Annotated in this window: 41 protein-coding genes, 3 tRNA genes and 2 rRNA genes (2 of these 46 cut by a window edge); 36 read left to right on the top strand and 10 right to left on the bottom strand. The window is 39.0% G+C overall.

Going from position 1 to position 48,160, the window contains the following annotated elements; genetic code table 11:
• The 6 genes from CEF22_RS17010 to abc-f all read left to right on the top strand — a co-directional run.
• Positions 1 to 1,248 (top strand): 23S ribosomal RNA (locus CEF22_RS17010) (it extends 1,685 nt beyond the left edge of the window).
• A 66-nt stretch (positions 1,249 to 1,314) separates the two neighbouring features.
• Positions 1,315 to 1,430: ribosomal RNA gene (gene rrf / locus CEF22_RS17005) — 5S ribosomal RNA — on the top strand.
• A 44-nt stretch (positions 1,431 to 1,474) separates the two neighbouring features.
• Positions 1,475 to 1,549: transfer RNA gene (locus CEF22_RS17000), tRNA-Glu, on the top strand.
• Positions 1,550 to 1,552: 3 nt separating this feature from the next.
• Positions 1,553 to 1,628: transfer RNA gene (locus CEF22_RS16995), tRNA-Val, on the top strand.
• Positions 1,629 to 1,644: 16 nt separating this feature from the next.
• Positions 1,645 to 1,718 (top strand) — tRNA-Asp (locus CEF22_RS16990).
• 418 nt (positions 1,719 to 2,136) lie between these two features.
• Entirely contained in the window at positions 2,137 to 3,927 is a 1,791-nt protein-coding gene (gene abc-f, locus CEF22_RS16985) for a ribosomal protection-like ABC-F family protein (RefSeq protein WP_100403785.1), read from the top strand.
• A 40-nt stretch (positions 3,928 to 3,967) separates the two neighbouring features.
• Here the strand turns inward: abc-f and CEF22_RS16980 are convergent, their stop codons facing one another.
• Positions 3,968 to 5,179: a multidrug effflux MFS transporter gene (locus CEF22_RS16980; RefSeq protein WP_100403784.1), complete on the bottom strand. Its 1,212-nt coding sequence runs from the start codon at positions 5,177 to 5,179 to the stop codon at positions 3,968 to 3,970.
• 666 nt (positions 5,180 to 5,845) lie between these two features.
• Here CEF22_RS16980 and CEF22_RS16975 point away from each other — a divergent pair.
• From CEF22_RS16975 to CEF22_RS16915, 13 genes are all read left to right on the top strand, one after another.
• Positions 5,846 to 6,859: a LacI family DNA-binding transcriptional regulator gene (locus tag CEF22_RS16975; RefSeq protein ID WP_100403783.1), complete on the top strand. Its 1,014-nt coding sequence runs from the start codon at positions 5,846 to 5,848 to the stop codon at positions 6,857 to 6,859.
• A 28-nt stretch (positions 6,860 to 6,887) separates the two neighbouring features.
• Complete coding sequence (locus tag CEF22_RS16970) at positions 6,888 to 7,709, top strand: ABC transporter permease (protein WP_095479703.1); 822 nt, start codon at positions 6,888 to 6,890, stop codon at positions 7,707 to 7,709.
• A gap of 16 nt (positions 7,710 to 7,725) precedes the next feature.
• Positions 7,726 to 8,811: an ABC transporter ATP-binding protein gene (locus CEF22_RS16965; protein WP_332849179.1), complete on the top strand. Its 1,086-nt coding sequence runs from the start codon at positions 7,726 to 7,728 to the stop codon at positions 8,809 to 8,811.
• Positions 8,783 to 9,949, top strand: coding sequence for an extracellular solute-binding protein (locus CEF22_RS16960; RefSeq protein WP_100403782.1), 1,167 nt, complete (start codon positions 8,783 to 8,785; stop codon positions 9,947 to 9,949). Before CEF22_RS16965 ends, CEF22_RS16960 begins: the two co-directional genes overlap by 29 nt.
• Positions 9,949 to 10,770: an ABC transporter permease gene (locus CEF22_RS16955; protein ID WP_100403781.1), complete on the top strand. Its 822-nt coding sequence runs from the start codon at positions 9,949 to 9,951 to the stop codon at positions 10,768 to 10,770. Before CEF22_RS16960 ends, CEF22_RS16955 begins: the two co-directional genes overlap by 1 nt.
• Before the next feature lie 18 nt (positions 10,771 to 10,788).
• Positions 10,789 to 12,066: a hypothetical protein gene (locus CEF22_RS16950; protein WP_100403780.1), complete on the top strand. Its 1,278-nt coding sequence runs from the start codon at positions 10,789 to 10,791 to the stop codon at positions 12,064 to 12,066.
• Positions 12,067 to 12,069: 3 nt separating this feature from the next.
• Positions 12,070 to 13,614 carry a CehA/McbA family metallohydrolase gene (locus tag CEF22_RS16945; protein WP_100403779.1) on the top strand — a complete coding sequence of 515 codons (1,545 nt, stop codon included), beginning with the start codon at positions 12,070 to 12,072 and terminating at the stop codon, positions 13,612 to 13,614.
• On the top strand, positions 13,604 to 14,932 hold the full coding sequence (locus CEF22_RS16940; protein WP_100403778.1) for an MATE family efflux transporter: 1,329 nt from the start codon (positions 13,604 to 13,606) through the stop codon (positions 14,930 to 14,932). The genes CEF22_RS16945 and CEF22_RS16940 overlap by 11 nt, the downstream gene beginning before the upstream one ends.
• Positions 14,933 to 15,178: 246 nt before the next feature.
• Complete coding sequence (locus tag CEF22_RS16935; RefSeq protein WP_100403777.1) at positions 15,179 to 15,619, top strand: NUDIX domain-containing protein; 441 nt, start codon at positions 15,179 to 15,181, stop codon at positions 15,617 to 15,619.
• 51 nt (positions 15,620 to 15,670) lie between these two features.
• Entirely contained in the window at positions 15,671 to 17,707 is a 2,037-nt protein-coding gene (locus tag CEF22_RS16930) for a transporter substrate-binding domain-containing protein (RefSeq protein WP_100403776.1), read from the top strand.
• A gap of 1 nt (position 17,708) precedes the next feature.
• On the top strand, positions 17,709 to 19,091 hold the full coding sequence (locus tag CEF22_RS16925) for a sigma-54-dependent transcriptional regulator (RefSeq protein ID WP_100403775.1): 1,383 nt from the start codon (positions 17,709 to 17,711) through the stop codon (positions 19,089 to 19,091).
• 254 nt (positions 19,092 to 19,345) lie between these two features.
• Positions 19,346 to 20,365, top strand: a complete 1,020-nt coding sequence (locus CEF22_RS16920; RefSeq protein ID WP_100403774.1) for a TAXI family TRAP transporter solute-binding subunit — start codon at positions 19,346 to 19,348, stop codon at positions 20,363 to 20,365.
• Between the two features lie 15 nt (positions 20,366 to 20,380).
• Positions 20,381 to 22,360, top strand: coding sequence for a TRAP transporter permease (locus CEF22_RS16915; RefSeq protein WP_100403773.1), 1,980 nt, complete (start codon positions 20,381 to 20,383; stop codon positions 22,358 to 22,360).
• A 42-nt stretch (positions 22,361 to 22,402) separates the two neighbouring features.
• Here the strand turns inward: CEF22_RS16915 and splB are convergent, their stop codons facing one another.
• The 5 genes from splB to CEF22_RS16890 all read right to left on the bottom strand — a co-directional run bounded on the left by splB (position 22,403) and on the right by CEF22_RS16890 (position 26,791).
• Positions 22,403 to 23,431 carry a spore photoproduct lyase gene (splB, locus tag CEF22_RS16910; RefSeq protein WP_100403772.1) on the bottom strand — a complete coding sequence of 343 codons (1,029 nt, stop codon included), beginning with the start codon at positions 23,429 to 23,431 and terminating at the stop codon, positions 22,403 to 22,405.
• 11 nt (positions 23,432 to 23,442) lie between these two features.
• Complete coding sequence (locus CEF22_RS16905) at positions 23,443 to 23,685, bottom strand: transcriptional regulator SplA domain-containing protein (RefSeq protein WP_100404061.1); 243 nt, start codon at positions 23,683 to 23,685, stop codon at positions 23,443 to 23,445.
• Positions 23,686 to 23,815: 130 nt separating this feature from the next.
• A complete protein-coding gene (locus CEF22_RS16900) occupies positions 23,816 to 25,126 on the bottom strand; it encodes an MFS transporter (protein WP_100403771.1) in 1,311 nt (436 codons plus the stop codon).
• A 109-nt stretch (positions 25,127 to 25,235) separates the two neighbouring features.
• Entirely contained in the window at positions 25,236 to 25,748 is a 513-nt protein-coding gene (locus CEF22_RS16895; RefSeq protein ID WP_100403770.1) for a phosphatase PAP2 family protein, read from the bottom strand.
• Positions 25,749 to 25,840: 92 nt separating this feature from the next.
• Complete coding sequence (locus tag CEF22_RS16890) at positions 25,841 to 26,791, bottom strand: glycine-rich domain-containing protein (RefSeq protein WP_100403769.1); 951 nt, start codon at positions 26,789 to 26,791, stop codon at positions 25,841 to 25,843.
• A gap of 226 nt (positions 26,792 to 27,017) precedes the next feature.
• On the opposite strand from CEF22_RS16890, the gene CEF22_RS16885 reads away from it, so the two are divergent.
• On the top strand, positions 27,018 to 27,950 hold the full coding sequence (locus CEF22_RS16885; RefSeq protein WP_100403768.1) for a manganese-dependent inorganic pyrophosphatase: 933 nt from the start codon (positions 27,018 to 27,020) through the stop codon (positions 27,948 to 27,950).
• A gap of 284 nt (positions 27,951 to 28,234) precedes the next feature.
• On the top strand, positions 28,235 to 29,728 hold the full coding sequence (locus CEF22_RS16880) for a peptide MFS transporter (RefSeq protein ID WP_100403767.1): 1,494 nt from the start codon (positions 28,235 to 28,237) through the stop codon (positions 29,726 to 29,728).
• Between the two features lie 117 nt (positions 29,729 to 29,845).
• Here the strand turns inward: CEF22_RS16880 and CEF22_RS16875 are convergent, their stop codons facing one another.
• Positions 29,846 to 30,193, bottom strand: coding sequence for a CotD family spore coat protein (locus CEF22_RS16875; RefSeq protein ID WP_100403766.1), 348 nt, complete (start codon positions 30,191 to 30,193; stop codon positions 29,846 to 29,848).
• Positions 30,194 to 30,502: 309 nt separating this feature from the next.
• On the opposite strand from CEF22_RS16875, the gene CEF22_RS18630 reads away from it, so the two are divergent.
• From CEF22_RS18630 to CEF22_RS16830, 10 genes are all read left to right on the top strand, one after another.
• Positions 30,503 to 30,676 (top strand): hypothetical protein, encoded by a 174-nt coding sequence (locus tag CEF22_RS18630; protein ID WP_157843262.1) that lies wholly within the window; start codon positions 30,503 to 30,505, stop codon positions 30,674 to 30,676.
• Between the two features lie 576 nt (positions 30,677 to 31,252).
• The gene (locus CEF22_RS16870) at positions 31,253 to 31,945 is read left to right on the top strand and encodes a GntR family transcriptional regulator (protein ID WP_095479683.1); all 693 of its coding nucleotides are present in this window, start codon (positions 31,253 to 31,255) and stop codon (positions 31,943 to 31,945) included.
• A gap of 23 nt (positions 31,946 to 31,968) precedes the next feature.
• On the top strand, positions 31,969 to 33,183 hold the full coding sequence (gene lhgO, locus CEF22_RS16865; RefSeq protein ID WP_095479682.1) for an L-2-hydroxyglutarate oxidase: 1,215 nt from the start codon (positions 31,969 to 31,971) through the stop codon (positions 33,181 to 33,183).
• A 23-nt stretch (positions 33,184 to 33,206) separates the two neighbouring features.
• A complete protein-coding gene (locus CEF22_RS16860) occupies positions 33,207 to 33,533 on the top strand; it encodes a DUF3870 domain-containing protein (protein ID WP_170941881.1) in 327 nt (108 codons plus the stop codon).
• Positions 33,534 to 33,831: 298 nt separating this feature from the next.
• On the top strand, positions 33,832 to 34,773 hold the full coding sequence (gene glaH / locus CEF22_RS16855) for a glutarate dioxygenase GlaH (protein WP_100403765.1): 942 nt from the start codon (positions 33,832 to 33,834) through the stop codon (positions 34,771 to 34,773).
• Positions 34,774 to 35,022: 249 nt separating this feature from the next.
• Positions 35,023 to 36,315 (top strand): Glu/Leu/Phe/Val family dehydrogenase, encoded by a 1,293-nt coding sequence (locus CEF22_RS16850; protein ID WP_100403764.1) that lies wholly within the window; start codon positions 35,023 to 35,025, stop codon positions 36,313 to 36,315.
• Between the two features lie 183 nt (positions 36,316 to 36,498).
• The gene (locus tag CEF22_RS16845; protein ID WP_100403763.1) at positions 36,499 to 36,747 is read left to right on the top strand and encodes a biotin/lipoyl attachment domain-containing protein; all 249 of its coding nucleotides are present in this window, start codon (positions 36,499 to 36,501) and stop codon (positions 36,745 to 36,747) included.
• Between the two features lie 130 nt (positions 36,748 to 36,877).
• Positions 36,878 to 38,998, top strand: a complete 2,121-nt coding sequence (locus tag CEF22_RS16840; protein WP_100403762.1) for a sigma 54-interacting transcriptional regulator — start codon at positions 36,878 to 36,880, stop codon at positions 38,996 to 38,998.
• 249 nt (positions 38,999 to 39,247) lie between these two features.
• On the top strand, positions 39,248 to 40,738 hold the full coding sequence (locus CEF22_RS16835; RefSeq protein ID WP_232726219.1) for an aldehyde dehydrogenase family protein: 1,491 nt from the start codon (positions 39,248 to 39,250) through the stop codon (positions 40,736 to 40,738).
• A gap of 28 nt (positions 40,739 to 40,766) precedes the next feature.
• On the top strand, positions 40,767 to 42,134 hold the full coding sequence (locus CEF22_RS16830; RefSeq protein ID WP_100403761.1) for a putrescine aminotransferase: 1,368 nt from the start codon (positions 40,767 to 40,769) through the stop codon (positions 42,132 to 42,134).
• Positions 42,135 to 42,389: 255 nt separating this feature from the next.
• Here CEF22_RS16830 and CEF22_RS16825 read toward each other — a convergent pair whose 3' ends face one another.
• The 3 genes from CEF22_RS16825 to CEF22_RS16815 form a co-directional block, all read right to left on the bottom strand.
• Entirely contained in the window at positions 42,390 to 42,704 is a 315-nt protein-coding gene (locus CEF22_RS16825; RefSeq protein WP_095479676.1) for a DMT family transporter, read from the bottom strand.
• A complete protein-coding gene (locus CEF22_RS16820) occupies positions 42,701 to 43,039 on the bottom strand; it encodes a DMT family transporter (RefSeq protein WP_095479675.1) in 339 nt (112 codons plus the stop codon). Before CEF22_RS16820 ends, CEF22_RS16825 begins: the two co-directional genes overlap by 4 nt.
• Positions 43,040 to 43,122: 83 nt before the next feature.
• On the bottom strand, positions 43,123 to 43,698 hold the full coding sequence (locus CEF22_RS16815; RefSeq protein ID WP_100404059.1) for a TetR/AcrR family transcriptional regulator: 576 nt from the start codon (positions 43,696 to 43,698) through the stop codon (positions 43,123 to 43,125).
• Between the two features lie 223 nt (positions 43,699 to 43,921).
• Here CEF22_RS16815 and CEF22_RS16810 point away from each other — a divergent pair, with 223 nt between their 5' ends.
• The 5 genes in view from CEF22_RS16810 to CEF22_RS16790 are tightly spaced (at most 18 nt apart) and all read left to right on the top strand, a layout consistent with a single transcriptional unit that may run on beyond the window.
• On the top strand, positions 43,922 to 44,464 hold the full coding sequence (locus CEF22_RS16810; protein ID WP_095479674.1) for a helix-turn-helix domain-containing protein: 543 nt from the start codon (positions 43,922 to 43,924) through the stop codon (positions 44,462 to 44,464).
• A gap of 18 nt (positions 44,465 to 44,482) precedes the next feature.
• Positions 44,483 to 45,589 (top strand): ABC transporter ATP-binding protein, encoded by a 1,107-nt coding sequence (locus CEF22_RS16805; RefSeq protein WP_100403760.1) that lies wholly within the window; start codon positions 44,483 to 44,485, stop codon positions 45,587 to 45,589.
• Positions 45,579 to 46,382 (top strand): ABC transporter permease, encoded by an 804-nt coding sequence (locus tag CEF22_RS16800; protein ID WP_100403759.1) that lies wholly within the window; start codon positions 45,579 to 45,581, stop codon positions 46,380 to 46,382. The genes CEF22_RS16805 and CEF22_RS16800 overlap by 11 nt, the downstream gene beginning before the upstream one ends.
• Position 46,383: 1 nt before the next feature.
• Positions 46,384 to 47,187: an ABC transporter permease gene (locus CEF22_RS16795; protein ID WP_100403758.1), complete on the top strand. Its 804-nt coding sequence runs from the start codon at positions 46,384 to 46,386 to the stop codon at positions 47,185 to 47,187.
• Positions 47,184 to 48,160 carry the 5' portion of an ABC transporter substrate-binding protein gene (locus CEF22_RS16790; protein WP_100403757.1) on the top strand. It continues 97 nt past the right edge of the window, so only the first 977 of its 1,074 coding nucleotides appear in the window; its start codon is at positions 47,184 to 47,186; its stop codon lies beyond the right edge, outside the window. The genes CEF22_RS16795 and CEF22_RS16790 overlap by 4 nt, the downstream gene beginning before the upstream one ends.

Genomic DNA, 48,160 nt, shown 5'->3' with positions numbered 1-48,160 from the left:
TCCTAAGGTGAGCGAGTGAACTCTCGTTAAGGAACTCGGCAAAATGACCCCGTAACTTCGGGAGAAGGGGTGCTCTTTGGGGTGAATAGCCCCGAGGAGCCGCAGTGAATAGGCCCAGGCGACTGTTTAGCAAAAACACAGGTCTCTGCGAAGCCGCAAGGCGAAGTATAGGGGCTGACGCCTGCCCGGTGCTGGAAGGTTAAGGGGAGCGCTTAGCGTAAGCGAAGGTGTGAACCGAAGCCCCAGTAAACGGCGGCCGTAACTATAACGGTCCTAAGGTAGCGAAATTCCTTGTCGGGTAAGTTCCGACCCGCACGAAAGGCGTAACGATCTGGGCACTGTCTCAACGAGAGACTCGGTGAAATTATAGTACCTGTGAAGATGCAGGTTACCCGCGACAGGACGGAAAGACCCCGTGGAGCTTTACTGTAGCCTGATATTGAATTTTGGCACAGCTTGTACAGGATAGGTAGGAGCCTTTGAAGCGTGAGCGCCAGCTTACGTGGAGGCGTTGGTGGGATACTACCCTGGCTGTGTTGAACTTCTAACCCGCACCCCTGATCGGGGTGGGAGACAGTGTCAGGCGGGCAGTTTGACTGGGGCGGTCGCCTCCTAAAAAGTAACGGAGGCGCCCAAAGGTTCCCTCAGAATGGTTGGAAATCATTCGCAGAGTGTAAAGGCACAAGGGAGCTTGACTGCGAGACCTACAAGTCGAGCAGGGACGAAAGTCGGGCTTAGTGATCCGGTGGTTCCGCATGGAAGGGCCATCGCTCAACGGATAAAAGCTACCCCGGGGATAACAGGCTTATCTCCCCCAAGAGTCCACATCGACGGGGAGGTTTGGCACCTCGATGTCGGCTCATCGCATCCTGGGGCTGTAGTCGGTCCCAAGGGTTGGGCTGTTCGCCCATTAAAGCGGTACGCGAGCTGGGTTCAGAACGTCGTGAGACAGTTCGGTCCCTATCCGTCGCGGGCGCAGGAAATTTGAGAGGAGCTGTCCTTAGTACGAGAGGACCGGGATGGACGCACCGCTGGTGTACCAGTTGTCTTGCCAAAGGCATCGCTGGGTAGCTATGTGCGGACGGGATAAGTGCTGAAAGCATCTAAGCATGAAGCCCCCCTCAAGATGAGATTTCCCATAGCGCAAGCTAGTAAGATCCCTGAAAGATGATCAGGTAGATAGGTTCGAGGTGGAAGCGTGGCGACACGTGGAGCTGACGAATACTAATCGATCGAGGACTTTTCCTAGGCGATTTGAAAGGTTACAATACTTATTATCCAGTTTTGAAAGAACAACTCTTTCAAACTTCATAGTCTGGTGGCGATAGCGAAGAGGTCACACCCGTTCCCATCCCGAACACGGAAGTTAAGCTCTTCAGCGCCGATGGTAGTTGGGGGTTTCCCCCTGTGAGAGTAGGACGTTGCCAGGCTATTTTCCCAATAGGGGTTTATGTTTTGAATATTTATTGCAGTAGGCCCGTTGGTCAAGCGGTTAAGACACCGCCCTTTCACGGCGGTAACACGGGTTCGAATCCCGTACGGGTCACCATTTGGAGGATTAGCTCAGCTGGGAGAGCACCTGCCTTACAAGCAGGGGGTCGGCGGTTCGATCCCGTCATCCTCCACCATTCAATTTTAATAAATGGTCCGGTAGTTCAGTTGGTTAGAATGCCTGCCTGTCACGCAGGAGGTCGCGGGTTCGAGTCCCGTCCGGACCGTAATTTAAATGTTCAAAGGAAAAAATCCTTTGAACATTTTTTAATTTGTTATAAAATTATAATTGTAAAAAAATAGTGTTTATGTTACTATAACTATAACTAAATGAAGGAGGCATCGAAAATAGCACAATGGATATCCGATAATTTTTTCGCTTAATTAATTGAAAAGCAAAAAAATGACTTTGCCTAGGCAAAGAAGCGGGATATTTGTGTCTATTTTTAAATGCCTTGATCGGAATAAAACTAAATGAGTATAGCAGCAATCTCTGAATTAGAGGGTGTGGTCTATTCTTTTTTAATTTTATTTAAGGACACGGGTGTACGTATAGCCTGTGTTTTTTATTTATATATAATAAGTTAGTTTAATAAACAAGACACGCTCCGCTTTTTTCTTTGGTGAAAAAATGGAGGAATATGTATGTTTATGTTAAAAGTAGAGAATGTCAAGATGGAACTTGATGGAGTAGCTGTGTTTGAACATGCTTCATTAGAGATTCAGGAAAACGAACGAGTAGCTTTGATCGGAGAAAATGGGGTAGGCAAGACAACGTTATTAAAAGGTATTCTTGGGCAATTACCAATTACAGAAGGAAAAATTACGTTTGGGATTCCTCACGATGAAATTGGTTGGATGATGCAGGATTCAGACGATGATGCTTGTCTTTCTACTCGTGAATGGGTGGAAAGTGAGAATCAAGAGTTGATCCAACTTAGGAAAGACTTGTTAAAGAGTCAAAAGGAGCAACGACTAGATGACTATAGTGAAATTCTTCAAAGATATTTAGATATGGATGGGTACCAATGGGAAGTTCAAGTAGAGAAGATGTTAAATCAACTTGGCCTTTCACAGGTTGTATGGGAATTGCCGTTTTCTAGCTTAAGTGGTGGGCAAAAAACGCGGGCTAAGTTGGCGAGAGTGATGATGAAATCACCTAAATTACTAGTTCTTGATGAACCGACGAATCATTTGGATACAGAGACAATTCAGTGGCTCCAAGATTGGCTCAATCGTTATCGAGGCAGTGTGTTATTTATTTCTCATGAGCGAGATTTCATTGATCAAACGGCTCAAATGACGTACGAATTGATGAAAAAAGGAACGAAAAAATATCAAGGTGGGTATCAAGCTTATAAAGTGCAAAAAGACCATGAGATTAAGTCACTCCAATCGTTGTATGAGAAGCAGCAACAGGAGCGGAGAAAGCTAATGGAAACTATTCAAATGTATAAAAATTGGTATCAACAAGCAAATGCCGCCGCGAGTGTGCGTAATCCATTTGCACAAAAGCAAGCAGCGAAACAAGCGGCAAAATATAAAACGAAGGAAAAGGAGTTGGAGCGCTTAGAAAGTCAGCTTGTCGATAAACCTCAAGAGGTGACGTCTATTCAAGCGAGTTTTGATGCGAGAGACTTTTCTGGAAAGAGGATGTTGGATATCAACCAAGTTAGTTTCTCTTATGGAAATGATCTTGTTCTTCATAAAGTTAACATGCAAATTAAGCAAGGTGATCGACTGGCGGTGATCGGTAAAAATGGCAGCGGTAAAACGACGTTATTAAAACTGATGGCTGGAAAATTAACGCCGACGAGCGGAGAGATTGTAAGAAACCCACAGTTAAAGATTGGTTATTTTTTTCAAGAGCTTGAAAATTTACATCCTGAACATACGATTTTAGAAGAAATTTTGTCTTTGCCAAATATGACTCAGTCTGAAGCGAGGACAATTCTTGCCTGCTTTTTATTCCGAAAAGAAGAGGTTTATAAGCAAGTGAAGGAATTAAGCATGGGAGAGAAGTGCCGTGTTGCTTTTGTGAAACTTTATTTTTCTGGAGCTAATTTGCTTATTTTAGATGAACCGACCAATTATTTAGATATTGTGACTCGTGAACGGATAGAAGAAATGTTAGGGGACTACGAAGGAGCGGTTGTCGTCGTTGCTCATGATCCATATTTGTTACGGAAAATTGCGAATACCGTTGCGATCATTGAGGAAGGAAAGGTGTCTCACTATATCGGCACGTATGAGGAATGGGAACAGCATGTGAGGATCTCACCACAAATTCAACAACTGAAAAATGAGCAGCAACGATTAGAATGGAAGATTGCCACGTTGTTAGGTGAGGACGGCGTCGAAACAGAAGAGCAGCAGCTTGAAAAAGTGAGAAAGCTGAAACAGCAGCTGGAGCAATTGAAACGGATGGAAGATTAAAAAAGGTGTCAGCTCATAAAGTAGAGCTGACGCCTTTTTTCTATATTCTTTTGTGAATTAGGAAGAAGTAAGCAAATAAAGCGATTAAATTACAGCTCAGAATAATGATTCCCATAGGTAGTGCATTTTCGTCCCCTGCCATTCCAACGAGTGGTGATACAAGGGCGCCACCGATGGAAGGAAGCAAGCCAAGTAGAGCAGAGGCACTTCCGGCTGCTTTTCCTTGGCTTTGCATACTAAGAGAGAAAGCTGTCGTTGAAACGACCCCTACACTTGAAACAATTAGAAAGAGAGCGATCACCATAGCGATTAATGGTAGTTTAGCAAGAACAACAACGATGAGCAGAACCCCACCTATAAATGCCATCAAGACACCGCTAAAAAGTAGCTTCACTTCACTAATCGTACTAGATAATCTCCCAGCGACTTGAGCTGTAAGGATAATCCCAACACCATTAATGGCAAATAAAATCGAAAATTGCTGAGGTGTCACCCCGTAAATATTTTGCAAAATGAAAGGCGACCCAGCAATGTAAGCAAACATGCTTGCCATAATGAGTGCTTGTGTGAGTGCTAACCCCATAAATGAACGGTTTTTTAAAAGTACTCTAAATGTTTTTAATGTCGCTTTTAAACTACTTTCTGAGCGATGGTGGATAGGCAATGTTTCTGGTAAAAAGAAAAACACCGCTAAAAACATGATCAGTCCAATAACGCCTAAAATGATAAAAACGGCAGGCCAAGAAGTGAAATTCAAAACGGCTCCGCCGGAAATGGGAGCAAGAATAGGTGCAGCTCCATTGACAAGAGCGAGTAAAGAAACAAATTTTGTTAATTCCTTTCCAGAATATAAATCACGAGCAGAAGCACGCGCAATAACAATTCCAGCAGCTCCTGTTAACCCTTGAACGAAGCGAAGGAAAACAAGCATCCAAATATTAGGACTGAAAGCGCATAGTACAGAGGCTATGGAATAAATGATTAACGTAGAAATAAGCGGTTTGCGTCTTCCTTGTATATCACTTAAAGGGCCGAAAATTAATTGCCCGATAGCTAGCCCTAGTAAACAAGCAGTTAAGCTTAATTGTGCGAGCGAAGTCGTTGTATGTAAATCCTCTGCCACCATCGGAAGAGCAGGCAGGTACATATCCATTGATAATGGACCAAATGCTGTTAAAGAACCAAGAATAAGCACGATCCAAGTTTTGCTCAATGGGCTCGTCAGCTCTGTTTGTTTTTCTAATGAGTTCATCTTCTATGTCCTTTCAAGTGAATTTCCAATGCATGACACTAGTCTAACATAGGGGGTGGAAATATACACCTTTAGAACAGTAGTAATAGTAAACATGATTAATATAACTTCAGACTCATATGAAGCGTATTTATCGGTAAGTTATTTATAACTAAAATTATAAGATGAGTCTTCATATTTAGTAGTTTATAAATAATCTTTATTAAGGAGGGGAAGAAAAGTCTATTTTTTCGACAAAAATTTACAAACTCAAAGAAATGGTAGCTACGAATAATATTTACTTTTTTATAACAAAGTATTAATAGAGAGTTAATAAATGTGAGTTATTATATGATTATCAACGACATGGGAACGATTCCATGTAGTGTAGTTATTACATATATATTCTTTCTAGATTCAATTTTTTATTCGTTTTTCGACATATTTTAACAATTTTTGTGAATGACAGAAATAAATAATTTATTTACTTTTTTATAACAAAGTATTAATAGGGAATTAATAAATATAATATATGATTAATTTATAGAGTATATGGGAACGATCCCATATAGTTTCAGATTATGCTTGTAGACGATCAGTAGTTTTGTATTCCAGCAAATATTTAGTAATGGTAGATAAACAAAAATATGGGAACGATCCCATAAAGTCTTGTGAAGGTGATGTTGAATGAATATTAAAGATGTGGCACAAAAAGCGGGTGTCAGTAAAACAACGGTTTCGCGAGTGCTAAATAATGAAAAATATGTATCTGATGAGAAAAGAGAGCGAGTTCGTCAGGCTGTAGAGGAGCTAGGTTATGCGCCGAATTGGGTAGCAAGAAGTCTAGTGACGAATAAAACCAACTTGATTGGCGTCATTGTGCCGGAAGTTGATTTGAGTTTTTACTACTCGATCATTTCGGAGATGGAAAAAATCGCTTTTGAAAAAGGCTATAAGTTATTTGTATGTAATACGTTGCATCGTCCAGAGAAAGAGATTGAATATCTTAGCTTATTAAAGGAGATGAGAGTAGATGGCTTGATTTTAATGCATGAAGAATTATCGGAGCAATCGATTAACATCATTCAAGATTGGGGAATCAATTCAATTTTCTTATGTGGTGAAATTTTGGGTTCTGATATTCCAAGTGTACTCATCGACAATTATGCTGCTGCAAAGGCGATGACGGAGTATTTAATTGAATTAGGTCATGAAGAAATATTGTTTATTGCTGGTAGTGAATCTGAACATGCGACATTAAACAAGCGTTTAGCAGGATTCATAGATGGGATTAAACATTCAAACAAACAAATTACATATAAAGTTGCTTATGGTGATTACTCCATGGACAGTGGTTATCAAGCAATGAAAGACGTTCTAGAACATAACAACAAACCCACTGCAGTATTTGCAATCAGTGATGACGTAGCTGTTGGGGCAATGAATTGTCTAATGGATCATGGGCTTCAAGTACCTAAAGATGTGTCTGTCGCGGGATTTGATGCCAGTAAAATTTCAACAGTTTGCCGACCGAAATTAACAACGATCGAACAACCGATCGGATTATTAGCTAAAACGGGAATGGAAAAGTTGATAGATCATATTGACAAAACCACCTATGAGAAAAAGATCTATGTTCCGTATCAGTTGCTCATTCGCGAAAGTTGCAAGCCACTTAAAGGAGGTGAGCATGTAACGTAAACTACTAATTTGGAGGCTATAAAAATTTATGTGGTATTTTAAGGCTTTACCGAAAGGAAAAATTATTGAATTTATTATTGTTGCAATATTTTGCTTGTTCTTTTTTGGACCATTATTAAATCTTGTCATATTAGCATTTTCTGGAGAGTGGAGATATCCTGACATGTTTCCAACATCTTGGTCGTTAGATTGGTGGAAGTATGTTTTTGAAAACGATCAGATTGTAAAATCCATTCTGTTATCCTTTTTAATTGCAACGATTGTCACCATTGTTTCTATTATCATTTGTATTCCAGCAGCCTATGCATTTGCGCGACTGCAATTTCCATTGAGAAGAATGTTCTTATTCTCGTTCTTGTTGACAAATGCTTTCCCTAAAATGGGTCTTTATGTTGCGGTAGGTGTGATGTTTTATCAGTTTGGTCTTATGAATACTTTTATAGGTGTTGTATTGATCCATGTGATTAATACGCTCATGTATATGACTTGGATTCCTTCAGCGGCATTTAAAAATGTCCAAAAATCACAAGAAGAAGCAGCGAGAGATTCCGGTGCGTCTCCTTTAAGAGTGTTTTGGCATATTACGTTGCCTATTGCCGCACCGGGTATTATTGTAGCTTCTATCTTTACTTTCTTGTCTTCTCTAGACGAAGCACAAGGAACTTTGCTAGTAGGAATTCCAGATTACCAAACGATGCCTGTTATTATGTATTCTATTATCGCTGACTATCCAGCTAATGCTGGTGCTGTATTTTCGATTATTTTAACATTGCCAACTATTGTGCTGTTAATGGCTGCTAAAAAGTTTCTTGGAAATGATGCCGTCGCTGGCGGATTTCAGATGAAATAAGGAAAAGGTGGATGTAATGAGTGTGCAATTAGAAGTTAAAGACTTAACAAATATTTATAAAACAGGAGATGGGATCAGAGATATTCATTTACAAGTAAAAAAAGGAGAATTGTTGACTTTACTAGGCCCTTCTGGTTGTGGAAAAACAACAATTTTAAGGTCCATTGGGGGCTTTGTCACACCTCAAAAAGGACAAATTCTGATTGACAATGAAGATATCAGTCAATATACACCTGAAAAAAGGCCGACAGCTATGGTATTTCAAAGCTATAATTTATGGCCACATATGAATATATATAACAATTTAGCATTTAGTATGAAGCTTAAGAAGATGAAAAAAGAAGAGATTCGTGAACGGGTACAGTGGGCGCTGAAATTAGTGCATTTAGAAGGAATGGAAACGAAATTCCCGGCTGAACTTTCCGGCGGACAACAACAAAGGATTGCTTTAGCAAGGGCATTATTATTAGATCCTAAAGTCCTCTTGCTAGATGAACCTTTTTCCGCTCTCGATGCCAAGCTACGTCACGAATTAAGAGAACAATTAAGAGAAATTCAAGCGATTCAAAATTTGACAATGATATTCGTTACGCATGATCAAGAAGAGGCCTTGGCTATATCTGATCGCATTGCTGTAATGAATAAAGGGAACATTGAACAATTAGATGCTCCAAAAGAGATTTACAATTCGCCTAAGACTTATTTTGTAGCAAACTTCATTGGGAAGATGAACTTTATTGAACGACAAGCGAAAGATGGAATCGTTCAATTAGGAAATTCCATGTTTGAAGTGAAGGATGTAGGAAATTCAAAAGTAAATATAGCTATTCGACTTGAAGATATAGAAATTAGTGATTGTAACGGAGATGTAACAGGTACAATCAAGAAAATTATGATGTTAGGTCACTATGCAGAAGTAACCATTGAAACAGAGTTGGGCTTATTCAAAACATTTATTGAAAAGAGAAAGCTAGAGACATTAGCTGTCAATCAACAAGTAGAAGTAAGTATTAAAGCTGTTACATTTTACAAAGATAATCAACTACAACCAATTGTTAAAAGGAGCGAAAATCATGTTCAAAAACTTACAACAGTACACTAAAAAATTATCTATCACAGCTATCGCAGGAATGACGGCTTTATCACTAGCTGCTTGTAGTGATACTAAAGAAGAAGGTAAAACAGAAAGTGGCTCTAAGTCTGAAGAGAAAGTAAAGGTATCTTTATATTCAACAGGATCATTAAATGTCCAAACCTTTTGGGAAGAAGTGATTCCGAAGTTTGAAGAAGAGCATCAAGATATCGATGTTGAATTAGTATTTTTAGCGGCTGGCCAAGGTGGGCAATCAACAATGGATCGTATGCTGGCGGCGAAAAAAGCGAATAAAGACTCAGGTGTAGATATTTATGAAGGTGGACTTGAAGATGTCCTTCGCGGAGAAGAAGAAGGGTTATTTGAGAAGTTGAACGAATCTAATATTCCTAATATTGCAAATGTTAATGAGAAAAATATGGATGGAACGAAAGAACTTGCAATTCCACACCGTGCTTCTGCCGTTGTACTAGCATACAATAGCGACAAAGTGAAAGAAGTACCTAATACACCAGATGAACTTTATAAATGGGTGAAAGATCACCCTGGTAGATTTGCTTATAATGACCCTACGACAGGTGGATCAGGAAGCTCATTTGTTATTACGACGCTTTATAATCAGTTGCCAGAAGAAGCGATGAATACTCAAGACGAGAGCATCATGAAAGATTGGGATAAAGGATTCCAAATTTTAAATGACTTAGAGCCATACTTATACAAAGAAGGAATTTATCCAAAGAAGAACCAAGGGACGTTAGATTTATTGGCTAACGGAGAAGTAGATATGGTACCTGCATGGTCTGATATGGCTTTAGAACAAATGAACAATAAATTACTTCCAGAAACGACTAAATTAAAGCAACTAGAGCCAGGCTTTACTGGAGGCCCTGCTTATTTAATGGTTCCAGCAGATAACGATGAGAAGGAAAAAGAAGCAGCTCAAGAGTTTGTAAACTACGTATTAACACCAGAAGTTCAAGAAGTTGTTATTGAAAAAATGTACGGCTTCCCGGGTATTAAGTGGGATCAATTAGATCAAGATTTACAAAAAGAGTTTGAAAGTGTATCAGGAGAATACAGAATCTTTAACGGTGGTACGTTAGGGGAAGAGATCAACAAGAGATGGCAAAAGGAGATTGCTAATTAATGAATGAAAAGAAGCAAAAGTTTTTGGGAGTGGCGATGGTTTTACCATCGTTTCTCTCCTTATTCATTCTAGTCATTTGGCCAGTTTGTATTTCGATTAAACAAAGTTTTTTAAATGAAAACGAAGAATTTACTTGGGATAATTATAAGTATGTTTTAACAGATCCTATGATGGTAGCTAACTTCAAACATACGATGATCATTACATTAGTTTCGTGTTTATTAGTATTAATGATCAGCTATGTACTTGCTGCTTATTTAAGATTTTCGACGAGCTGGTTTGCCAAATTTATTGGTAGGTTCTACTTTATTCCGATGTTTATTCCAGGGATTATTGCCATCTATGGATTTATTAATATGTATCGTGAAACGGGCTGGATTGCTAGATTTATCGGTTCGGAAAATATGCCTACATTTTTATACGATATTAAGGGACTTATATTAATGAATTTATGGTTTAATATCCCATTTACTACAATGCTTTTGCTTTCTGCATTATCAGCAATTCCTAACTCAGTGATCGAAAGTGCTAGAGATGTAGGAGCTAAAAAGCTTACGGTGTTTTTTAAATTCATTTTACCTTTGTCTTATAACACGTTATTAGTGGCATTAACCTTTGCATTTATGGGGATTGTTGGTAGCTTTACTGCCCCGTTTTTAATTGATAAAAATGCTCCTCAAATGCTAGGGGTTTCGATGCAACAACATTTCTCTGTTTACCATGAATTAGGGCAATCAAGTAGTATTGCAGTTATTTTGTTTCTAATGTGTGCAGCAGTCGGATTTATCTATATCAGAAATATGATGAAAAATGAAAGCTAGTCATAAGGAGTGCAAACGATGAAGCCAACGATCCACGAAATGAAACGAGACGTATTCGATCAGTCTGTTGAATATACCGTTGATGCTCCAGCGAAAGGTTTATATAGTTTAGATATTCAAGCTACGTCTCATTCAGATTGGGGACGAAAAGGAAACGAGTCTAATTTATTAGTAGTAGAAGTAATGAATGAGGACAATCAAGCCTTTCATTATCATGTTGTTACATATATGGGCGAGGAGAGTTATTGCTATAAATTATTTCTTGGATTTATTGCAAAAGGCTCTTATAAAGTAACGATCAGTAATAAAGAAGTTCCTGTTTGTGAACGAACGATCGTAACGGTTCATGAGGTGAATTTGAGAGAATTGAAGCTGTCTCCATTAGAAACGTTAGCGCATCAACATGCGCCAGTATTATACGGAAGGAATCATTTCTCACCATTTGATAGCTGTTATACGGATACTCCTTTAGCATTATCGTATTTAATGACGGAGTTAAGTAATGATATCATCGAAATAGAATATCATTATGTTTTTAGCCATGAAGATGAAGGAACACCAGGACAATTATTGATGGCGAAATGGGGAAGAACACTAGATATTGAATATTGTTATCGAGTGAAATGGAACCGAAAAACGTCTGAAATCGTGGAAGCGAGATATCAAGGTCCTCATCATGAAGATCGAGCCTTTATCGGTCAATATGTGAGCGGTAGTCACCGACCTATTTTGCAAACGAGAACGACTAATGGCAATTTTGATCATGTGATCGATTCAGAGTATTGTTTTTCGATCGCACCAGAGATTTTCTGGGATCATCAAACAGAGCCGCGTGAATGGTTTATGAGGAAGCGTCCAGATATTAACTTAGTGATGATTAAGGAAGCAGAAAGACAATTAGCAAAAAATTCGGTTCCCATGAATCAAATCGCCTCACCAATCAACCATTTATATGCTTATTGTTTTACGGACAAAGAAGAGAGTGATCATGTGATTGACTTCGTATATCAGTTTGGCGAGAAAGAGGTTAGTTCTTCGCATGATTTTTACAGTCCAATTTATGGGTTTGGTTCCTACAGTGATTCATTTTCGAATTTCACTATCGCTTTTGAATACGATGAAGTGCAGGCATGTCTGTCTTCGTTGCGTGTTCGATTGTTAGAAGGTGAAAACATCACCATTAATAAAATAGAGTTTTATATGTTACGTGAGGATGGTATGTTGCGTTTAGTGGAAGAAACAGAACAGCCTATTATTTTAACAAAAGAAAGCTCGATGATTTCGATAGGGGGTTAAGCAATGAATGAAACATTACAGAAAAAAGTAGAGCTGTTGAATAGCCAGATGGTCGTTAATCAAAGCTCTGATCAAAGTCATATTTCCCATCGATTCTTTTTACCAGAAGGAATTGAATCTCTTACTATTAGTTTTTCCTATTCCCCTAAATTCGTTGAATACGGACCAGAGAATCAAGAAATCGTACGTAAAGCTTTTGATTTTTATGATGATAAATTGGTAAAAAATAAAAAAGTCGTAAAAGATTTTTCTCCTTTTAAAAATTTATTAACGATTTCAATTGAAGATCCTATTGGATTTCGAGGAAATTGCCATCGTTTTCATCCTGAAGGTTATGAGATCCACGTATCAGACGAGAACTCAACTCCAGGTGTATTGAATCGTGAAATGAAGAGTGGGATGTGGACGATTACAATCAATAGTCATTGTATCTTGTCAGAAACTTGTGATGTACAGTTAATTGTTCATGGAACACAATCTATTAACCAAGACAAACGGTGGTACAATAAGCCATTTGAAGATATAAAGAAGATCAACTTCACCACTAATAAGGAAAGTGAGAGCCCAAGTAAAAACAGTGCATATTCTTGGAAAAGAAGTGAAATTCATTGCCATACGAACCATAGTGATGGGGTTCAAACGGTGGAAGAGCTCGTAAGTAAAGCGAAGGAATTAAATATTTCTTGTTTAGCGATTACAGACCATAATACGATGAGTGCCACGGAGAAGTTGGAACAATTAGAGGCGACGTATGGGGTCAAGCTAATGAGGGGAATTGAGTGGACTACTTTTTATGGTCATATGTTAACACTTGGTTATGACCAATTAACGGCGATCAATTGGAGCAACGTGGGGCCTACTTCTATTGAAGAAAGTATTCAAGAAGTGAAGAAGGAAGGTGCGATTGTTGGGATTGCGCACCCGTATCAATTAGGCTCTCCTTTTTGCACAGGATGTTATTGGGAGTATGAGATGTTAAATCTTGATCATTATGATTTTATCGAAGTATGGAATGGAGAAAATCCGCACATTAGTAGAATCAATAAAGCTGCCTTTGAAACATGGACTGAATTATTAAATCAAGGCGCGAGAATTCCAGCAACGTGTGGTCGAGATTGGCACGTAAACGAAACAAGTAAACAATTGGCCTTTTTATATTTATACTTACCAGAAAATCCAACGATTGTGGACATGAGACAAGCGATTAAAAGAGGAAATTCATTTGTTAGTATGGGGCCTCAAATTGAGTTTTATGCGGCAGATGAATATATCTCAGGTGATGTGTTATCTGTTCATAATCAAGATCAAATTAACGTTCAAATAGATATTTCCGAGTACAATGATTCATATGCGATTGTGATTGACTCAAATGTAGGAGCTGTATATAGAAGTGATTGTGAAGGAGATATTCGTCAAACTGTAGAAGTAAAAACTAATATCGATTCACAACAAGTCAACTGGATTCGGTTGTTAGTTTACTCGGATCGCAGAGAACTAATTGCCTTTACGAATCCGATTTATTTTGAAGCAGAAACGTATGAGTCATAATCGAAAAGTCACCTTATTTTCTTTAGCTTCTATCATATTTATTGAACAAATTTTTAGAGTTTTACAAGGAAATATCGATATTTTAGTGTTAGGGAAAGTTTCAAATGATGCAGTAGCTACTGTAGGGCTCATTAATCAAATTATGGCATTAAGCTTTATTTTTGTGAGCATCGCCGTTTTAGGAACCAATATTTTATTTTCCTATTATTACGGAGAAAGAAATTATTTAAAGATGTCACAAATGATGGCGAGTGGAATGGCCTTTGTCTTATGTGTAGCTATTGTATTATCGATAGGGTTACTCATTTTCTCCGAAGAAATATTGTTGACGATGGGCTTAGATGATTCACTAGTGGATTTAGGAAATGAGTTTTTTATGATTTTGGCACTTTCTATTCCGATCCAAGGGATTAATTCCATTTTTCTGGTATATTTAAGAAATGTGCAAATGAGAAGAGTCATTATCGTGACGTTAATCATTAGTACAATCATTAATTTCATCGGAAATATTTCTAGCTTGTTTTTATTTGAATCTGTTCACAACATTATGCTTGCAGTTGCCATAATGACAGGTGTGTCTTATTTAATCCCTTTCTTTGTTTATGGCTATTTTATTTTGAAATCAGACATTGTTCAGTTGAAAGTGAAATATATTCATTCATCCAATGTGAAAGAAATTTTTCGATTAGGTGCTCCGACAGCGGCTGAGCAGTTTTCATATATGATCTTTCAATTGTTTTTAAGTTGGGTTATTCTCTCTTGGGGATTAGAGCAACTAAAGGCAAAAACGTATGTTCAAACGTGGTCGGAGTTTATTTTTCTTTTTACCATTACGATTGGGCAAGCGACACAAATTCTATTAGGCCAACGATTAGGAGCCAATAAAGTAGAAGAAGTTGTTCCGATTGTTTCAAAGAGTATTAAAGTGAACTGTGTTATCAGCGTTGTGCTTAGTTTATTATTATATTTGCTTCATGATCATCTTGTCGCTTTTTATCAGCTCAATGATTCGATCGCTATGTATATTGCTAGTATGCTGTTGATTACGATTTTTTTAGAGCCATTCCGAGCGGTTAATGTTAATTTGATTAGCTCATTATATGCTATGAAAGATACGAAATTTGTTTTTATTAGCATTTTTTCGCTTTGGTTCATTGTCGTGCCTATCCTATTTATTTTTAAAAATGAATTAACGATTGTGGATGTCTGGATGATCATGGTTGGGGATGAATTATTTCGCTCGATCCTATTCTTCTTGAGATGGAAGCAACAATTAAAAAATAGGTTAGGTGTAAAGGTGTTGCAAAAGGTTGTTTAATATTCATTTTAAAACTCCTTGTATTTTGATAAATCTCTATATAAAATATAATAGAACTGGAAAATTGTAGCTAGGGTTCCGCTTCTGTTCGAGAAGGGCTGTGACCGAGGGCTACCTCTTCTGCAATAGCAGAAGGCACCTATTGACATAAAAGGTCCGAGGGGAAAGGTTCGGTGTATTTCGTATGCACTGAATTCTTTCTCTCGGGCCTTTTTTATTTTGAAATTGAAATGGAGGAAAAAAGAAATGAGTAATGATCTTCAATTGTATCCAGGAGTGGCGGTAGTGATTTTTGATGAAAAAAAACAAGTGTTGTTGCAAAAGCGAGCAGATGTAGGCCTTTGGGGGTTGCCATCTGGTCATGTGGAACCGGGGGAGACGGTGGAAGAAGCAGCCGTTCGTGAAGTTCATGAAGAAACAAATTTGCATGTTCGAATCAAAAAATTAATCGGCGTCTACTCAGAGCCATCTTCTCAAATTTTTCATTATCCTGATGGTCGAACGGTTCATTTTATTACGACTTGTTTTTTAGCTGAGGTCATTGAAGGAGAACTTCGCTGGCAAGCTAGTGAATCATTAGACGTGCAATTTTTTGCGGTGGATCAGTTACCTATTGATTTATTACCGATGCATCCACGATGGCTAGACGATGCTCTTGCTAATAAAGAGCGGGCATTTATTCGCTAGTGGGATATGCTACAATAGTAGCAATATTCACAAAAGGAGATAACAGCCCCTATGCATGTATGTTTTCGGCTTCTTTATCTTGTTCTTTGCTTGATGTTTTGCCTTGTGTCTGTACCGACTAGTTCTGTCGCTAGCATTGTTGGTCATGACAAGCAGGCGAAAGATCGGCAAGGAAAGAAAGTATATAAAATTGCTGGTGAACAGCATTTAGCTCCTTTTTCTTTTATCGATGAAAAAGGAGAGTTTACCGGCTTTAGTGTTGCATTGTTTGATGATATTGCGGCGAAGGAAGAAGTGGAGTTTGAGTATATTCCGATGGATCTTTATCAGGCGACAAAAGCTCTGCAAAAAGGGGAAGTAGACGCCGTTATGGGGATGAAATATTCTGCGGAACAAAATGCACGCTTTTCTTTTTCTGAACCATATTTCACGATGGCTGATGCAGTCGTAGTTCCCAATGATTCTGCCCCAAAAGTGAAAAAGCTAACAGATTTGCGTGGGAAAACGATTGTGATGCAGGAGGAGCCTGTCGCTTTTGATTTATTATTAAATGTTAGAAGAGTGGATTTTCTATTAGCGCTTAATCCTGAAGATGCTTTACAGTTTTTATTTATGGGACGAGCCGATGCTTATCTTTCGAATAAATGGACAGCCGAATATTATTTGAAGCAGTCAGGTAAGCAAAATGACTATACGGTGTTGGATCATTTAGGAGTGCCTTCAGAGTTTGCAGTCGCTGTTAGGCCGAATGAGACAGAGTTGCTGTCTTTGATTAATCGGTCGTTGAACCGTATGGAGGCGAGTGGGGAGTATCAACAATTGTATAATGAATGGTTTGTCCCAAATACGGACGAGCGATTGAAGGAACTAAAAAACTGGATCGTCTTCCTTGTTATTATCATCACGTTAGCCTTCGCTGTTTTGTATATGACATATGTATGGAACAAGCGCTTACAGAAAGAAGTGGCTAAGCGTACATCTGCGTTAGCAGTAGCGAATGAAAAGCTGGAAGTGCAGCGTCGAGCCATTTCAGCGGCTAATGCTTTTAAAACGCAAATTATTAATCATATGTACTATGGAATTCTGACGTTTGATAAATCTTTTCAGCTGACAAGTATGAATCAGCGTGCGAGGCAAATGCTTCATTTGGCAGATAAGGAAGTTGTGCAAACAACGGATATTTTAGCACAACCGCTCATTCGCCGTATTCTTGATACATATGAACATGTATGGGATAAGCAAATGGAGCTATTGAAAGAAGAAATTGAAATCGAACACGAAGGTCAAACGCAATTTTTCTTATATCGCTTAATTCCGCTATATGAAGAAGAGGGGCAAATGAACGGCTATTTATTAACGCTTGCGGACCGTTCAGAAGCGAGAATGCTTGAGGAGAAACTCGCGACTCAGGAGAAAATGCGAGCGCTTGGCCAGCTTGTCGCTGGGGTTGCTCATGAAATTCGTAATCCACTGACATCGATGAAAATGTTTATAGATTTACTTCCACGTAAATATGAAGATCCTGTGTTTCGAGAAGAATTGCTTAAGCATGTACCAGAAGCTCTTCATCGAATGAATCGAATTGTGGAAAATTTATTAGATTATGCTCGACCAAAATATCCGAAGAAGAAGCTGTTTGCAGTCGAGCCCTTTATACAATCGCTCGAAGCGATTATTCAGCCGACGTTAAGGAAAAAAGGTATTGAGTTCCATTTACAGATTGAATCAGAGATGATGCTGTATAGCGATCCAGATCAAATGAAACAAGTGATGCTGAATTTGATGTTGAATGCGATCGATGCGATGGGAAGTTGTTCAGAAAAAGTTCTATCCATTGTAGCTGAAACAGATGAAGGAATAGGTATGATTAAGGTATTAGATACTGGAGAGGGCATGGAAAAGGAAGAGATTTCTCATATTTTAGAGCCTTTTTACACGACGAAGGATCATGGGGTAGGGCTTGGATTAACCCTTTGTTATCAATGGGTGAAGGAGAACAATGGAGAAATGAATATTGAATCTGTCAAAGGGCAAGGGACGACGTTTTCCTTGGAATTGCCTATAACAGTAGAAGGGGGAGAACAGTGAGATGAAGCCAGCTATATTAATCATTGATGATGAATCGGCGATTGGGTCTTCTCTTTGCTTTGCTTTAGAAAATGAATACGAAGTGATGGCTGTTACCCATGTTCCAGACGGATATGAGCTGTTGAAAAAAAAGAGTATGGATATCGTGCTACTCGATTGGCGGCTCGGGAAATATAATGGGCTTGAAGTGCTGACTGAAATTAAAACCATTCAGCCGGATATCGCTGTAGTCATGATGACTGCCTATGGAACGATTGAATCCTCTGTTGAAGCGATGAAGCGAGGTGCTTATCATTACATTACAAAGCCGTTAGACCTGGATGAGCTAGAAATTTTACTTAAAAAGGCTCTAGAGCACCGCCAGCTACATTATAAAATCCGGGAGCTAAGTGATACGATCGAGAAAATTAAGGGTTATGATCAAATGATCGGGGAAAGTGACGTGATGAAACAAGTATTTTCCCTAATTGATCGTGTGAAGGATATTGATTCTAGCGTGTTGATCTTTGGAGAGAGCGGTACAGGGAAAGAGCTCGTCGCAAGAGCGATTCATCGGCAAGGAAAAAGAAAGAACGGGCCGTTTATTTCAGTGAACTGTGCGGCAATTCCAGAAGCCTTACTAGAAAGCGAGTTGTTCGGCTATGAAAAAGGTGCTTTTACAGGAGCTGTCCGTAGCCAAGAGGGGAAGGTGGCTGCTGCAAGTGGTGGCACCCTTTTTTTAGATGAAATAGGTGAAATGCCAGCTTCTTTGCAAGCAAAATGGCTAAGAGTATTACAGGAAAAAGAGATTACACCACTTGGATCAACAGAAACGAAAAATGTAGATGTACGGATTATTAGCGCAACGAATAAACATTTGCCTAGCATGGTTGAGGAAGGTTCATTTCGTGAAGATTTATTCTTTCGCTTGAACGTTATTCCGATGCATTTGCCGCTGTTACGTGATCGCAAAGAGGACATCGATTTGTTGATTTCCTATTTTTTAAAGAAATATGCAGAAGAAATGCAGCGGCCATTGCCGACGCTTTCATCTAGTGCGCATGATCGGCTCATTAATTACGATTATCCAGGGAACATTCGGCAACTAGGGAATATTCTTGAATATGCCGTAGCGATGGCGAAAGAAAGAGTGATTCAGCTAGAGGATTTGCCAATCACTGTGGCAACGACAAAAGAAGCTTCCACAGTAGTAGATGCTTCAACGAACAGCAAAGAGATCATTGACGTCCCAGTTGGAGCGACAATGAAAGAAGCGGAGCGACTGATTATTGAAGCAGTGCTGGAACATTGTGGAGGAAATCGGCGGCAGACGGCTAGTGTACTAGAGATTAGTGAAAGAAATCTTCGCAATAAATTACAGCTGTATCGTCAAGAGCCGAAATAAGATGAAAAAAATGCCGGGTAGGAACATTTTGCCGTTCTTACCCGGCATTTTTTGCCGCTTTTATAATAAGGGGAAGAGTTTTTACTCCGCTTCAATTAATGCTTAAAAAAATAAATAAAAGTCTTCATCCCTTTGAAAATGATAGATTTGCTCAAAAAAGCGAATGAGTTTATTGTCTGAATTTTAAAAATGGCACAACAATTGCATTAATATTTATAAAAATTTATAAAAACAACGACAACAGGGGTGGGGAAATGAAAAAGTATACAGCGTTAATCTTTTTACTCATTGCGATTCTCACGTTTACTGCCGCGTGTGGCAATACGTCTGTTAGTGAAGAAGAGAATGAAAACGATTTCAAAAATGGTGATCCAGCAGAGGGAGCTCTTTCGGGAGAGCCGGTGACGATTTTAACAGGGGGAACGTCAGGGGTCTACTTCCAATTAGGAAATGCGTTGGCAAAGCTTTATGGTGAAGAATTAGGTGCGCAAACGAGTGCGCAAACAACAGGAGCTTCCGCTGAAAATACGATGAAAATTAGTAAGCAAAAAGCAGAGCTAGGTTTAGCGATGGCTGATACGGTGGCAGATGCTTATACAGGAGAAGGGAATTTTGTTCGCTCTGGAGCGTTATCGAATGTAAGAGCCATCGCTTCCCTTTATCCAAACTATTTGCAAATTGTCGCTCCTAAAAAAGCAGGCATCCGTACATTAGAAGATTTAAAAGGTAAAGATGTAGCGGTCGGAGCGCTCGGAAGTGGAACAGAGATTGTGGCGAAACGGATTTTACAAGGAGCAGGCATTACGTACGACGATATTAATGCGGACTTTTTATCTTTTTCAGAGGGAATTGAAGGAATTAAAAATGGAACAACTGATGTAGCTTTTCTTTCTTCTGGTTATCCAAATTCAGGGATTATGGAATTAGCCGCAACGGACGATGTGGAAATTATTCCAGTACCGAAAGAATTAACAGAGAAACTTCAAGGCCAATACCCTGCCTTTAAAGTAGGAGCGATACCAGGGAACACGTATAAAGGTGTCAAAGAGGATCGTGACACCGTTTTAGTTAAAAACTTAATGATTACTCATCAAGATTTATCAGAGGAAAAAGTATACTTACTGACAAAAACGATGTTTGAGAATTTAGATGATCTTCGTAACGCGCATAATGCCGCAAAGCAAATTGAATTAGAAACAGCGGTGGAAGAACTACCGTTACCGCTTCATCCAGGAGCAGAGAAGTATTACAAGGAAAAAGGAATAATCCAATAGAGAGGGGATGACGTTATGACAGAAAATAAAAATACAATGCCGGAAGCAGCCGGGGGAGAAGAGGAAATTCTACAAAAGTACGATAGTGAATCAAGGTTCCGGAAAATTGACGCAGGCTTTTGGCGTTGGGCTGTTTTTATTTTAAGTGTTGGTTTGGCAGGTTATCACTTATATACGGCTTACTTCGGTCCACTGGATGCTCTTCGTCATCGGTCGTTGCACACGGCGGTTATTGCCGCTTTAGTCTTTATTTTATATCCAGCTTTTTATAAAAAGAGTGCAAGTAACAAAGTGACGATTGTCGATATGCTCTGGTCCGTAGCAGCCCTTGCTACGGGTGGTTATATGATTTTTGATTATGAAGGTATTGCTACAAGAATGTCTATCTATATGCCAAGTAACGTAGACATTGCTTTTGGTATTTTAACGATCATTGTTGTGATTGAAGGTGGTCGTCGTGTAGCAGGGAATGCTTTAACGATTTTAACCGTTTTATTTCTGGCTTACGCCTTTTTTGGACATTCATTTCCAGATTTATTGAAACATTCAGGGAAAGACTTAGAAGATATCGTAACGTATATGTATTTATCAACGGAGGGGATTTATGGTATTGCGATTTCCGTATCTGCTTCTTATATTATCCTCTTTATTTTATTTGGAGCGTTTTTAAATAAATCAGGGATGGGGAAATTTTTCACGGATATTTCGCTTAGTGTAGCTGGTCATACGTCTGGTGGACCGGCGAAAGTATCGGTCATCTCAAGCGGTTTGTTAGGCTCGATTAATGGAAGTGCGCTTGCCAACGTCGTAACAACGGGGGCGTTTACGATTCCATTAATGAAACGTGTCGGCTACAAGCCAGCCTTTGCGGGAGCGGTAGAAGCGACGGCTTCAGTTGGTGGACAAATCATTCCACCAGTCATGGGAGCAACGGCGTTTATTATGGCAGAAACATTAGGGATGCCATACAATCAAATTGCTCTCGCAGCGATTTTACCTGCTTTCTTATACTATTTAGGCATTATTTTAATCGTCCATTTCCGGGCAAAAAAATTAGGCTTAAAAGGAATGTCTAAGGCTGAGCTGCCAAGCTTCTGGCATGTATTAAAAACTGGTGGTCACTTATTAATTCCGATCTTTGTGTTAATCGGTATGTTAATGGCAGGGAAAACACCGCTATATGCTGCTTTCTATGCGATTGTTTTGTCCGTTGCGGTTAGTTGGTTTAATAAAGAAACACGCATGGGCATGAAAGAAATTCTGGCGGCGATGGAAGAAGGAGTTCGAGCTGCTCTCGGCGTAGCGATGTCATGTGCGATGGTTGGTTTGATTGTTGGTGTCAGTACGTTAACGGGCTTAGGTCCAAAACTAACTCAGTCCATTCTTGCGCTTGGTCAAGGTGATATGTTCTTGACGCTCGTGTTTACAATGATCGCTTGTATCATTATGGGGATGGGATTACCATCTATTCCGACGTATATTATTACAGCGACGATGGCAGCACCTGCTTTGCTTGAGTTAGGAGTAGCTCCATTCGTTACTCATATGTTTGTATTCTATTTCGGAATTTTAGCGAACGTCACGCCACCAGTTGCTTTAGCTGCTTTTGCAGGAGCGGGAATTGCAGGAGCGAGTCCAAATAAGACGGGATTCGAAGCATTGAGGCTCGCGCTTTCCGGGTTTATTATTCCTTACATTTTCGTCTTTTCACCGGTCCTTCTTATGCAAGATGTAACTAGTCCATGGGAAGTCATTTGGGTCACGATGACAGCGATTATCGGCATACTCGGATTGAGTGTAGCGCTAGAAAGATATTTTATTACCGATCTACCTTTACCGCTTGCTATCCTTTGTTTACTTGGTTCAATTACATTAATCGTTCCTGGTCTATGGACGGATGTTGCTGGGCTTGTTGTACTGGCGATTGTGTTTGGACAACAATTACTGTCTCGCTCAAAAGGACAACCAAACATACAAGATTCAAACGCGATTTAATGATCAAAACAGCTGTTAGGGGCTCCTAACAGCTGTTTTTGATTACGTGAAATATTCAAGCTTGGCTTCGGGAAAGTATTGTTCGATATAATGTCCAAAAGTAGTTTGAATTTCCTCTTGTTCTTTTTTTGGATAGACGTATTTTCCGATTCCATATCGTCCCCATTTATATTGTCGCTTTTCCTCTTCCATTTCTAGCTTTGTCATCGGGTAATTTTTTTCGATGACACGTTTCGCTGGTTTTGTGAACCGATGCTGAATGAGCTCAAAGGTTAAATCTTTCGTGGCATAGGTTGGCAATGTCTCTTTCAGTGTTTGGAATAGCTCTAAATAACCTTGCTCCCAATCATCATACAAATAAATCGGAGCAATAATAAAACCAAGGGGATAGCCGGCTTTCGCTACTTTCGCTGCGGCTTCTACCCGTTCGGCCAGTCTAGATGTTCCAGGCTCAAGATATTTGATCACATAGTCTGCATTCATGCTAAAGCGAAAGCGAGTTTTCCCGTTATGTTTCGCATCTAGCAAGTGATCAACATGGGAAAATTTTGTTACAAATCGAAGCTTGCCATATTTAGATTCACCAAAAAATTCAATCGCCCGCTTTAACGAATGGGTTAAATGATCAATACCAACAATGTCCGATGTACAAGAGGCTTCAAATCTAGTAATATCGGGTGCTCTCTCGGCCATATAATTATCTGCGGCTTCTAATATTTCCTCGGTATTTACATACGTTCGAATGTAAGGTTTGCTTCCCATCGTTGTTTGTAAATAGCAATAATGACAATGCCCCATGCAGCCAGTCGCTAAAGGAATAGCATATTCAGCAGATGGCTTTGACGTATCAAATTTGAGCGTTTTACGCACTCCGACGACAAGAGTAGACTTAGCGATGCGATATTGCTGGAAATGATTATCACCGGGTAAATTTCGCACTTGATTGTGAGAAGTCGTCTGCCTAATTTCAATTCCCATATCTGTGAATTTCTTTTTTAATTCGTGTCCAAGCGGGTACTCTAGTGCTCGAGGCTCGATATATACAAGCTGAGGGATAAAAGGTTTAACCAATGTTCGCCCCCCTACTCAATCGCCCCAAAGTAACGAGCGAAATCCTGTTCCGCGGCCACTTCAGATGGATAAATAGCAATTTGTTGATCTAGGGGATAATATGTTTCGTATAAAAACAGTGCCAATTCTCCCGGTTGATCCGGGTGGTGAACAACCGCGGCTTGTTGCACATTCGCAGCTGTATACGTGTGAGGATTACGATAAATGACATATACGATATCCCCTGCTTGGTAAGCTTGTTCGGATAAGTCCATATCAGCACCTGCTTTCTTCAAAAATGTATCTATCCTTAGAGTGTCTTGTTATGAAGAAAACATTCGTTGATTTTCAAGAAAAAGAGGACATTTCTTATATGCGAAGTGCCCTCTTTTCTTGAATATATATTTAGATGCGTATCCGGCGATGGACGAACAAACCGATTAATACAAGGATCATAAGAGAGCCTAGGGCTGTTCGGCTAGCGATATTACCATAGTCGGCTAAAAGTAGAGTGATCGTTCCGTAAATGAGTGGCCCAACAATTGCTGATACTTTTCCTGAAAAAGCGAATAAACCAAAAAATTGGCCGCGTTTCTCTTCAGGTGTGAGCTCGATAATAAACGTTCTTGAAGTGACCCAGACAGCCCCCAATGAAACACCGAAAAGACTACCTGTCACCCAGAACATTGCACCATTCACAGCAAACGTACCAAGAAATAACGCAATAAGTAAGATGATTCCGACATACATAACGGATTTTTTCGCCCCAACAGCTTTTGTTACATACCCAAAAATAAAGGAGCCAATAATGCTTGCTATCGTTGATACTAAGTAAAGCAAGATGAATTCTCCTGATGAAAAGCCGACGATCGCTTTTGCATAGACGGCCATCATCGCAATCGCAGTGGCAATGGCATCATTGATGAAGAAATAAACGATCATAAATAAAAAAATCGCTTCGTGCTGTTTCATCTCTTTAAATGTAGCGTAAATTTCTTTGTATCCTTTTAGAAAATCTCCTTTTTCAGAGGGAGGTAGCGGCGTTGTTTCCTTTCCAGTTAACATTAACGGCAAAGAAAAGAGAAAGAAAAGTATCGCTGTCGGAATAAAGGCGCGATGGAAGTTCCCGTCACCAATGAAAGGATAAATCGCTAACCCAGCGAGCGTTCCGATATAGCCTACGGCAACTCCGAATCCAGAAAGTAGTGGGATTTCTTCTTTTGATCCTAAATCAGAAAGCATGGCATCATAGAAAATTAAGCTAGAATGATAAAAAAACTTCGCGATGATAAATAACAAGATGACGAGCACAAGGGCGGCAGGAAGACCGAAAAGACTACTTCCGAAATTCATTGATGCGAAAACACCCATGCCGATTGTACACACTATCGTAATGAGCGAAAAAGGAATAATATATCTCTTTTTTCGCCCTGTGCGGTCAATCATGACACCGAAAAGTGGGGAGAATAAGACAAGAAACAAGCTAGCTACGGCGTTAGCGTATGAAATAAACGTGCTGGCAATTTGATCTAACTGCTCACTTCCGCCAATGGTTTCTTGCAAATAGAAAGGAAAAAAGATTGTAATAATATTGGAAGAAAAAATTGTGTTGGCAAAATCATAAAGTGCCCAAGAAAGAACAGGCAATGAAAAAAATAACCCCCATGCCGATCGCTTGCTAGGCAGAGTGCTTTCTTTTCCTTGAAGATGAGCCATCCCCTTCACCTCTTTTTCTTCATTATAATTCTATTTTTCCTTTAGTTTTGTTTATTCTGAAAAAAATTACATAACATTTACAAAAAAAGCTGACTCATGTGCTAGGCGCTTATGAGTCAGCTTCTTTGCAGTGTACAGTTTTTGTGTGAACAACAATGCCGGTCATTGTTCCGATCAGTGCACTAAATATGATATCGGAAGGATAATGGTGACCAACCCAAACTCTTGATAAACCAACTAAGCCAGAAAGATAAGAAAGAATTCGTCCCCAAACTCGATCACGCAAGAAAATAGCAGAGGACAAGGCGAATGCTAGCAGTGTATGTTTGCTTGGAAAGGATGAATCCACCTTAGTTGGCATTAAGATGCCCACTTTTTGTTTCATAAATGGCCGTGGCTTAAAACAAAGGCGCTTTAAAACAAAATCAATAAGCCAGGCGACCGCGACAGATAAGATCGCAGAGCGTGCTGTTCTTCTTTTCCGACCGTCCAATACCCATTTGAGTAGCACAATGAAAATAAACACATAACGGGCTTTTCGTGAAAGAAGAATCATCAATTGATCGACTAGAAACAAGCGTCCTGATAGCTGTTGGATACCCCAAAATAATCTTTTGTCCATCAAACAGTCTCCCTCATCAAGTGATTCATTACAGTCATAACTTGCCCAGCTAAGCTATAATTAAACAAGGAAAAAGCAGGGGAGTGAATGAGTTAACTGCTGCCGCAACCTCCTCCGCAACTTGAAGAAGAGCAGCTAGAAGAGGAACAAGAAGAACTTGAGTCATTTCCTGAATCACAAGCAAAGCTAGAGCAGCCGCTGGAGGTGGATGAACCATGCGATGTTTCTTTAGGAAGCAAATGATCCATTTCTTCTTGATAATCATTCGCTTCATACATCGAGAAATAAATCATAGCCGGAAGTAAATACGTATAATTATTGTCCGAAGTCATGCGTTTGAAAGGCTCATCGTCCTTATCGTGCTTGATGGATTCTGCTTGTTGAATGTCATACTTTAGTAGCTGAATGACCGTTCTTTGAGGGTCTTCTGCTTCCTTAAAATACAGCTCCGATAACGCTGATTCAGGCAATGCCCTGAAGTTTTCTAACAGCTGAGCTTCAAGAGGATGCTTTAAAAATGGTCCCCATAATAAGCGACTGTTGGCGGTTGGTTCAAATAATTGCAGATACACCCAATCAAATAAAGCTCGTTCATTTGGAGCTGGGATAACCTCCATATTAGGAGTATGATGCAGAAACGCTCCGTAAAATTTATTAGAAAACGTTTCATAATCCTTTGTAAACAGTAACATTTCATGCCAAATTTCATCGACTTCCTCACTGAACATAGGTACAGTCTTTAGGATTTTTGCTAAAATAAAATATCTTTTTAGCTCAAACAGACGCCAGTCAAAATCATCTTCTGTCCAAATAGGGTGCTTCGTTAAGACGCGATCCTTTACTTTGTTAATAAAATCAGGAGGGAGCGATTCATTTAGCTTATTTTCAAGCGATAAGAATTCGGGATGACGCTCATCGATTAACGGAGGAGTTTCAATTCGATGTAGCTTTAATTTTTTCGGCCTTTTATTGATAGTGCTAAGTGCGGAAACAACGATAAATAATAAAATACCAACAAGAAAAGTTATCCATATTTCACTCATAAGAAGCCTCCTTTTTTTGGTATAATTCTATTATAATAGTGAGAGAATCAAAATGACAGGCATTTCCGGCAAGTGATAAGATAATTAATCCGATTGTTTTTATGTGAATTGAAAAAGAATTAAGGAAAAGCTTGTTCATTTGCGGTAAAATAGAGGCGTAGAAAATGTGGTGAACCGTCTGTATGGTCTTACTACATATCATATTAAGTAAGTGAGGAGTAGAAAAATGGAAAAAGTACTTATTTTCGGTCATAAAAATCCAGACACAGATTCAATTTGTTCAGCGATTGCTTATGCAGTTTTGAAAAAAGAATTAGGAATGAACGTAGAGCCCGTTCGTTTAGGAAATACAAACGGTGAAACAGAATATGCTTTAGAGAAATTCGGTGTAGAACTGCCTCGTTTAATTGAAAAAGCAGCTCCAGAAGCGCAAAAAGTGATCTTAGTTGACCATAACGAGCGTCAACAAAGCGTAGATGACATTGATGATGTACGTGTTCTTGAAGTCATCGATCACCACCGTATCGCTAACTTCGAAACGAGTGACCCTTTGTATTATCGTGCTGAGCCGGTTGGTTGTACAGCAACAATTTTAAATAAAATGTATAAAGAAAATGGTGTAGCTATTCAAAAAGAGATCGCTGGTTTAATGTTATCTGCGATCATTTCAGATACGTTATTGTTTAAATCACCAACTTGCACAGAAGAAGACGTTACAGCAGCACGTGAGCTTGCTGAGACTGCTTGCGTGGATGCAGAAGAGTATGGACTAGCGATGTTGAAAGCTGGAGCAGACCTAAGCGACAAGTCTGCAGACGAATTAATTTCGCTTGATGCGAAAGTATTTCCAATGGGCAGCCGTAAAGTAGAAGTTGCTCAAGTAAATGCAGTAGACACAGCGGATGTACTTGTACACAAAGCAGAAATTGAAGCAGCATTGAACCGTACAGTGGATGAAAAAGAACTAGATTTGTTCTTATTTGTTGTAACGGATATTTTAAATAGCAACTCTGTAGCACTTGCAGTAGGTAAAGAGCAAGCTGCGGTTGAAAAAGCATTTAACGTACAATTAAAAGATAACACAGCTATTCTTGAGGGCGTCGTTTCTCGTAAAAAACAGATCGTTCCGCCGTTAACAGATACGTTAAAAGATATGTGATTATGAAAAAAGTAAGGCTTCTCCGGCAAATAAGGAGAAGTCTTTTTTTGTTGAAGAATCGTTTAATTAATAAAAAATAATAGATATTTTAAATTATATTTTACCGTTTTTTATTGTTTTAAAATGTGTAAATATTACAAAAAGTAATCGTTAAATTGACAATTTAAAATAAAAAAATTATGATAATATAGTTTACATTTAATATATTCCACTTCTTTGTTTTTAATTTTTAGATAATACTGTAAATAAAGAGTGGTATAGAAATTTTTGGAAGGGGTTTCGATATGGACAGCGACTATAGGAAAAAAATTGTCCAGAGTGTACCGCAAAAAGGTTTTTTTGGTCATCCTAAAGGATTATTTACGTTATTTTTCACTGAGTTTTGGGAACGATTTTCATATTATGGGATGAAAGCCCTTTTAATCTATTATATGTACTACTCTGTCTCTGAAGGGGGATTAGGGTTTGATAAAAGTACAGCCTTGGCCATCATGTCTATTTATGGATCTCTCGTTTATATGTCAGGGATTATTGGCGGTTGGATTGCTGACCGTTTACTAGGAACATCTCAAACTGTCTTTTACGGTGGAGTTCTTATTATGTTGGGGCACATCGCACTGGCACTGCCTTCAGGTGCAACAGCATTATTTGTCTCCATGGGTCTAATCGTCATCGGTACAGGTCTATTGAAACCGAATGTTTCTAGTGTTGTTGGAGACGTCTACAGCGAAGAAGACCCACGTCGTGATTCAGGCTTCAGTATTTTTTATATGGGAATTAACGCTGGTGCTCTAATTGCACCGTTAGTAGTAGGAACAGTCGGACAGCAGTATAATTTCCACCTTGGATTTGGAATCGCTGCGATCGGAATGTTTATTGGATTAGTTGTGTTTGTTTTAACAAAGAAGAAAAATTTGGGGCTAGCTGGTACGTATGTGACAAATCCGTTGGCTCCTGAAGAAAAGAAAAAGGTATTTGTCCGAATCGGTCTAATTGTTGCCTTAGTTGTGGCGCTTGGATCAGCAGGGATTGCCACAGGCACTTTAACTATAGATCGTTTTATTACTTTAGTGAGTATTTTAGGGATTATTATCCCCGCTACTTATTTTATCGTTATGTATCGAAGTGAAAAAACGACAGACGTAGAACGTTCTCGTTTGCTTGCTTATATTCCATTATTTGTCGCTGCGATGATGTTCTGGGCGATTCAAGAACAAGGATCGAATATTTTGGCTCTTTATGCAGATGAGCGCGTTCAACTGCAGTTTGCTGGAATTGAATTGAAATCTTCATGGTTCCAAACATTAAACCCGCTGTTTATTGTTACACTCGCACCAGTATTTGCTTGGTTATGGGTGAAGCTAGGCAATCGCCAGCCGTCTACACCAAAGAAATTTTCACTTGGTTTATTTTTCGCGGGTCTTTCTTTCTTAGTCATGATCTTCCCAGCTTATCTAAATGGAACGGAGTCACTTGCTAGCCCGATCTGGCTTGTGCTTAGCTTCTTCTTAGTCGTTCTCGGTGAATTGTGTTTATCGCCAGTCGGATTAGCAGCGACAACTAAACTAGCGCCATCCGCATTCTCGGCGCAAACGATGAGTCTTTGGTTTTTAACGAATGCTTCAGCCCAAGCGATCAATGCGAAAATTGTCGGCTACTATACAGATGAAACAGAAATCGCCTACTTCGGTATTATTGGCGGAGTAGCTATTCTGCTAGGGCTTGTATTGTTTATGTTATCTCCAAAAATCCAAAAAATGATGCGAGGCATCAATTAAGAAGTGAGAGTGAGAAAGAACGGTTTCGGCCGTTCTTTCGTGCTTTTAAAAAAGATTAATCTTTATAGAAAAAGCACCCCGAAGGATGCTTTGAATTCTGATAATTATATATACTAATTAGCGTTTTCTTCTACATCTACAATTGTTGTTATTGTTATTGTTGCTACTATTACTATTACTATTACTATCACTTCTTACACATCTAGGGTTATTAATATCGCTACCACAATTATAGTTTTCTACAACTGTTTCATTAACTTCTCTTTCTGTTACTGGATAAAAATTCTCATTTCTAATGACAGTTCTATTGACATTGATAACTTCAGTAGGATGAATAGTCTTTACTACTTTCGTATTTGTTCTAGTATTAACAACTGTTTCAGTAGGATTTACTATAACGTTGTCGCCTTCAGGGCGACCACGTCTACACCCACATTTACCTCTTCTATTCTCGTTTAAGAACATAGGATCTACCTCCTTTCATTACTACATCTTATGTAGCAAAGTAAAACTCGTCCTAGGCAAATCAATTAAGTTATGAAACTATTTTAGATAGTAAAATAAGTTTCCTTCTCATACTAAAAGAACGGTTTCGGCCGTTCTTTTTTTATTTTCCGGGAAATAACGACAAGAAACAACGGATTATATATAGAAAGATTCTCATTGTCTCGACAGTAGGTTTGATGTTGGGCGGATAAATTTGAAACCTTTTTGTTACTTTACCGTATAAAAGAATAGATAAAACGGAGCGGGAGGTTCATATGGTATCGAGATATGAGTCTACTCGTCGCTGCTCAATTAGTCATTAAAGACAAAGTGAAGGATAACAATGTAGCGACTGCTAGTTTGGCAGTATCCATTGAAGCAATCTTACAAGCGCAACAGGCAGCAGTGTTTGCGGCAATTTCAGCGGTAACTGTTTCTTCTTCTTCAACTAGTTCTTCATAATCATTAATTGACAGAAAAATGAAAATAGATTATGATTCAATTATATCAAGCGTAGAAATCACTTCCTTAAAGATTTCCTCTTTAAGATCAAGTGAAAGGACGATTTTGTTGTTATGAATATATGAAAAGCTGTAAGATCTGTCGGAGTCCTAAAAGCAAGAGACCAATACACAGAGCCAGTCAGTGATATTTTCCTCCTTAGGAGTCAATATCGCTGGCTTTTTTATTTCATTGTTTAAATTATAAACATGAGGGGGATTGGCTAATATGCGCAAAAGAACGAGTTGTGGAAAAGGAAAAAACTGTCCGATGTCATTCGTCGTAGAAGAGTTTAAGGGAAGCGAGAAGGCATCTGACCTTTTAAAGAAAAGAAACTAAGATTGTATCCAATTAAAAGATAGACAAAATATGAGAATTAGAGTGTTTCATACGGTTATCCCATTTATTAAGCTGAATTGCAAGATTATTATATAATAATCTTGCAATTCAGTATTTTATATGATACATTTTTTGTATCCAATATCCAATAAGGAGAAATTGGATAAGTTTATTTTTTTCTAATTGAGGTGTGCGACCATGGATTTTCAGCCTTCTAAAGATAAGACAACGGTAGTCAATTATGTGACGAAAAACTTAAGACAGGCGATTTTAAACGGCACATTTAAAGCGGGAGAAAGATTGATCCAAGAGGATTGGGCCAACATTTTAAATGTGAGTCGTATGCCGATTAGAGAAGCGTTAAGGCAGCTCCAATCGGAGGGATTGGTGAAAATAGTCCCGCATAAAGGGGCCATTGTTATACCGATTACGAAAGAAGATATAGAAGAAATTTATTATTTGCGCTCTTCTTTAGAGGGATTAGCTGTTGAAAAGTCACTTCCTTTTTTAACAAGGGAAGACAAGAAAGAGCTAGGTGAAATTTTAAGTAAGATGGAATCTTTAACGCTAACAGATGAAACAAATGATTATTACATAGCGTTAAATGAAAGCTTTCACAAACTGTTGCGAAAAGGATGTCCGTGGACTAGGGTGTTAAAAACAGTAGAGAACTTAGGGATTTCTCCAATTGCTCCAAGCTTGCTAGTAGATTATTACGGAGAAACTCAGAGAGAGCATCGGTTTATTTATGAAGCAGTAGAAAGAAATGATCCAGCTGAATTGCGGGCGGCGATAGAATACCATTTATTGAGGACGAAGAACAACCTCATTTCTTATATGGAACGTTTGAAGCCATCCGAGGAAAATATAATCAACCATTCAAATAATTAATTGATTAATAGGAGGAAGTAAATATGTACGACTTTGGTATAGTTGGCGGAGGAATTGTTGGCCTTTCCACAGCAATGGCATTATATGAGCGTTTCCCAAATGCAAAAGTTTTATTGTTAGAAAAAGAACCACAATTAGCTATGCATCAAACAGGACATAACAGTGGGGTTATCCATTCAGGTATTTATTATAAGCCTGGAAGCTATAAGGCGCGCTTTGCTCGTCAAGGAAGCCAATCTATGAAAGAGTTTTGTCAGCAGCATGATATTGAGCATGATATTTGTGGAAAAGTAATTGTGGCAACAAAAAATGAAGAGTTGCCATTACTGGATAATTTATATAACCGCGGACTTGAAAATGAGCTAGATGTGACAAAAATAGGCAAGGAAGAATTAAAGGAAATCGAGCCTCATGTGAATGGTTTAGGAGCTATTAAAGTAGCAGCAGCAGGAATTGTTAACTACAAGCAAGTCAGTGAAAAGTTTGGTGAAATCATTCGTGAAAATGGTGGCGACATCCGTCTAGGAACAAAGGTTGAAAATATTTCTGAATTACAAGACGGAATTACGATTGAAACAACAAAAGGAACATTTAAAACTAAGTTTCTTATTAACTGTGCCGGATTACAGAGTGACCGTGTCACAAATATGACTGGATATAAAACAGATGTGAAAATCGTTCCATTCCGTGGGGAGTATTTTAAATTAGTACCGGAAAAAAGACATCTTGTTAAAAATCTAATTTATCCTGTGCCAAACCCTAAATTCCCATTCTTAGGTGTTCATTTTACTCGTATGATCGGTGGAGAAGTAGATGCGGGTCCAAATGCGGTTCTAAGCTTTAAACGTGAAGGTTATAAGAAAACAGACTTCAATATTAAGGATCTATCTGAAGTAATGGGTTACCCAGGTTTCTGGAAACTTGCAAGCAAATTTATGGGAGAAGGAATTGAAGAAATGCTTCGTTCGTTCAGCAAAGCGAAATTCGTTGCTAGTCTTCAAGAGTTGATCCCTGAAATTCAAGCAGAAGATTTGATTCCTGCACCTGCTGGAGTCCGTGCGCAAGCATTGAAAAATGACGGAAGCATGGTTGATGACTTCTACATCATTCCTGGTGAAAGAAGTATTCATGTATGTAATGCTCCATCACCAGCAGCAACAGCTTCGATTGAGATCGGTAAAGAAGTTGTGAAACAAATTGCCGAGCATCCAAAAGTATCTGAAATCGTTCGTTCCTAATATATAGAGGGGGAGCTATTAAAATGATTAACTCAAAAGTAATGTTCATTGCAGGGCATGCTAGATTACCACAGGGGATGGCTGCAAAAAGTGTGTTTGATACGTTAACAATTACCGCAGAAATCGATGTTAAATATGGTGTTATTTTAGAAGCGTCCTGTACGTTAGCGACAGAACACGGTAGAAATTTCATCGGTCAGTTGCTTAGAGGAGTTAGCTTAAATGACGGTATTGAAGAGCCACTGAAGCATCTTCAGCTGTATTACAAAGGGAAAGCAGCTAATGCGCTAGCTGCCGCTTTAAATGATTTGCATTTACACTATCAGCAAGTTTCGAAAAGCGTAAAATAATAATCCAAAAATATTGACAATTTGATGACGGTAGCATATACTGATTATAGTTAATAAATATATACTCACCTTGAGAAAATTGCCTTTTCCAATTACGTGGGTAATATCATATAACCGGTCTTTCATTCGCATGTAAAATAAAATATTAACTGAAATATTTACTGTGACTCCACTTCCATGGAGCAGTGAAGTAAGTATGAGCCAGTTTACTTCCCTTTTTATAAAAGGGTGTAAACTGGCTTTTTTATTTTCTTGCATGAGGTCAACCAATAATGATAAAACCTAGGAGGAATTTTTAATGAGTACAATGGAAAAACAAGCTAAAACATTTATTGCAAAAACACCTAATTATGAGATAACATCTCATCCGCAAAGTGATCGTTTGTATCACATTGAGTTAGATCGCACAATTATCAAAGCATTTTTAGCTAAAGCAAAACAAGAAGGTGTAACGGTTCAGCATTTAGAGTACACGCCGTATGCTAGACGAATTGTTGCAGACTACTTGTTACAATTAGTAGGAACAGAATTCCAAGATATTTTAAGAGGCATCCTTCATGACCGTGAAACAGGTGGTTACACAATCGGTTTACAAGGAGAAACAGTTGATAAAGAAGAATACGTCATTTTCGCAACAGCTTTAACACATATCGTTGGTACACCAAACTTTGATGCAATGACGAATAAATACTATGCTCGATTCACTGTTGGACATACAGATTCAAGTGATTCTTACCTTCGTCAAGCTTATCGCTTATTCACTCTACACACAGATGGAACGTTCGTTGATGAGCCAACTGACTGGTTGTTGATGATGAAAATGACAGAAGAAAATGCAGTAGGTGGCGAATCTCGCTTATTACATTTAGATGAGTGGAAAGATTTAGAGAAGTTTTCTACTCATTCATTAGCTAATCATAAGTTCACTTACAGAGCGCCAAGCAGCAAAAACGTGGATCAAGAAGTTCAACGTGCAACATTCTTCAATGACAACAACAAACCTTGTATTTGCTACATCGATCAATTCGTGTATCCAGACACAATTGAAGAAGCAAAATACTTGAAAGAGCTTTCTGATTCTATGGAAAATGATGAAAGTGTAATTGAATTGAAATTACCTGTTGGTGATCTAGTAATGCTAAACAACCTATTCTGGTTACACGGTCGTGCAGCATTTGAAGTGAACACAGAATTAAATCGTGAGCTTATGCGTCAACGCGGACGTTTCGCTGATATTTAATAAAGACAAAAAGATGTAGACAACTAGTCTGCATCTTTTTTTATTGTTTAATTTTTTAGTTGCGTAGTAAATCAATTTTGACTCAAATAAGATGATTTTGACTTATGCAGAAAATACTAGGCTATGATTTTTTTCATAAAACAAGCAAGGAAACGCTTGAAATAAGGGGTTTATCTCGATAGTTAACGGTAAAAATCGATGGCACGGAAATTGCTTATTGTTAAGTAACAAAAAAAACGAGGTGTAGTTATGGAAACAAAATCGCAGGTGACAGAGATCAAAGATCAGAAGTTAAAAGAGGAGAAAAATCCACAATTAGAATTCCAAGCGATATTAAAGCAAGCAACAGAGCTTCTTGGCTATTCAGATGAGGTATTTGAGTTTTTCAAAGAGCCGATGAGGTTTTTAGAAGTAAGTATTCCGGTGAAAATGGATCACGGGGTAACGAAGATTTTTCGTGGTTATAGAGCACAGCATAATGATGCTTGTGGACCAACAAAGGGAGGCATTCGCTTTCACCCAGAGGTTAATCCAGATGAAGTTAAAGCGCTTGCAGGTTGGATGAGCTTAAAGTGTGGAGTGAACGGTTTGCCATACGGAGGAGCGAAAGGTGGAATCGTTTGTGAACCGCGAAATATGAGCATGAATGAGCTAGAGCGTTTAAGTCGTGGGTATGTGCGTGCAGTTAGCCAGCTGGTTGGTCCAACGAAAGATATTCCGGCACCAGATATGTATACGAACTCGCAAATTATGGCTTGGATGCTTGATGAATATGACCATATTAGAGAGTTTGATTCGCCAGGTTTTATTACGGGAAAACCGTTAGTACTAGGTGGTTCAGAAGGAAGAGAAACAGCAACTTCAAAAGGTGTCCTGTACACGTTACAAATCATGAGTGAGTTGAAAAATATGCCGCTTGAAGGCTTAAAGGTCATCGTTCAAGGGTTTGGAAATGTCGGCGGTTATTTAGCTTATTTCTTACATGAAATGGGCGTGAAGGTAGTGGGTATTTCCGATGCTTTAGGTGCTATTTATGATCCTGAAGGTCTTGATGTTCCTTATTTACTTGAACGACGCGATTCATTTGGCATCGTAACAGGCTTATTCGACAATATCATCACAAATGACGAGCTACTAGAAAAAGAATGTGATGTGCTAATTCCAGCGGCGATCGGTGGAGTCATTACAGAGGAAAATGCTGATCGAATCAACTGTAAATTTATTGTGGAAGCAGCGAATGGTCCAACGACGAAAGAAGCGATTCAAATTCTTGATCAGCGTGGAATTTCAGTTGTTCCAGATATATTAGCCAATTCTGGTGGCGTCATCGTTTCTTATTTTGAATGGTGTCAAAATAACCAAGGGTTTTACTGGACGAAAGAAGTAGTGGAAGAACGTTTAAAAGAAAAAATCCATGCCAGCTTTTTAAATATTCAACAAACGTCTGAACGTTTTGATGTATCGATGAAGACAGCTGCTTATATGGAAGGTATTCGTCAAATGGCGGAAGCTTCTCGTTTACGAGGATGGATTAATTTTTAATCAATAAAGCATGACACGGGAGGAGAAGAGCTACACTTTGAGCGTTGCGGATTTGAAGGCAAAGGAATATTGTGATTGGGAAATCATATCGTAAGAAGGCTGAAGGGAACGCAGATAGTCTAGCAGCAACAAAGTGTAGCTCTTGGGTGGGACAATTAAAGGTAGAAAAGGAGATGAGTACGAATGTTTGAGGAGATGATTACAAGTCCGTATCAAGGAATTGTTCATGAGGTTCTAATCAGCAAGGAGACAAGAATCTATGAGTGGGAACCGCTATTTTTAATTAAAGATGAAGCTGGTGAGCTCTTTCCTGTGAAAATGGGAGTGAGCGGCGAAATTCAGTCATTAGAAGTTGAAAAAGGAGACGCAGTCATCCCTGGCATGGTACTCGCTTTTGTTAAAGAAGAATTGGTCATTAGTGCATGTGATTGAATTAAATACCTTGAAAAAAGAAGATGGATTGCCGTCTTCTTTTTTTGTTTGTATATTCTAAATAATTAATATTATGATAAAATTTTGTTAAAATAGTAAGAGGGTGAAAAAGGGGAAGGGAGGAATTCAGGTGTTTAGTATTAATGAAGAAAAAGTAAAGCCACTCATCACAATCGCTGTCGAGGATCAGGCGAATGACGATCATATTGATGTTAGTGGAATGAAAGAACCGTATGTGTTCATCACAGAACAAAATAAATTAACTAGCTTTATTCATTTAAAAAGTAATCGCTTAGCTCATAAAGGTCAAATCAACTTTCAGACGCTAATGAATGAGGCTGTTTCCATTGATAAAGTATACCATGTGAATAAAATGATTTCCTTACCTGTTATGTTTCAAGTGATTGGTGAGCCGCTGATGATTATTATTAATGAGCAAGGGGAGCCAATCGGGTATTTAAAGCGTGAGGAACTGCTAGCTGAATTGTTTAAGCAAGAAGATCAAAGCATCAATTTCATTCAAACGTTATTGAAGTCCATTCCAATGGGGATGTTTGTGGTCGATCGGGAAAAGAATGTTATTAACTGTAATGATGCGGGTTTGAAAATGATTAAGTCCACTTCTGAAAAAGTGATGAATAAGCCGGCTCAATCTATTTTTCATTCTGTGCATATTGAGAGCGTGTTCGCGACTGGAAAAACAATTTTAAACCAAGTCCAATTAACAGATGAAATGGGCGTGTTATTAGATTATTGTCCTATCTTGAATCAAGATCATGAGATAGAGGGAATGTTGATCGTCGTTCAAGATATTCCGAAAATTGAAGAGATGGCGATGGAAATAGAGGATATTAAAAATTTAAACACGGATTTAAACGCTATTTTATCAACGATTTACGATGAAATATTAGTAGTGAATCATAAAGGCGAACTCATTCGCTACAGTGAAAATGTGATTCCTGACTTTTGGGGAGTTGATTTGCAGCAGTTACTTGGGAAAAACCTTTCACAGCTAGAAGAACAAGGATTATTCAGCCCCTCTGTCACAAGGCTAGTGCTTGAACGAAAGAAAAAAGTGTCGATTGTTCAAGAAGCGAAAAATGGCCGGAAGGTTCTCGCGGTAGGAAATCCAGTTTTTAATGAAAAAGGAGCCATCGACCGCATTATCGTCGCTTCAAGGGATATTACCGAAACAACAAGGCTGAAAAGTGAACTAAAGGAAATAAAGAAGATTTCCGAGCAGTACAAAAAAGAGTTAGATAGCTTTAAAAACCAAGACCGCACGATGAAAAAATTAATGTATCGCAGTCCGAAGATGGAAAAAATCGTTACACAAGTAAAAAAAATCGCTCAATTTTCCTCGACTGTCTTAATTACAGGTGAATCAGGTTCAGGAAAAGAAGTTATTGCTCAGGCGATTCATCAGCTCGGAAGAAGATCGCATAAGCCATTTTTAAAATTGAATTGTGGTGCCATTCCAGAGAACTTACTCGAAAGTGAGCTTTTCGGCTACGCCAAAGGAGCTTTCACAGGGGCGGATAAAGAAGGAAAAGATGGCTATTTCAAAATGGCAGATCAAGGAGTGTTGTTTCTCGATGAGATCGGGGAGATGCCACTACATTTGCAAGTGAAATTATTGAGGGTGCTTCAAGAGCAAGAAGTCATCCCTGTCGGAAGTACGGTGTCGGAAAAAGTAGACGTTCAAATTATTGCGGCGACAAATAAAAAACTTGAAAAAATGGTGGAGCAAGGAACCTTTAGGGAGGATTTATTCTATCGGCTGAATGTGATCCCAGTGCATATTCCGCCATTAAGAGAGCGGACTGAAGATATTTCAGTGCTAGCTTTTTATTTTCTGCAACAATTAAATGATAAATATGACAAACACTTTCATTTAACGCCTGATGCTGTGAATGTATTAGAGTTTTATTCTTGGCCGGGTAACGTGCGGGAATTGCAAAATATTATTGAGAGATTGGTAGTTTCCTCTGATGAACCGGCGATCGATGCGGAGTTTGTGAGCCAATTTTTATCGCTTGGCTATGATTTTAAGAAGTCAAAGCCGATCATTACGAGAGTCATTCCTTTGCAGGAAGCACTAGATGATGTAGAAGAGCAATTAATTACGCTAGCGATGAACCAATATAAAACAACGACGAAAGCAGCGAAAGCTCTCGGAGTGAGTCAGTCATCGGTTAGCCGAAAGTATCAAAAAATTATGGAACGAAAAAACTCTCTCTACATTAATTAATATAGAAAGTGAAACATAAGGAGACTTGGAGAGCATCCAGTCTCCTTTTTTTATTCAAGTTATCATACGTTATGCAATTATGCATAGGTATACGGGTGCTTATTCATATAAAAAATAAACATAACCACCTAATGATCACGTTTTTCGCAAAAAATATTAATTTTAGAAAATTGGCACGATAGTTGCATTATATAAGACAAACAGATCAATAAGGAGGATGGGAACATGTTAGATACACAAAAGAAAGCAATGGCTAAAGATGAAAAGACTCTTGATTTGAAAATGTATATCAATGGTGAGTGGAAAGATGGAAGCGATAACAAAACACGTGAAGTCATCAATCCAGCGACTGGTGAAGTTACCGCTCATGCCGCAGAAGGAACGGTAGAAGATGCTCGTCAAGCGATTGCTGTTGCTAAGGCAACTTTTGAAAGCGGTATCTGGTCGGATCTTCCACCTGTAGAAAGAGCTGCTTATTTACACAAAATTGCAGACAAAATTGATGAAAAGGCTGAAGAGCTTGCTCAGCTTGAAACGATGGATAATGGGAAGCCTCTACGCGAAGCTGGATTTGACATGGGCGATGCAGCGGCTTGCTTTAGATATTACGCAGGAATGATTACACAGCCTGATGGTCAAACATACCATGTAGCCGATCCAATGCAAGCAATGGTTGTTAGAGAGCCAGTCGGTGTTTGTGGACTAATCGTTCCTTGGAACTTCCCTCTTTTAATGAGTGTATGGAAAATTGCTCCGGCTCTTGCAGCAGGGAACACAATTGTTTTTAAACCATCTGAAGTGACACCTGTAACACCAACAAAACTAATGGAAATTATGGAAGAAGTAGGAGTGCCAAAAGGTGTTATTAACATGGTTCATGGAGCAGGCCCTGTCGTAGGGAATGAAATTGCGGCTCATAAAGACGTTGATATGGTGTCGTTTACTGGTGGAACAAAAACTGGCAAACACATTATGAAAACGGCAGCGGACACGATGAAGAAAATTTCACTAGAGCTTGGTGGTAAATCACCGAATATCATTTTTGCTGATGCGGACTTTGAAGTAGCGGTAGACTATGCGCTATTTGGTATCTACTGTGGTTCCGGTCAAGTATGTTCAGCAGGTTCTAGAATTTTAGTCGAAGAAAGCATTTACGATCAATTTATCGAGCGCTTTGTAGAACGTGCGAAGCAAATTAAAGTGGGACCAGGTTTAGACGAAGAAACAGAAATGGGTCCATTAGTGAGCCAACAACATATGGAGAAAGTATTGAGCTATATCGAGATCGGAAAAGAAGAAGGAGCTCGCTTGCTTTGTGGCGGTGAACGCTTAACGGAGAACGGTCTTGGAGCTGGATACTTTGTTGCACCAACAGCTTTTGCAGATACAACGCAAGATATGAGAATCGTTCAAGAAGAAATTTTTGGACCAGTAGTAGCTATCCAAAAATTCAGCAGTGAAGAAGAAGCGATTCGCCTAGCGAATGGCACAGATTACGGCTTAGCTGGAGCAGTCTTTACAATCGATGGAGCAAAAGCGATGCGTGTGATCAAAAAGCTTCGCGCGGGAATTACGTGGATCAACTCTTATCATCCAACATATAACGAAGCGCCATGGGGCGGTTACAAACAAAGTGGTGTAGGCCGCAGCTTAGGAACATTCGGTTTAGAAGAATTCCAAGAAATTAAACAGATCAATATCAATATGCAAGTAGAAGAAACAGGCTGGTTTAAAAACTAATACTTTAAAAAATAGGAGTGGACAATCAATGACAACTGAACTAAAAAATAACGTAAGCAATGAACAACAAGTCTCTGAATATATTGAAAAGGTTTTATCTTTAATTGAGAAAGAAGAAGTAACACAAGAAGAAGCACAGTGGGTAACAAAAGAAACAGTTGATGGTTTCCGTGAGCATGTAAATCCAGGATTTTTAGCTTACCGTAAAACGGTTACGGAAGGCGGCCAATTTGCGGCGGTTGAATGGTCTGATGGTGGATCTTGCTTCACAGATATTAATGGAAAAACATATATTGATTGTTTAGGTGGATTCGGTATTTACAACGTTGGACACCGTAACCCGAAAGTAGTCAAAGCAGTAACAGACCAATTGAAGCGCCAAGCCCTTCATAGCCAAGATTTATTAGATCCACTGCGTGCAATGTTAGCGAAAATTTTAGCTGACATTACACCAGGCGATTTAAAATATGCGTTCTTTACAAACAGTGGAACAGAAAGTGTGGAAGCAGCGTTAAAGATTACGAAAATGTCTACCGATCGTACGACATTTATCGCAACAACTAAAGCTTTCCATGGTAAAAGCTTAGGTTCTTTATCAGGGACAGCAAAAGGTGAATTCCGTAAGCCGTTCCTACCGATGATCCCAGGCTTCCGTCATGTGGCATTTGGTGACATCGATATGATGAGAAAAACATTTGAAGCTTGTGCAATGGTTGGCGAAGATGTAGCAGGGGTGATTTTAGAGCCGATTCAAGGTGAAGGTGGAATCATCATTCCGCCAGCGAACTACTTGCAAGAAGTAAGAGCTCTTTGTGACGAGTACGGCGCTGTTCTTATTTTTGATGAAGTGCAAACAGGTATGGGGCGTACAGGAAAAATGTTCGCAGCGGATCTGTTCGGAGTAGAGCCAGATATCCTTTGTTTAGCAAAAGCATTCGGTGGCGGAGTAATGCCAGCTGGTGCGGTTGTAGCGAACGAAAAAGTATTCCAAAACTTATTCGACAATCCATTCATGCACACAACGACTTTCGGTGGAAATCCACTAGCTTGTGCGGCAGCGATTGCAACGATTGGCGTATTACTTGAAGAGAATCTTCCTGAAAGATCGGCTGAAGTTGGAGAGTATTTCTTAAAAGGCTTAAAAGAAGCTGCACAAGGCCACGAGGATAAAGTACTTGAAATCCGCGGTCAAGGCTTAATGATCGGAATCGAGTTCCACAAAGATGAAATCGGCTACGAAGTATCAAAAGGTATGTTTGATAAAGGTATCCTCGTTGCTGGAACACTCGTTAACTCGAAAACAATCCGCATTGAGCCGCCATTGACAATTAGCTACGAAGAAGTAGACACAGTTATTCAATCATTTAAAGAAGTATTAGCTACGATTGAAGCGTAATTGATTGATATCAACCACTCGCACAGGCGGGTGGTTGATTTTTATTGCAAGAGAGCTAGAAAATGGGGGACGAATTAGTCGCAGACGACCTGTAATTGGTCGCGAATCCACGCGAATCGGGCGAGAAAAATGTCGAATTGGGCATAAAAAGTGTCGAATCAGGCACGAACGCCCCACAATCAGTTACCCGCTCAAAAAATTGACAAAGCCTCTCGTAAAAGCACAATCTAGCTTTTACAAGAGGCTCTCTAATGATCAAGCGGTAAAACGTAGTCCAGCAACACCTAGTACGATAAAAATTAGTGAAAATACTTGTAGTTTGTTTAATTTTTCCTTAAACCAAAACAGACTGACGAGGGTAATTCCGATCGTACCGACGGCTGTCCATACCGCATAGGCGATACCGGCTGGCAGTTCGAGCATAGCTTTGGATAAGCAGTAGAATGAGAAGAAAAAACCAACGACCATCACAATAATCGGCCATTTTTTCTTTTTACCGTCAATGTATTTCATAGCGATCGTCGCGATGACTTCTTCAATTCCGGATAATATTAAAAAGGCCCAACTCATGCTGATTCTCCTCCTGGTTGTTCTTTTTTCGTTCCAGTACCCATTTTCATTCCAACAACTCCTAGAAGAAGCATGGATAAAAAGAGTAGTTGCGTAATGGAGAACGGTTCTCCTAAATAAATACCGACAAAATATGTGCCGACCGTTCCAATTCCGACGAAAACGGTGTAGGCTGCTGCGAGCGGAATCGTTTTGTATGAATGGATGAGCATCACAAAACTAATGGCAATAAGTGAACCGACAATGATCCAATCGACTAAAGAATCTGCATACTTTAGACCAGAAGCCCAAACAACCTCCAACATGCCTGCAGCAAAAACGATTAACCAATTCAATGTTAACACTCCTATTATTTAATGAATGAATATCATTCATATTTGTTAAAAAAAGATAGAGCCGCTTATTTGCTGCTCTTTCGCTAAGTTAATGACCGCTTTAAAAAGAAGTAAGTTTCTTCTTTAAAAGCATCTAAATTACTTTCATCTTCGGAACTATAAAACCTCTCAGCAGCGCTTTCAATTAAGTTAATAATGATTTTCGCTGTCCAATTAATGTTGATTTGTCCGAAAATCTCTTCGGATGCAATCGCCTTTTCTAAAATTGCTTCAAGCCAGTGGTAATAAGGCTGATAAATAGCCTCCCATTTTTCCATCGAATGCTCGATTGCTAAGCCTGAATAACAAAGAACGATCACTTCCTTATGTGACTTTGTTAGTTTAAATGTTTCATCGATCATAATCCGAATGATTTCCCAAAAGTCTTGCTTGTTTTCCGTCACCGTTTTAATTTCGTCCAAAGTAATCGTTAATAGATTTTCAGCAATAGCTGGTATTAACGCTTTTTTGGACGGAAAATATAAATAAAAGGTTCCTTGGGCAACGCCTGCCATTTTTACAATATCGGATATTGAGGTTTTATCAAGTCCTTTTTGGGAAATGGTGCTAATCGCGGCTTGAAGAATTTTGTTATACTTGCCGTCTTTTACTTCTGACATCATCATTTCCCTCCTTATTTTTTATGACTGACTGTCATTCATTTTAACACAAGATGCTTTTGTTCGCAAGATAGTCAAATTTTACATAGAAAACATAAAAAAATGGTTGAAGTTACCTGTGAAATCATTATAATAAGGTGCTGTGGGTAAACTTTAAGTAATTTAATAGTAAACTTTATTAACTGTAAGTTTACTAATTATAAACAGAGCAAGAGGTTATAAAATGGATATTGGGAAAAAAATAAAAAATTTACGCTTAAAAAAGGGGTTAACGCAAGAAGAGCTTGGTGAACGGACGGATTTAAGCAAAGGGTATATTTCTCAGCTTGAGCGGGATTTAAGCTCGCCGTCCATTGAAACATTCTTTCACATTCTTGAAGTGCTCGGTTGCTCACCGAAGGAGTTTTTCGATGAGCAAGCGAGAGAACAAAAAGTGGTGTATACGGAAGAGGATCAAACGGATTATCACGACGAAGAAAAGGGCTATAAAATTCAGTGGCTAGTACCTGAATCGAATGAGAAAGAAATAGAGCCTGTGAAATTATTTCTAGAAAAAGGCGGGGAATTCAAAGAGTTTGAGCCATCTTTAGCTGAAACATTTGGTTATGTGCTCAGAGGAAGCGTTGCGATCCAATTAGGAAAGAGAACTTATTTTGCCAAAGCAGGTGAGGCGATCTATTTCCATTCTTCTGAGACGCATCAAATTATTAATGATTCCGATGGACCATCGGAGTTGATTTTAACTGTAACAGAATCTTACTTGTAAACAATAGGGAGGTACATCATGAATGAAAATGTAATTATTCGCTTTGATCAAGTGACAAAGCAATATGACAACGATACGGTTGTTTTAGATAATGTCAGCTTTGAGGTTGAGAGAGGAAAGTTCTATACGCTTCTCGGTCCATCTGGATGTGGAAAGACAACGATTTTACGCTTAATTGCTGGTTTTGCTGAGGCGTCTGAAGGCGATATTTTCTTTAACGGAAACCGGATTAACCATGTCCCAGCGAACAAACGCCAAGTGAATACCGTGTTTCAAGACTATGCGTTGTTCCCTCATTTAAATGTGTATGAAAATGTTGCTTTTGGCTTACGCATTAAAAAAATGAGTAAAGCCGATATTGATCGAAAGGTAAAAGAGGCGTTGCGTTTCGTGAACTTAGCTGGCTATGAGAACCGTGAAATTACGGAAATGTCAGGGGGACAACGTCAGCGTGTAGCGATTGCCCGAGCAATTGTCAACGAGCCGGAAGTGATTTTGCTAGACGAACCGTTGTCGGCTCTAGATTTAAAATTACGTACGGAAATGCAATATGAGCTGCGTGATTTACAGCAGCGACTTGGGATTACATTTATTTTTGTGACGCATGATCAAGAGGAAGCATTAGCGATGTCGGATGAGATCTTCGTGTTAAATGAAGGGAAAATTCAGCAGAGTGGGACGCCAACAGATATTTACGATGAGCCGATTAACCGATTTGTAGCTGATTTTATTGGGGAGTCTAACATTGTGTCAGGAAAAATGATTAGGGATTTTGAAGTGGAATTTGCCGGAAAGACGTTTGAATGTGTTGATCAGGGGTTAAATGCCAATGAACCTATCGAAATTGTGATTCGACCAGAGGATTTAGAAATTACTACTTGGGAGCAAGGAAAGATTCAAGCGAGAGTTGTATCACAGCTTTTCCGTGGCGTTCATTATGAAATGCTTTGCTATGATGATGAACAAAATGAATGGTTAGTTCATTCAACGAAGAAAGCAACAGTGGGTGATGAGATTGGCTTGGATTTTGATCCGGAAGCGATTCATGTTATGCGCCTTGGAGAAACAGAAGAAGAATTTGATAAACGACTAGAATCTTATGAAGAGGTTAGCCATGAGAAATAAGACGCGTAGTTTGTATCTGTTTCCATATATGCTTTGGATTGTCTTGTTTGTCGTTGCTCCGATTCTGTTAGTTGTGTACTATTCTTTCTTTGATATAGATGGAAACTTCACTTTAGGAAACTATGAGAAGTTTTTCACTCCAGTTTATTTGAAAATGGTCGTGAGTTCTTTCTGGTATGCCTTTTTAATTACGGCCTTTTGTTTGCTCGTTGCTTATCCAACTGCTTACATCATTACGAAGTCAAAGCATAAGCAATTGCTATTATTATTAATTATTTTACCTTCGTGGATTAATTTACTGTTAAAGGCGTATGCTTTTATTGGTATTTTCGGTACGTATGGAGCAGCTAATAATTTCTTAGAGTTGATTGGTATTGGTACGCAACAAATTTTGTTTACAGACTTTAGCTTTATCTTTGTGTCTGTTTATATTTTTATTCCGTTTATGATTTTACCGATTTTTAATGCGTTAGATAAAATGAACCCCACATTAATAGATGCTTCACGTGATCTTGGAGCTTCCGCTTGGACAACGTTTCGTAAAGTCGTGTTTCCGTTGACGCTAGACGGAGTGAAGTCGGGAGTACAAGCTGTATTTATTCCGGCCTTATCGCTCTTTATGATCACTCGTTTGATCGCTGGAAATCGCGTGATTACACTTGGAACGGCGATCGAGCAGCATTTCCTTGTCACGCAGGATTGGGGAATGGGGTCAGCGATTGCTGTATTCTTAATTATTACGATGGTGGTTATCATGCTGATGACTAGCACGAGAAAGCGGGGGACTCTGTAAGATGAAAAAAAATACCGCTTGGTCAAAAGCTTATTTAATTTTTATGTTTGCTGTGCTTTACGCACCGATTTTCTATTTAATGTTCTACTCGTTCAATAGCGGTGGGACGATGAATGATTTTGAAAGCTTTACATTAGATTGGTATAAGGAATTATTTCAAGATACTCGTTTGTTGATTATTGTGTTAAATACGATTATTATTGCTCTCTTATCGGCGGCTATTTCGACGATTATCGGAGTGCTCGGTGCGATCGCGATCGTGTATATGAGAAAGCGGATCGTTCAAAATACGTTACTTTCATTTAATAATGTGTTAATCGTTAGTCCCGATGTCATTATCGGTGCTTCGTTTTTAATTTTATTTACGATGCTCGGTATTAAACTTGGCTTTATGTCGGTGTTGTTATCGCATATCGCCTTTTCAATTCCGATTGTCGTCATTATGGTACTGCCAAAGTTACAAGAGATGAGCACGTCGTTAATTGATGCGGCTCGTGACTTAGGGGCTAGTCAATGGGATGTATTCTCGAAGGTCATCTTGCCGTACATCTCACCAGGAGTTTTCGCAGGATTCTTTTTGGCGTTAACATATTCGTTAGATGATTTTGCTGTAACATTTTTCGTGACAGGAAATGGATTTAGCACCTTGTCGGTTGAAATTTATTCACTTGCTCGCCAAGGAATTTCTTTAAATATTAATGCGTTATCGACATTATTATTCTTGTTTACGGTGATTCTTGTTATTGGTTACTACTTTATTACGAAAAAGAACAACCGAGCAACTGGATGGGAGGCACGAAAATGAATAAATTGTTTCGGGGGCTACTCGTTGTTTTTGCGCTTGCCTTTCTCCTAATGTATATCGTTTCTCAACTGAATGCTTCTACTGGGCAAACAGCAGGAAATATTTTGACCATCTACAACTGGGGGGATTATATTGACCCTGATTTAATCACGCAATTTGAAAAAGAAACCGGTATTAAAGTTGTCTATGAAACGTTTGATTCGAATGAAGCGATGATGACGAAAATTGAACAAGGTGGAACAGCTTACGACATCGCCGTTCCATCTGAGTATGCCATTGATAAAATGAAAAAAAATGATCTACTTATCCCGGTGGATCACAGTCAATTGCCTAATTTAAAAAATATCGATCCGCGTTTTATGGACTTAGCATTTGATGAGGGGAATAAATACTCTATTCCTTATTTCTGGGGAACAGTCGGTATTGTTTATAATAAAGATTTAATGGATGGAAAGAAAATTACTGCTTGGAATGATTTATGGGATGACAGCTATAAAAATGATGTGTTTTTAGTAGATGGCGCTCGCGAGGTTATCGGTATGGGCTTAAATACATTAGGCTATTCGCTAAATGAAACGAATGAAGAGCGTTTAATAGAAGCGAAGGAAAAGTTAGAGGACCTAACCCCCAATGTAAAAGCGATTGTTGGAGATGAAGTTCAATTATTGATGATCAATAATGAAGCGAAGATAGGGGTCGTTTGGTCTGGTACAGCTGCGGATGTTATGTCTGAAAATGATAGTTTAGAATACGTTGTACCAGAAGAAGGGTCGAATCTTTGGTTTGATAACATGGTCATTCCGAAAACATCGAAAAATGTCGAAGCGGCTCATCAATTTATTAACTTCATGCTCGACCCGAAAGTGGCTGCACAAAATGCCGATTATGTTGGCTACTCCACACCAAATAAAAAGGCGCTTGAGCATATGCCCGAAGACGTCGTCAATGACCAGCGTTTTTATCCTTCAGCTGA

This window comes from Bacillus sp. FJAT-42315 (assembly GCF_002797375.1).
GTDB lineage: Bacteria > Bacillota > Bacilli > Bacillales > Domibacillaceae > Bacillus_CE.
Note: the sequence above shows the minus strand (reverse complement) of the source record. Positions and strands in the feature narration are given on the sequence as shown.

What these genes read in the sequence shown, in the direction of transcription:
- abc-f (WP_100403785.1), top strand. Translation starts at nt 2,137, where the DNA reads ATGTTTATGTTAAAAGTAGAGAATGTCAAGATGGAACTTGATGGAGTA.
- CEF22_RS16980 (WP_100403784.1), bottom strand. Translation starts at nt 5,179, where the DNA reads ATGAACTCATTAGAAAAACAAACAGAGCTGACGAGCCCATTGAGCAAA.
- CEF22_RS16975 (WP_100403783.1), top strand. Translation starts at nt 5,846, where the DNA reads ATGAATATTAAAGATGTGGCACAAAAAGCGGGTGTCAGTAAAACAACG.
- CEF22_RS16970 (WP_095479703.1), top strand. Translation starts at nt 6,888, where the DNA reads ATGTGGTATTTTAAGGCTTTACCGAAAGGAAAAATTATTGAATTTATT.
- CEF22_RS16965 (WP_332849179.1), top strand. Translation starts at nt 7,726, where the DNA reads ATGAGTGTGCAATTAGAAGTTAAAGACTTAACAAATATTTATAAAACA.
- CEF22_RS16960 (WP_100403782.1), top strand. Translation starts at nt 8,783, where the DNA reads ATGTTCAAAAACTTACAACAGTACACTAAAAAATTATCTATCACAGCT.
- CEF22_RS16955 (WP_100403781.1), top strand. Translation starts at nt 9,949, where the DNA reads ATGAATGAAAAGAAGCAAAAGTTTTTGGGAGTGGCGATGGTTTTACCA.
- CEF22_RS16950 (WP_100403780.1), top strand. Translation starts at nt 10,789, where the DNA reads ATGAAGCCAACGATCCACGAAATGAAACGAGACGTATTCGATCAGTCT.
- CEF22_RS16945 (WP_100403779.1), top strand. Translation starts at nt 12,070, where the DNA reads ATGAATGAAACATTACAGAAAAAAGTAGAGCTGTTGAATAGCCAGATG.
- CEF22_RS16940 (WP_100403778.1), top strand. Translation starts at nt 13,604, where the DNA reads ATGAGTCATAATCGAAAAGTCACCTTATTTTCTTTAGCTTCTATCATA.
- CEF22_RS16935 (WP_100403777.1), top strand. Translation starts at nt 15,179, where the DNA reads ATGAGTAATGATCTTCAATTGTATCCAGGAGTGGCGGTAGTGATTTTT.
- CEF22_RS16930 (WP_100403776.1), top strand. Translation starts at nt 15,671, where the DNA reads ATGCATGTATGTTTTCGGCTTCTTTATCTTGTTCTTTGCTTGATGTTT.
- CEF22_RS16925 (WP_100403775.1), top strand. Translation starts at nt 17,709, where the DNA reads ATGAAGCCAGCTATATTAATCATTGATGATGAATCGGCGATTGGGTCT.
- CEF22_RS16920 (WP_100403774.1), top strand. Translation starts at nt 19,346, where the DNA reads ATGAAAAAGTATACAGCGTTAATCTTTTTACTCATTGCGATTCTCACG.
- CEF22_RS16915 (WP_100403773.1), top strand. Translation starts at nt 20,381, where the DNA reads ATGACAGAAAATAAAAATACAATGCCGGAAGCAGCCGGGGGAGAAGAG.
- CEF22_RS16905 (WP_100404061.1), bottom strand. Translation starts at nt 23,685, where the DNA reads ATGGACTTATCCGAACAAGCTTACCAAGCAGGGGATATCGTATATGTC.
- CEF22_RS16900 (WP_100403771.1), bottom strand. Translation starts at nt 25,126, where the DNA reads ATGGCTCATCTTCAAGGAAAAGAAAGCACTCTGCCTAGCAAGCGATCG.
- CEF22_RS16895 (WP_100403770.1), bottom strand. Translation starts at nt 25,748, where the DNA reads ATGGACAAAAGATTATTTTGGGGTATCCAACAGCTATCAGGACGCTTG.
- CEF22_RS16890 (WP_100403769.1), bottom strand. Translation starts at nt 26,791, where the DNA reads ATGAGTGAAATATGGATAACTTTTCTTGTTGGTATTTTATTATTTATC.
- CEF22_RS16885 (WP_100403768.1), top strand. Translation starts at nt 27,018, where the DNA reads ATGGAAAAAGTACTTATTTTCGGTCATAAAAATCCAGACACAGATTCA.
- CEF22_RS16880 (WP_100403767.1), top strand. Translation starts at nt 28,235, where the DNA reads ATGGACAGCGACTATAGGAAAAAAATTGTCCAGAGTGTACCGCAAAAA.
- CEF22_RS16875 (WP_100403766.1), bottom strand. Translation starts at nt 30,193, where the DNA reads ATGTTCTTAAACGAGAATAGAAGAGGTAAATGTGGGTGTAGACGTGGT.
- CEF22_RS18630 (WP_157843262.1), top strand. Translation starts at nt 30,503, where the DNA reads ATGAGTCTACTCGTCGCTGCTCAATTAGTCATTAAAGACAAAGTGAAG.
- CEF22_RS16870 (WP_095479683.1), top strand. Translation starts at nt 31,253, where the DNA reads ATGGATTTTCAGCCTTCTAAAGATAAGACAACGGTAGTCAATTATGTG.
- lhgO (WP_095479682.1), top strand. Translation starts at nt 31,969, where the DNA reads ATGTACGACTTTGGTATAGTTGGCGGAGGAATTGTTGGCCTTTCCACA.
- CEF22_RS16860 (WP_170941881.1), top strand. Translation starts at nt 33,207, where the DNA reads ATGATTAACTCAAAAGTAATGTTCATTGCAGGGCATGCTAGATTACCA.
- glaH (WP_100403765.1), top strand. Translation starts at nt 33,832, where the DNA reads ATGAGTACAATGGAAAAACAAGCTAAAACATTTATTGCAAAAACACCT.
- CEF22_RS16850 (WP_100403764.1), top strand. Translation starts at nt 35,023, where the DNA reads ATGGAAACAAAATCGCAGGTGACAGAGATCAAAGATCAGAAGTTAAAA.
- CEF22_RS16845 (WP_100403763.1), top strand. Translation starts at nt 36,499, where the DNA reads ATGTTTGAGGAGATGATTACAAGTCCGTATCAAGGAATTGTTCATGAG.
- CEF22_RS16835 (WP_232726219.1), top strand. Translation starts at nt 39,248, where the DNA reads ATGGCTAAAGATGAAAAGACTCTTGATTTGAAAATGTATATCAATGGT.
- CEF22_RS16830 (WP_100403761.1), top strand. Translation starts at nt 40,767, where the DNA reads ATGACAACTGAACTAAAAAATAACGTAAGCAATGAACAACAAGTCTCT.
- CEF22_RS16825 (WP_095479676.1), bottom strand. Translation starts at nt 42,704, where the DNA reads ATGAGTTGGGCCTTTTTAATATTATCCGGAATTGAAGAAGTCATCGCG.
- CEF22_RS16815 (WP_100404059.1), bottom strand. Translation starts at nt 43,698, where the DNA reads ATGTCAGAAGTAAAAGACGGCAAGTATAACAAAATTCTTCAAGCCGCG.
- CEF22_RS16810 (WP_095479674.1), top strand. Translation starts at nt 43,922, where the DNA reads ATGGATATTGGGAAAAAAATAAAAAATTTACGCTTAAAAAAGGGGTTA.
- CEF22_RS16805 (WP_100403760.1), top strand. Translation starts at nt 44,483, where the DNA reads ATGAATGAAAATGTAATTATTCGCTTTGATCAAGTGACAAAGCAATAT.
- CEF22_RS16800 (WP_100403759.1), top strand. Translation starts at nt 45,579, where the DNA reads ATGAGAAATAAGACGCGTAGTTTGTATCTGTTTCCATATATGCTTTGG.
- CEF22_RS16795 (WP_100403758.1), top strand. Translation starts at nt 46,384, where the DNA reads ATGAAAAAAAATACCGCTTGGTCAAAAGCTTATTTAATTTTTATGTTT.